This window comes from Maritimimonas sp. 2210JD6-3 (assembly GCF_056591795.1).
In genome coordinates, this window is the sequence record NZ_JBWQOJ010000014.1 from 1 (window position 1) to 57,671 (window position 57,671).

Here is a 57,671-nt window from a genome sequence, read left to right on the forward strand (position 1 = left end):
TAATGCACTAGGAATTTGTTTTCTTTTTAATGTAGGTTTACTTTTTACACTATGTCTTGTATTAGTTGTATTTTGATTATTACTTGAGCCACTAGAGTTAGTTGATGAATTGTTGTTTTGCGAATTGTTGGTAGATTGTCCATTATTTCCACCGTTCCCATCGTTAGTATTATTCCCATTGTTACTTGAGTTTGAAGAACTAGCACTCGATGAATTGTTACTTGAGTTTGAAGAACTAGCACTCGATGAATTGCTACTAGAGTTTGAATTTGTTGTTGAAGGCTTTGTATCTGGCGGAAAACCATAAGGTTTTAACAAATCTAAAAACGAGTTACCTTTCTTATATATTTCGTCTAGTGTTCGAGATGTTGTGTCTGGATTGTCAATTAAATAAGGAACAATTGCATTTATGTAAGATTCAAAAAGCTCTTTATTTTTGATAAATAATTCGCCAGAATTTTTGAAACTATAACCGCAATGTTTTCTTTCTCTAAAAAGACGTTCAAAGATAATCGTTTTACCACCTGTTTTTCCTCTTCCTTCTCTAACTAACTTTTTGAAGTCTTCGCCTTTTAATTCTACTGCTTTATGGTAAAAGGTAGCAGTTTTTATAAAATCTTTAGGTTTAGAATCTATTTCAGTTAATGAGTCAATAGAGTTTCCAGAAGAGAATAATCTGTAAATCTCAATTGCTTTTGCAATTCTACCCCATTTTTTAAACAAATTACTGTTATGTTCTAGTCTAATACGTGTCTCTAAATCAGTTAGTTCTTTGTATTCTAAAACAGGTAATTCTTTAATTTCAAATTTTGGATGGCTTAATTTATAGTAATTGGGATGCTGTAAAGCTTTGACTGCTGAACATCTTCTATTACCATCCTTTACAATATATTTGCCATTGTCTTTATAAACCCATAGAGGTCTGTCATCATAATATTCCTCAGCAGTTGTTATTGCTTCCGCAATTTCGTTGGCCGATTCAGTCCATAATAAATATTCTATAATTTCTTCTTCTTTATCACTACCATTATATAGTTCGGCAAACCTTGGATTTTCTTTGTCTAAAATGAGTTCGTCAAGTTTTACTCTTTTTGCTGTATATTTTTTACTCATAATTAGTTGGTATAGAAAAACAAAGATAAAAGTTTTAAATTGGTGATTGTTTACGGGTTTCCTCAAATTACCGCCAACTATAATATAAGTGTATTACACTTATATTCTATATGGTTTATGTTTTATATACAAGCTAAAAATAAGAAAATAAAACTATTCATCTACACACTCTATAGGTCTGTTATGTACTTGTAACTTTACATCTTTTGGTGATACATAAGGGATACCCAGTCCCATACCACGAAGAATAAATAATAAACCAATAATCACAACAAAAACAGGAATAGCCTTGGTGATTTTTTTACGCAAGTCTATTGAAAAAATATTTTTAGAATAGACTGCCATGGTCATAATGGGTAAGGTTCCTAAACCAAACAGAAACATATACAAAGCGCCCAAATAAAACTCAGTAGTAGCAACAGCACCCACCAAAGCCATATAAACCATACCACAAGGTAAAAAGCCATTAAAAAACCCTATGCTAAAAATAGCTTTATTAGATTTTTGTTTCAAGTAAAAACCTAGTTTAGACTTAACTTGGCCGATTAAACGATATAAAGGTTTAGAGAAGTTGTATCTATTAAAAATCTTCACCGGAATCAAAACAATAACTATCATTAAAACACCTAATAGAATAGATAAACGTTGCTGAAAACCAGATAAAAACAATCCTTTACCTAATAAACCAAATAAGAGGCCTATACTACTATAAGCTAGCAATCTGCCTAAATGATACAGCATCGTTTGATAGGCTCCTTTTTGTTTATTTACTCTATCTATGGGTACTACAAAAGCTATAGGACCACACATACCCACACAGTGAAAACTACTTAACAAACCTAATATGATAGCAGAAAGTAACATCTAATACACAAACTCTTTTTTATAGAGATATTCTTTATTATTTTCGTTCCAACTAATTTTAATGTCCCAACGACCGCCTACCAACTTATTATCAGGTATGAGTAATGTAGTACGTTTAGATAAAACAAATGGGATGTTTATATCTAAACTTTGGTTAGACGGTCTATAGAGGGACACATTTCCCTTGATAGTTTCTGTTTTATAATTTGAAGGGAAACTAATTTCTATTCCTTTTTGAATTTTATTAAACTTTATTTCAATACCTAGTTTCTTGGTATTCTTATATTTATCAATATCATTTTGATAATTAAGTTCATCTTGATAATATTCTTCAGAGACTAAATCGTAATCATATTTTTTATTAGTACTCATCGTGATTACAAAATAGAGTATAAAACCTATAAATAAGATAAATGCGATAACAATACCTGTTCCCCAATTTATTTTCATGGTCTAATATTTTTTTGGTCCTAGAAAATTAGTTGATGTAGTCTCCACCAATTCTCCGTTTGAATAGACCCCTATTTTAATTTTCTCTTTACTCTTTTTTAATGATGCTCTTGGTATTTCGATAAATAAAGTACCTTCAGACAAGTCTTGCTTTGGCACCGATAATTGTTTTTCACCTACTAATTTTATAATACCGTCGTGTGAAATTAATTTTATTGCCACGTCATTAATTTCATCTGTAGTTTTATTAATTAATTTGTAAGTATATACATTACTAATTACATTGTTCTCTTTAGTAGTGTATAGTTGGCCTGGTAATCGTAAAACTGTTGCCTCAACTACATTACGCATAAAAAGCATGGCTATTAACACACCTACTAAAATTGTAAGTACAGCGGTATAGCTTTTAATACGTAAATTAAACTGTGGCTTCTCTTTCTTAGCAATATTATCTTCTGAAGCAAAGCGAATCAACCCTTTAGGAAGATCTACTTTTTCCATCATAAAATCACAGGCATCGATACAAGCTGTACAGTTTACACATTCTAGTTGCGTTCCATTTCGAATATCTATACCTGTAGGACATACATCTACACATTGATGACAATCTATACAGTCACCTTTACCTGATGCTGGCCGGTCTTCATTCTTTTTAAACTTAGTTCTTCCCGATTCTTTCTCACCACGTTTATAATCGTAGGCTACTACAATCGATTTCGTATCTAAAAGTACACTCTGTAATCTTCCATAAGGGCAAGCAATGATACAAACCTGTTCTCTAAACCATGAAAACACAAAGTAAAATACCAGTGTAAAAATGAGGATAGCCATCAATCCGCTAACATGATGTAAAGGATTATCGGTTATAATTTCAAAGAGTGCATCACTACCTATAATATATGCTAGAAACACATTCGCAATTAAAAAGGAAATGATAAAGAAAATTGTATGCTTTAAAACGCGTTTCTTTATTTTTTCGGGATTCCAAGCTTGCTTTTTTAATCGTATTTGTGCTCCTCTATCACCATCAATCGCATATTCTATTTTTCTAAAAAGCATTTCTAAAAAAATAGTCTGAGGGCATACCCACCCACAAAACACCCTACCAAACACTACTGTAAATAATGTAATAAACACCACACCAATAATCATAGAAATAACTAATAGGTGGAAATCTTGAGGCCAAAATGGAAATCCGAAAATATTAAATCGTCGTTCTATAACATTGAACAACAAAAACTGATTGCCATTAATCTTTACAAAGGGTGCAGCAAATAGAAAAATTAATAAAAACCAACTTACATAAGTACGGTATTTATAAAATCTACCACTTGGCTTTTTAGGAAATATCCATGATCGTTTACCACTTTCATCGATAGTACCTATAGAATCTCTAAAGCTATCTTTTGTTTGCTCACCCATTATTACAAACTTTTGCTATCTACTCGAGCGCAGTCGAGAGACTTTGGTTTTAACAAGATCTCGACTGCGCTCGACCTGACAAAATAATTTATTACTCTTTCCAGAGTTCGCCTTCTTTCTCTTTTGGTTTTTCTGGTGTTGTACCTTGTAAACTCAATACAAAACTGGTGACTTGTTGTATTTTTTCAGCACTTAAAGCATTCTTCCAAGCAATCATACCTTTTCCATCGCGACCGCCTTCTGCTATTGTTTTATAAATATTTTCGGCTCCACCACCCAAAATCCAATATTCATCAGTAAGATTTGGTCCAATACCACCTCCTCCATCATATACATGGCATGCTGCGCAGTTCGTTCTAAAAATTTTCTTTCCTGCCGCTATAATGTCTGCCCCACTCATGCTACTTTTATCTAATACAACAGGATTTGCACGTTTGTAATTCTCTACTTCTATTTTTGCCAATCGCATCTCTTCTTCGAAACTTTCTTTATTCGTATCACCTCCTAAAATATGATAGTAGCCTAAATACAACACAGCAAATACCATAGAAATGTAGAAAGAATATAACCACCATGGCGGTAATGAATTATCTAATTCTTTAATACCATCATAGTCATGATCTAATAAAATATCCTTTTCTTGGGTTATAGGTTTCGAACCCCACATACTTTTTAAAAACCCTTTAAACCCTTCAGATTCTGTTGCCTTTTCCGATTCAGCAGTTAACTCACTATCAGATTTACCTAATTTATTGGTAGCATTGCGTACAGCTTCTATACCTATAAGCGCAAATAACACACTCACTAAAAACAAAGCTACAGAAGGGTTCGAAATAAACGCTGGCTCAGAACCTGTTTTATAAAAGTATTCTGTAATTATGAAAATAATAAAGAATACTACAAGTACACGTAAAAAGGTTAAGGTTGATTTATTTTTCATAATTCAGTGGTATTATCGTTCTCTAAAGGTAGGTTACTCACTTTTTTTATATAATCTTTTCGCGCTGTAAATACCCACCAAAATAGAACGGTAAAAAAAACAAAGAATATTAACAGTGAGATCATTGGGTATATGGCAACACCTTCCATGCTTTCCATATGATGTTTTACAAACTTTAACATAACTAGTTATTTTGAGCAGTTTGCTCTGGTTTTACTTTAATATCTGTACCTAAACGTTGTAAATATGCTATTAACGCTACTATTTCACGCTCATTCATTGGTGTAAACTCAAGCCCACTAGCAGAGGCCTCTTTTTTTGAAGCTTCATAACTCTCTTCAAATGCTGGGTCTTGATATAAGCTTTTTTCAATGCCCAATGCTTGCTCTTTTATATGTGCTCGGGCATTGTTAATATCTTCTTGTGTATAGGGAACACCAAGTTTAACCATTACTTCCATTTTTTTCTCAATTTGAGAAATGTCTAATTTGTTTTTACTTAACCATTGATACGGAGGCATAATCGAACCCGGTGAAGTACTCTGAGGGTCGTTCATATGATTTAAATGCCAACTATCGGAATACTTACCTCCTTCTCTAGCCAAATCGGGTCCTGTACGTTTTGAACCCCATAAAAAAGGATGATCATATACAAATTCACCAGCTTTTGAGTATTCACCATAACGTTCTACTTCTGATCTAAAAGGACGAATCATTTGCGAATGGCAACCAACACAACCTTCTCGTATATAAATATCTCTACCTTCTAATTCTAAAGGTGTATAAGGCTTTACACTTGTAATAGTTGGAATATTCGATTTCACCATAATTGTTGGTACAATTTGAACAATACCACCAATAAGTATGGCAACAGTTGCCAACAAAGTTAGTTGTACAGGTTTTCTTTCTAAAGCATGATGCCATGTTTCACCAGCTAAGCGTCCTTTTTTAATTTTTATTAATGCTGGAGCTTCAGCAAATTCATCCTCAACCTTACTACCCGATTTTATTGTTTTAACTACATTGTATAACATAATTAAAGCACCAACAATATACATGGTACCACCAATGGCACGCATCCAATACATGGGCATAATCTGTGTAACTGTCTCTAAGAAGTTACCATAAACCAATGTACCATCTTGATTAAATTGCTTCCACATAGATGCTTGTACAAAACCAGCAACATACAAAGGTAGAGCGTACAAAATAATACCTAATGTACTTATCCAAAAATGTGTATTTGCTAATTTTGTAGAATATAATTTGGTTTTAAACATTCTTGGTATTAACCAGTAAATCATACCAAAGGTTAAGAAACCGTTCCATGCTAAGGCACCTACATGTACATGCGCAATAATCCAATCTGAAAAGTGCGCAATGGCATTAACACTTTTTAATGACAGCAAAGGTCCTTCAAACGTGGCCATACCATACCCAGTAATGGCAACAACCATAAATTTAAGTACAGGATCAACTCTAACTTTATCCCAAGCTCCACGTAGGGTTAAGAGTCCATTAATCATACCTCCCCAAGAAGGCATTAATAGCATGATAGAAAACACTACACCCAAATTTTGTGCCCAATCTGGTAAAGCTGTGTATAATAAGTGGTGAGGCCCTGCCCAGATATAAATAAAGATTAACGACCAGAAATGTACAATAGACAGTCGGTAAGAATAAATAGGTCTATTGGCAGCTTTGGGTATAAAGTAATACATTAAACCTAAAAACGGTGTCGTTAAAAAGAATGCAACCGCGTTATGACCATACCACCATTGTACCAAGGCATCTTGAACTCCTGCATAAACGGAATAACTTTTTAATGCGTTTACTGGTAATTCTAAACTGTTAAAAATATGAAGTACAGCAACGGTAACAAAAGTTCCTAAATAGAACCAGATTGCCACATATAAATGACGCTCTCTACGTTTTAAAATAGTACCAATCATATTAATGCCAAAAATCACCCATACTATTGCAATAGCAATATCTATAGGCCATTCGAGTTCGGCATATTCTTTACTTGTAGTATAGCCTAAAGGCAATGTTATGGCTGCTGCAACAATTATGAGTTGCCATCCCCAGAAGTTCAGTTTGCTTAATAGGTCACTATACATTCTAGCTTTTAGTAGGCGCTGTAATGAATAATAAACACCTGCGTAAATAGCATTACCTACAAAGGCAAAAATTACGGCATTGGTATGTAATGGACGTAAACGACCAAAACTTAGCCATGAAATACCACTTGTGAGGTTTGGAAACAGAAACATAAAGGCCAGTAAAAGACCAATTAACATTCCTACCAATCCCCAAACAATGGTAGCATACAAGAAGTTTTTTACAATCTTGTTGTCATAATAAAATTGTTGCATTTCCATAAATTATGAATTATCTAAAGGTTTTGAAGTTTCTTTTTTAGTTGATTTATTCTCGAAAAGCATTCGTATAGAAGGTGTTATAGCATCGTCGTATTGCCCATTACGCACAGCAAAAACAAACGCTGCTAAAAAAATAATTGCTATAATTATACTTACTGTAATTAATACATAAATTACACCCATACCTACCCGATTCTTTTACAAAATTAAATGAGCATTAGCTCAAAAAACATGATAAATGTCATGTTTTGCTTTTTTTACTATACGCCATAAAATTTGTAGCTATGGTTACAAAAATTACGATTGTTATTGAGCTTAAAGGCATTAAAATGGCAGCAATAATTGGCGATAAAAGACCATTTATAGCAAAATACATGCCTATAACATTATATAGTAATGAAATTACAAAACTTATTTTAATAATTCGCAAAGTACTCTTAGATAGTTTTAACAATTTATCAATAGTTGAAAATCTAGAAGCTTCTACGATACCATCAGAAGCGGGTGAAAATACATTAATATCTTCCGCGATGACCAAACCAACATTACTTTGCCTTAGAGCTCCTGCATCATTCAACCCGTCACCAATCATTAAAACGTTAGAACCTTTATCTTGCAATGCTTTAATATAATTGAGTTTATTTTGTGGTTTTTGGTTGAAAAATAAGCCGGTTTTTGCTGGTAACAGATGATGAAGTCGCTCTTTCTCTCCATCATTATCACCAGATAGTATTCCTAATGAATAATTTTTATCTAATTGTTTGAATAGGTAAGCTATATCTTCTCTATATAAGTTTTCAAAAATGAATTTTCCTTTTATCTCATCGTCAATGCTAACGTAAACATTCGTTTGTAGATCTGAAACATCAGTTGTATTTACAAAACTTGCAGACCCTATTTTAACATACTTTTGATTTACTATACCTTGTAAACCTTTACCCACTTGTTCTTTAAAAGATATTACTTCACTAAGACTAATTTCTTTTTCACTATTATAGATAGCTCTACTTAAGGGATGATTAGAATTTCTCAAAACACTAAAAATCGCTTGTTTTTCTTTAAAAGAAAGAGGATTTCCTTGATAAACAACATTTGATTTATTAGTCGTTATTGTACCTGTTTTGTCAAAAATAATAGTGTTTATATGGGATAGATTTTCAATAACATCGGTGTTTTTTAAATATATTTTTTGTTTGCCCAAAATACGAAGCATATTTCCTAAGGCAAATGGAGCAGATAGTGCCAAAGCACATGGGCATGCAACAATAAGTACAGCGGTCACTACATTGGCCACCATCGTAACATCTTTAAAATACCAATAAACACCTGCCAAAAAAGCAATCACTAAAACAGTTATCGTAAATTGTTTACTAATAGAATCTGTGAGATTCTTTATGTTACTTGTTTTTTCCTTATTAAAAATATCATTACTCCATAATTGTGTTAAATAACTTTGAGAAATAGAATGCAAGACCTCCATTTCAACAGCACCTGAAAGTTGCTTTCCTCCAGCAAATATTTTATCACCAGAGTGTTTGGCTATAGGTAATGATTCACCTGTTACAAAACTATAATCAATTTCTGCGCTTTTAGAAATAAGAATGCCATCAACAGGAATTAGTTCATTATTTCTAATCAATAACCTGTCTCCTTTTTTTACTTTATAAATGGAAACATTTATTTCAGATTTGTCATTATTTATTTTTGTAACGGCTACTGGAAAGTACGATTTATAATCACGCTCGAATGATAAGAAACTATACGTTTGCTGTTGAAATATTTTTCCAAGTAATAGAAAAAAAACGAACCCTGCCAAGCTGTCAAAATATCCTTGCCCCACATTAAAGAGTATTTCATAAGAACTTCTTAAAAACAATACAGAAATACCTAGCGCAATAGGCACATCAATATTTAAAATTTTATGTCTTATTCCTTTATATGCTGAAATAAAATAATCGCTTGCCGCATAAAAAACCACAGAGATAGAAGTTACAAAGATAATTGCTCTGAATAAGGGCTTGTATTTTTCTAACCAATACCCATCAGATTGAAAATATTCAGGGAAAGAAAGTAACATAATATTGCCAAAGGCAAATCCAGCTACAGCCAGCTTATAGATTAAAGATCTATCTATTTTTCTTTTGTTAACGGAATTGCTTTCTAAACTTATGCTTGGCTCATAGCCAATTGAGCTTAACAACTCTACTACTTGTCTTAGTGTAGTGATCGTATGATTAAATGCTATTCGTACTTCTTTTTTTGGAAAATTAACAATGGAAGAACTTACAGCACCATTTAGTTTGTTTAAATGTTCTAATACCCAAATACAAGAGCTGCAATGTATATGCGGAATGTAAAATGTAACGATGCTAGTGTTATTATTTTTAAAATCATAAAGGTTTTCAATAATGCTCTCAGTATCTAAGTAGTTGTATTTTCCATTAATCTGTTCTGGTATCTTACCAGGAGATTTCTCAAGATCATAATAGCTACCGAGTTCGTTTTCATTGAGAATTTGATATACAGTTTTACATCCGTTACAACAAAAATCCTTTTCGTTATATCGTATAATGGTATTATTACAGTCATCACCACAGTGATAACAATTAGTTACAGACATACATTACTCAATTACCTAAAACAAAAGTGTAGAATAAACTATTTCTAAAATATGACATTTATCATATATATTGAATATATTTGAATACATTTCTTTTTATAGGCATGAGCAAGTGTGAACAATGTATCGTCCGTCATTTTAATTCATTGAAGGCATTAACCAAAGATGAATTGATGCGAGTTTCTAACTGTAAAACTTCAAAGTTTGTTGCAAAGGGTGAAGTAATTTTTAAAGAAGGTGAGAAACTAAATGGTGTATTCTGCGTTCGTGATGGTGTCTGTAAAGTTTCAAAGCTCAGTGAAAACGGAAAAGATCAAATTATTAAGTTGCTAAAAAAAGGCGATATAATAGGGCAGCGTTCATTAATTAATGATGAAGTGACCAATCTAAGTGCAGTAGCTGTAAAAGATATGGAGTTATGTTTTATTCCTAAAAGTGAAATTGTAAATGACCTTCAAAATAATCCTAAATTTTCTATGGAGATGATGCGTGATATGGCGCAAAGCATCAAAGATACAGATGAGATGGTAATTGATTTTGCCCAAAAATCTGTAAAACAACGCCTTGCAAATAGTTTGTTGTTTTTAAAGGAAACTTTTGGAGAAGACGCGGATGGCAACTTAGATATTGTATTAACCCGTGAAGAAATGGCCAGCGTTATTGGAACAGCAACGGAGTCTGCAATACGATTACTTTCTGAATTTAAGAAGAAGGGAGTTATAACTCTAATTGGAAAAAAATTGAAGGTTACCAACGAAAAGGAATTAGAAAAAATAGCTGCAGGTTTTTAATTTTTTATTGTGCCTTATATCGCTCAATAATTTGATCTACATTATTAATCGTTTTTTTAGTCCAATCTAAACGCAATACCTGTTTTTCTTCCTCTGTTAGTTGCCAGTTTATAGTAGAACTTCTTAATCTTGAAGTAACATCATTTAAAATAATAGCGGTTGCTACAGAAATATTTAGGCTTTCTGTAAAACCCACCATGGGTATTTTTAAAAATCCATCTGCTTGATTCATAATATCTTCAGAAACACCTTCTTTTTCTACCCCCATTACAAAAGCTGTTTTTTTAGAAATATCAAAATCTTCTAATAAGCAAGAATCATTATGAGGTGTGGTAGCAATGATCTGATATCCTTTTGAACGTACCGTATCTAAACATGCTTGCGTATTATACTGTAGTTTATTAAATTGATAAATATTAGTCCATTTCTGTGCTCCTTTCGCTACTTGATTTGACACATAGCTATGATATTTATTTTCGATAGCATACAAATCTTGCAATCCGAATACATCACAACTTCGCACTACGGCACTTGTATTATGTTTTTGATAAATATCTTCTAAAATCACTGTAAAATGACGTGTACGATACGTAAGTACCTGCTCGAAAGTAGCTTTTCTGTTTTCAGTAATAAAAGACTGTAAGTAGTCTAGTAATGTTAAATCAACCACAAATAATTATTTTGGTAAATATATAATAACTGTAAATTAGCTAAAGAAATATTAATTTAAAAATGTGATTCCCATTTTCACGGAAAATAAATATGAAAAAAATTGTTGTTCTTACTGGCGCAGGCATCAGTGCAGAAAGTGGTGTAAGTACTTTTCGTGATTCAGGCGGTCTCTGGGAAGGTCATGATGTTATGAAAGTAGCCTCTCCTCAAGGGTTTGCTTCAAACCCTGAGTTAGTGTTAGATTTCTACAATCAACGAAGAAGACAGTTATTAGAAGTCTCTCCTAATACTGCACATGTAGCCTTGGCTAGTTTAGAAAATCAATACGATATCACTATCATAACTCAAAATGTAGATGATCTACATGAGCGTGCTGGAAGTTCTGATGTTTTACACTTACATGGCGAATTATTAAAAGCGAGAAGTGTACAAAATGAACAGTTGGTTTTTAGATGGAAAAAAGATATAGTTCTTGGTGATTTAGCCGAAGACGGGTCACAAATGCGCCCACATATTGTATGGTTTGGCGAAGCAGTACCTATGTTAGAGCCAGCAATTCAAATCACAGAGCAAGCTGATATTTTCGTAATTATTGGCACTTCTATGCAAGTATATCCAGCGGCAAGCTTAGTGCATTATATAAAATCAAATACTCCAATTTATTTTATTGACCCAAAACCATCAGTTTCAGCAAGAGATTTTAATAGTTTAACCATTATCCCTGAAAAGGCAACTGTTGGGGTGGTACAATTGATCAATCAATATTTGAATGGATAAAGAACTCTTCACTAGTCTAATAGTTAAAGGAAAATATCGATGGGAGCATAGAGAATTGTTAGTTAATTCGGCTACAACACATCCTGAATTGATATTAGCTCTATTAGAAAACATGAAAAAGGTTGATGAAAAAGATTCTGCATATTCCGCTAGAATATTAGAATTGGCTGTAAAAAAGAATATTAGCGTTTTATTACCTTTTATAAATGAATTTTCTCAACTCTTAGGAATATTAAAATTCGATGGGTCAGTCAGGGCAAGTGCTAAACTCATTGAAATATGCTGTATTGAGTATTTTATAAAATACGATCCTGTCTTTAGGGAAAAACTTACTGATAATCAACTTGAACTTTTTACTGAAGCATGTTTTGATTGGATGATTACGGATAGAGCCATAGCTATTCAAGCACATGCTATGTATTCATTATATCTTTTAGGCCAAAAATTTGACTGGGTACACCCAGAATTAATTCAAATAATTGATAAAAATCTACCTAATGGTAGTACTGGTTATCAAAATCGAGGAAAAAAGGTAATCAAAGCGATACAATCTAATACCCTACTTAAGCTTTATTAGAAATCAATTGATATATACCTTCATATAATTTGCCGCCAGAAATAACACTTCCTTTTTCAATAAGATCAAATAATTCTTGGTTACGCTCTTTTGCATATTTCTTTTCACCTCTCATAAACTCAATGGAAGGATCATTAGTATTATCAAAAAACCATTGGTACTCTTTTTCATTAAAAAAATCAAAACTTTCTTTATTTACCTGAGCAACTATACGTAAGATTGATTTCTCTTCGCATTTAAATAAATTTACTGTTTGCTTAGAAAAATGTTCTAAGTATTTTGTCTTGGTTAATGCATCATCCCATACAACATCACTAAATAAGTTAAGTTCTTCTGCTGCCATTTTAGGATTCTCTTCTTTAATTTTCTTCCACTCATTTACATCGATTTGCTGAGTGGCTAAAAACTGAGCAAATTCTTTATGTAGTGCTTCAAACTGTTCTTTACTTAATTGTCTGTACTTCATATCTGATTCTAAAAAGTCTGCAAAAATAAAAAAACCGCTCTGTATTAGAACGGTTTTTCAAAACTTAACATTTGATATTATTCACAAATGTTTATTTTTTTGCTTCTGCAACGACATCAAAAGGCATTTCAACTATCACCTCTCTATGTAATCGAACTTTAGCATTATACTTTCCTAATCTCTTTACAAGACCACCAGCAACTGTAATATACTTTTTATCTAGCTCATGACCTGCTTTTGCGATTGCTTCTGCAACGTCTGCATTACTAACTGAACCAAATAATTTATCTCCAGCTCCTGTTTTAGCAGCTATTTTTATTTCTAAGGTTTTTAAAGCTTCTGCTACTTTATTTGCTTCAGCAATAATATTAGCCTCTCTATGAGCTCTTTGTTTTAAATTCTCAGCCAATACTTTCTTAGCAGAACTTGTTGCTAATACAGCATATCCCTGAGGAATTAAGAAATTACGACCATAACCATTCTTAACAGTTACGACATCATCTGTAAAACCTAAGTTTGCTACGTCTTTCTTTAATATCAATTCCATATCGTACTGTTTTATTATTTTAACATATCACCTACATAAGGCATTAATGCCAAATGACGTGCTCTTTTAATTGCTTGTGATACTTTACGTTGATATTTTAATGAAGTACCTGTTAAACGACGTGGTAAGATTTTACCTTGCTCATTCACTAGATACATTAAAAAATCAGCATCCTTATAATCGATATACTTAATTCCGTTTTTCTTAAAACGACAGTATTTTTCTTTCTTTTGGGTTTCTATATCAAGCGGAGTCAAATATCTGATCTCTGCCTTGTTACCTTCTTTAGCCTGTTGATCTATTGATGCCATACCTTAGTTTTTTGTAGATTTAACTTTAGCTCTTCTTTTCTCTGCCCAAGCAGCAGCGTGCTTATCTAACTTTACCGTTAAATAACGCATAATACTATCATCTCTTCTAAACTCTAACTCAAAAGGAGCGATAGCTTCGCCAGTAACTTTGTAATCAAATAAATGATAAAAGCCAGTTTTTTTCTTTTGGATTGGGTAGGCTAATTTTTTTAAGCCCCAATCTTCTTTGTGTATCATTTCGGCACCTTTAGAAACCAAGTAGTCCTCAAACTTCTTTACTGTTTCCTTTACCTGAGTATCAGATAAAACGGGATTCAAAATGAAAACAGTTTCGTAATGATTCATAATTAAATTTTTAATTGTTTAATTTTAAGCGTGCAAATATACAAAGTTTTTTATTTAAAAAGCCTTAGATTTAGACAATTAATCGCAAAATGAGAATTCAATTTCTACCAATTATTTTCTTACTGCTTATCTTTCCTTCTAAGGATGCAAAAAAGAGCAATCATTTTACCAAAAAAAAAGTACCTGAGAAAAAGGCTAAATTCGAACCTAATGATGGTGAATGTCTATTTTTTATTGGGCAAGACCTACAAGCAACTGGGGGTTTAGATAACTATAAAGATGGGTATTGTGACCATTTTGATACACCTGCTGGTTTTACTGTTTATACAAATTTTTCACCAGGTGATGAATCGTTTGGTTATTACAACAAAGGAAACGATGGAATCAAAACCAAAGCCAATTGGGGTGCTGGCGATAGCTGCGCACAGTGCTACATCGATGATGATGATTATAAGTACAGCGTGTTAGCTATCGGATTATCAATGGTAAATCATGAAAAGAAAATTGCCAAAGGTAAACATGATAATTTAATTAAAACCCTCGGTAAATGGATCAAAGAAACTAGACGTCCAGTCTTTCTAAGAATTGGTTATGAATTTGATGGATGGGAGTGGAATCACTATACTAGAAAACACTATATAAAAGTCTGGAAACGAATTCGTACAATCTTTGATGCGTTAAAAGTTGAGAATGTAGCATACGTGTGGCAATCTAAAGGTACAGGGTCTGATCAGAAGATATTAGAAGCATGGTATCCTGGTGATGCACTCGTCGATTGGTGTGGATATTCTTATTTTGGCAACCCAGATGAAGAGATGCTCACATTTGCAAGAAAGCACAACAAACCGGTATTTATTGCAGAAGCATCGCCTGTGCTAGAAACAGAGAATCTATATTTTAATACCGATCTCAAAGATCCAAAGATAGCACAGCAGGTATGGCAACAATGGTTTGTCCCATTTATTAATACTATAAACAATAATAAAGATGTTATAAAAGCATTTAGTTACATCAATACGAATTGGTCTATAGAACCGATGTGGCTAAATAATCCTGTATTTCAAAAAGTAGATTCTCGAATTCAGATGAGTCCTTATATTTCGGGCAGATGGCAAGAAGAAATTTCGAAACCTAGATATTTAAAACCAACTCCTGAATTATTCGATAATTTGAAATAAAATAAATATATAACCCGCTAAACGGGAATAGATCATAAATAATTGACTAAGCGTTTATATTGAAGATTAGTGGTAAAGAATAAAAAGAAATTTAATTAAATTTAACTAATTGAAAATACTTAACTAATGAGATATTGTTTACTCTTTATAATTATTATTTTGCCTATAAAAGGATCAACTCAATATTTTGAAGCTAGACGTACTCCAACTATTGAAAGTAAGATAATATATAAAGACAGTACTACTGAAAAAGGAATGTTATGGCTTGCAAGTTCTACATTTAAACCTAGACTTAAAAAAAAGAAAAAAAGTGGAAGTAAAAAAATTAATTTTAAAGAGGTTGATAAAATTATCACCAGCCCTGACTCTGAAAAAGAAAGAGTATTTCAATATTTAAATCATAACTATGGTAAATTTAAGCTTTTTGTTGAATTAATTTATTCAGATGAAATAAGCATTTATATTGGATCTGAAAGAAATGGGACTGATTTATTTTATTCAGATTTTGATAGAGAAACTATGAAGGAAAAATTTTCGAGAATGAAGTTTGAAAATATAGGATTAAATACATTGAAAAATTCAGACACACTAGAATTACCAAATGGTAAAAAAATGCCAATACCTGTCAGATATTCGTACTACTATGGTTCAAATTTTGATATAGCTACTGGAAATACGCCCGTATTTCGATATTATCTTTTAAAAAATGGTGAAAGTAAACTTATAAAAGTTGAAAAAAATAATCGATTCCTAAAAAGGTCAAAAGAATATTTCAAAAATTGCCCTAGAATTATAGAGGATCTAGAAAGGGAAAATATAATTTTACTAGATATACCAACTTTTATTGAATATTATAAAATTGTATGTAAAATTGAAAAAAAATAATCAAATGGGTAATAGATTTACTGCTATTGGAGTTTTTTCTAAAACGGATCAACATCTATATTTAAACGGACAGGTCTAAAGTCCGCAATGCTTTGAAAGCTATTTTTTATTTTTTGAAGTATAGTTTTAGACTGTTTTAAAGACAATTCTTTTGGTAATTTTATTAGGATCGTTTTTATATGTTGATTTCGAATTCTAGCTATAGTAGGACTTGTAGGCCCTAATACATTACTTCCAAAAGAGTTTACCAATGATTTCCCTAACCAATCGGCAGCAGTATGTACTTTTGTAAAATCTTTATGTTTTAAGGTAATTTTTACCAATCGCACTATAGGAGGATATAGATATTGATGACGCTCATACAACTGTTCTGTAAACATTGTTATATAATCGTTCGTAGTTACTTGTTGTAATATCTGATGATACGGATTAAATGTCTGAATTATTACTTTTCCTCTTTTTTTAGAACGTCCTGCCCTACCCGATACTTGTGTTAGCATTTGAAAGCTTCGCTCATGTGCTCTAAAATCAGGAAAATTCAGCATATTATCAGCATTCAACACACCAACCAAAGACACATTGCTAAAATCTAAGCCTTTACTAAGCATCTGTGTACCTACTAAAATATCTAGTTCTTGCGACTGAAAAGAATTGATAATCTTTTCATAGCCATACTTTCCTCGAGTCGTATCTAAATCCATTCTACCAATATTCACTTCTGGGAGTAGTTCTTTTAATTCGAGTTCTATTTGTTCGGTACCAAATCCCTTTGTATCTAATGTTGCATTGCCACAAGCAACGCAGGTTTGCGGCATATTTCTATTGTATCCGCAATAGTGACAGCGTAGTTCACCATTAAACTTATGATAGGTTAAACTCACATCACAATTCGGGCATTGCGGAGCCACACCGCACGTAGTACATTCTACAATTGGTGAAAACCCTCTTCTATTCTGAAATAAAATGACCTGCTCTTTATCCTGTAACGCTTCTTCAATGAGTTTTAGCAATCGCTCAGAAAAATGACCTTTCATTCGTTTTTTACGATATCCCTCTTTAATATCTACCAATTCAATTTCAGGAAGCAATACATTACCAAAACGCTGAGTAAGTTCAATCAGGCCATATTTGTTTTCTTTGGCATTGTAATAACTTTCAATTGAAGGTGTAGCACTACCTAATATTACTTTGGCGTTATGAATAGAAGCTAAAACTATGGATGCATCTCGTGCATGATATCGCGGTGCAGGATCAAATTGCTTATACGATGTTTCATGCTCTTCATCAACAATAATCAAATCGAGATCGACAAAAGGTAAAAAAACGGAGGATCGTGCACCTAAGATTAATTGAGTTTTCTCTTTTTGTTGTAATAAGTTATTCCATACCTCAACACGTTCATTTAATGAATATTTAGAATGAAATACTGAAATTTTATCTCCAAAATACCTTCTCAATCGAGCAATTAGTTGTGTGGTTAAGGCAATCTCGGGCAACAAATACAATACTTGTTTTCCTTTTTCTAAAACTTCTTCTATTAGTTTCGCATAGATTTCTGTTTTACCACTAGAAGTGATACCATGCAATAGTACTACATCTTTTTGCTGAAATTCTTTTACGATATTTTGATAAGCAACCTCTTGAAAATCAGAAAGTTCTGGTAATTTATTTTTTTGATTTCCTTGATCAATTCTATCTACTTGCAAATAGTAAACCTCTATTATATTCTTATCAACCAAAGCCTTTAAAACGGCATCTGACGTTGCACTCTTTGTAACAAGCTCTTTTGCTTTTATAGGCTTATTTTGAGCATGCAATGAAAAATACGTCAATAGTAGTTCTCGTTGTTTCTTTGCACGTGATAAATCGTCTAATAGTTCATTAAGCTTACCTTTTTCTGTGTACACATCATGTAACCGAACATACTTTACTAGTTTTGGCTTATATTGTTCATAAATCTCTTCTTTTAGCTGTACTACATTTTTGGCTAAAAGCTTATGAATAATAGGTAATACACGTTTTTTATCTAGTATCTTACTTATTTCATCAATTTTTAATGAGGCTTGATGTTGTAAAGCCTCAAATAATATAAACTCATCATTAGAAAGCATTGCTTCTTCACTAAAAGAATCATCTAATGAGACTAGTGTTTCACTCTCTAATAAAAAAGCAGAGGACAAGGCTGAACGCACTACTTCGCCCAATGAGCACATATAATACTCAGCTATCCATTGCCAATGCTGCAATTGTTTCTGAGATACTATGGGTGTCTCATCAAGTATTTGATGAATTTCTTTTGCTTCATAGGCTTCTGGAGCATTTTGATGAATGTTCTCCACCAACCCTGTGTAAATCTTCGATTTCCCAAAAGGAACGGCAACACGCATTCCTCGTTTTAGAAATTCAGCTTCAGCTTCCGTTATCGCATAGGTAAATAGTCGCTGTAGCGGAATAGGAAGAATAACATCTATGTAATTTTTAGTGCTCAATTGAGGTGTAAAAATATCGAATCAATTTTAACCAAACTAACCTTATTTAATTTTTTGGCACACTGTTTGGTAAACATTAATTGTGTTATGCTAACCAGAGCATTTATTAACATCTTAATATATAGAAAAATGAAAAAATCAGCATTAGTATTCGTAGCCTTTATGGTAAGTCTCCTTTCTCCTCTTTATGCTGCCGAAAGTACAGAAGTAAGTTCTAACACTCGGTATTATAACGAGTATGGAGATACATTCACCTTTACAGAAAGAGGAGTTACTTTTTCGGTATTTCAAAATGGAGAATTTGATTTTTATATCAATGACTTAGCTAGAGGTGGTGTTCGTGCTGGTGTTGACTTAAACGGTGTAAGCATCACATTCAATTCTGGATATGATTATGACGCTTATGTACAATATGATGATTATGGAGCCATTGTACAGATAGAAGATATTCCTATTTATTATGATTATTATGGACGTATCAGTCGTGCTGGTGATGTGCGTATACATTATAACAACAGACGTTTATCGCGTATAGGTGGATTATATATACACTATAATAGATTTGGCGTGTATTCTCACTATACAGGATTCATTAACAGATGGAACCGTACATATGTGTACAACCCTTACCATGATTTCTTTATAAGACCATTTTTTAATAGATGTATTGTAAGTTATAATCCTTATAGAAGATTTTACAGCCCTATTAGATATACATACAACCGAGGACGTGGTTATGGAAGAAATTATAGATATAGAAATTACAACCGTAGTAGAGATAATTTTAGAAGTATAGACAGACGTATTCGAACGAATAATGATGATAGAAGAGTTGTTTCAAGAAGATCGACAACAAGAGATCGTTCTATAGCTAGAGCTGATAGAAATGGGGTAAGAAGAAGCTCGCATGCTACTAGAAACAGACAAGGCGTTACTAGAAATAATCAATCGGTACGCAGAAATAGTACAGCAACTAGAAACAATAGACAATCTGTTACTAGAAGAAATCAGGGTGTAAGAAGAAATTCTCAAGTGACAAGAAATGGAAGGTCGATAGAGGGAAGAGATCAAGGTGTACGTCGTGGTACAACAACGCAAAGAAGATCAAGTACAGCGTCAAGGTCACCAAGAACGGTAACGCGTGATACACAAGTTCGAAGAAGTTCAACACCAAGAACTATTACTTCACAACGTAGAACGACTACGCAGCGAAGTACACCAAGAGTTAGTGAGCAAAGAAGAACGGTAACAAGAAGAAGTACAACACCAAGGATTGCCCAAAACAGGAAGCCAGCTGTACATCAACAAAATAGAAGTATTCAGAGACAGTCACAGTCTAGAGCGAGAACACAAACAAGAAAGGCGCCACAACGCAGCAATGTGTCAAAACAAAGAACTACTACTACCAGAAAAAGTTCAGGTAGCTCAACGCAAAGAAACGATAATCGTCGTTCAACTTCGAGAAGAAGACAGTAATAACGATTCACATCGTGGATAAGAAAGAGGCTTGCCATTCGCAAGCCTTTTTCTATGACTATAATTTAGTTTGTTTCTTAAAAGATTTTCATCGAACTTCGCTTATCAGTCGCTAAACGGAATTAAAACTCCGGATAGCTTAACGTTGGCAATAATTATGAAAAAATTGGATTTGATTTTTTTTGAAAGTCTTGAAGACGCTTACCGGGATGGTTCCGCGGCAAGTTGTAAATGGGCTGATAATAGAATAAAAGAAATTCAAGAATACCTAAATAATAATAATGAGCTAGAAATAATAGAAGATGACAAATCCATTAGAATAAAAAGTATTGAAATGTTAGTTGCTTGGAAAAAAGATAAAAATTTTCCGAGATCTTCTTTTACAATTAAGGTGAACCATATGGATTCAATTAATTCGTTAAATAAAAAAATACAAAAAAGCAATACCACTAAAATTCAAATATCAGAATCAATAAATAGTTCATCTAACACATTAGACTTAAACTTCATTGCAGACACATCAGATGAGAAATTATTTAATTCAAAATTCAAAGATGTTACATTCTCTAGCTTAAAACAGAAAAATAGTATCAATTTTTCTAGATTACGATTTCGTTTAGCTTATTTGGATGAACTTGATTTATTAAAAAAAATAACCGAAATCAAAGGTTTTTTGGCAATCACAGTAGAATATGTTAATAGTAATGGTGAAAATGTGGATTTTATAGTTTGTAAAAAAATTGAAATTTAAAAATGGTAAAAAGAAGACTGATTTGGGCAACTTTGGCAATTTTCACACTTCTAACATTCTTATTCTTAATACCGATTAAGGTTTACAACTTATCTCCTTTATTATTTTCTGCATTTGGGACGGCTTTAGTAATATTCTTTATAGTTCAAGGTGTATATGACTTCCAAAACATAAAGGAATACAGAGATAAGGTGAAAAATGGGAATGATAAAAAATTTAAAATCATTATGATCTCGTGTATTCCAGTTGCATTTATTTTATACTTAGTCTTTTTCGTAAATTTTGGCTTTAGTAAATCAAATGAAATTGATAATTACGGTTTAAAAACTAAAGGAATTGTAGTTTCTACTCATTATAAAAACCTTAGAAGGAAAACGGGAAATAGTAAAGTTTTTTATGCTAAAATAAAGTTTGTAACGAAAAAAGGAATAACAATTATTTCGGAGAACCAAATACAGGAACAGTTGTATAATAATATTGTAATTGGTCAAGAAGTTGAGCTTAGTTATTCTGAAAGAAATCCGAAAATATTTAAAATAACTATTGCCAACTTAAGATGTGTATAGTCAATTGCTTGGTCTGTGAGTACTTGAAAATCCTACGGATTTTCCTCTGGTTCGTTTTCTTTTGCTAACTTAGACCTAGCCAACGCAACTAACCATACACGAACCGATAAGCGGAATTCAAAATTTATAACCACCAACAGTCGATCCAATCAGTAAAAAAATGCAGTAGTAATCCTAGACCTACTACCCTCGTCTTTCTAATCACGAATAAAACCATATAAACAGCCAATGCATAATTTGTATGTAATGGGTGAAAAGTAATACTACAACGATTCGGGTCAAAAACCGGGGTAGCGAATAGATGATCTAGATCAATCAACATAGTTACGATCATAACTAGCCAAGCCGTTTTCCAAGTCTTTCTAAAAAATAGGTATGCTACTACACCAGGTAGTAAAAAATGCATACCATAGTGCGTTACGAAATGAAAGATTTCCATTATAGCGTAATCGTTTGATTTTGCAAATAAATGAATGCAGCTGGGCCTTCCATAAAAAGTAGATCAAGAATACTTAGATTCTCTAGAAAGCCATGCTCGTGAGAAAATACTTGAATATAGTGATCAAAATTATATTTGTGATCTTTCTTGGCATTTACTAAAAAACGAAAATCCTCATCTTCACTATAGTCATTACTATATGAAATGGTTTTTTGATAAGGAACTTCTAACTCAAGAAGATCTTCGAGTAACTCATAACAGTTAAAGTTTAAGTCGAATAGGTATTTCTCTTTTACAGATAACATTTTTTTAATCTCATCTTCGTAAAATTCATAAAACGGAGAAGAACGATAGGCAGCATCCATAGCTCGTATATGCTGCTTCGACCAGTTTTCACTATAATCTATCTGTACATCTTTGGTTTTTTGTTTACTGTTGGCTTTTAGTACAGGTACATTTAACAACTGTTTACCATTAGCCCCATAGATATAACAACGATTTCTATAGGTTTGCTTCTGAAAATTATCTTCTACTTCAAAAATAATTTCAGCTGCTTTCGCAATCGCTACATACTGTGCTATAGGAGAAAAATATGTAGGATAAAGTAGCAAAGTTATTTGTATGCGAATTAAACTTATCTGATAGTATTCTTACGTTTTTTGTACTGATTATAACCTAACCACAGTAGCACAACTCCTATAAAATAAGGCAAATACGAGGTACGTTCTCCACTTCCGCCAACAGTGGTAAAGACACGATTCCAGCGAATAGATTTTAATTTACGTATGATATTCGTTTCATTAGAATCCCAACTAAACCAGATAAATACTGGTTTTCCTACCACATGGTCAAATGGTACATAACCCCAACGGCGGGCATCAATAGAATTTTGGCGATTATCACCCATCATCCAATAATAATCTTGCTTAAATGTATATTCATCTGTTACCTTTCCATTAATCATAATTTCATCTCCATTTACCACCAAATTATTTCGTTCGTATTCTGAGATGATACGTTTGTAAAATGGTAATGATTGTTTATCTAACTTCACGGTTACTCCTTTTTTAGGAATATAAATAGGTCCGAAATTGTCACTGTTAAATCCTAAACTTGGCACATGCGGAAAAACATCAATATCTGTCATTCCCTTCGGCTCTAAGCGCTTTTCTATACTTTTTACACTCGGATTTTTCTCAAGCAGTGCAGCTTCTTCATCTGTTAAAGTTAATCTATAGGTACCATCTTGTAATACATAGCCTTCACGCACATTATAACGATTCATTAACACCGAACTGTTTAACTGACCTTCGGTAGTGACAAAGAAATTATACTGCGTTTTAGCTCTGTCTGGTAATTCATTCTTTTTGCCATTTATATATACATAGCCATCTCTTATTTCTAATGAATCTCCAGGTATGCCAACAGCGCGCTTAACTAGATTCGTTTTTTTATCTATAGGCTTGTAATAATTTCTATCGGGTTTAAACTCATTCATATCCTTAAGCGTATCGGCTGGTTGATTAAATACTACAATATCATTGCGTTTAATTTTTTGAAAGCCTGGTAAACGCATGTATGGTAACTGTAGCTTATTTTTCCATGAATAGTCTTTGTTTTCGTAGTTATCATCAAATAAATATGACTTTCCTAACTTCGGTAATGTATCGTGTACCATAGGCGCTGCTACCGTCGTCATAGGTACTCGAGCACCATAATGAAACTTACTCACAAATAAGAAATCACCTATTAATAACGATTTCTCTAATGACGATGACGGAATTAGCATCGGTCTCATAAAATACGTATGTACTAAGGTCGCAGCAATCACGGCAAATACAATAGCACTTACCCACTCACCTGCGTTCGATCTGGGTTTTAAACTACGTTCTTTAATATGTGTTACATCGAGCATATAATTTACGTAGTAGATATAGAAACCTAACGTTAGAATGACTAAAAAGGTCTCTAGGCGTGAATTTCTACCAAAACTTCGTATCGTTTCTACCCAAACTACCGGAAACATAAATAAGTTTATGACTGGTAAGAATAGTAAAACTACCCACCAAACGGGTCTATTGATGATTTTCATCAATACTACTGCATTATATATAGGTATTAATGCTTCCCATGCTTTTCTACCCGCTTTTACATATAATCTCCAAGTACCTAAAAAATGAATTAGTTGTACTATTAAGAAAAAAATTAACCAACCTTTAAATGTCATTATTGTTATATTTTAATACAATTAGATGCCTAACACATCTTTCATGGTAAATACTCCTTTTTTATCTTTTAACCATTCGGCTGCTATGATCGCTCCTAAGGCAAATCCGTCTCTATTTTTGGCGGTATGCTTTATTTCAATTTCGTCAACATCAGAATGATACAATACACTATGTGTGCCAGGTACTTTCTCTATTCGTTTAGCTACAATAGGTATCGTTGAAGTATCATTCGTTACATCAAGTTCCCAACTTTCTTTACTAGAGTTTTCAATAATACCCTCGGCTAAGGTAATAGCGGTACCACTTGGCGCATCTAATTTTTGTATATGATGTATCTCTTCCATAAAGACACTGTACTCATCGAACTTACTCATCATACGAGCCAACTTTTTATTTAATTCAAAAAATAAATTGACACCTAGACTAAAATTCGAAGCATAAATAAAAGCACCGTTTTTGCGGTTACACTTCTCAACAGCTGCCTTATAGTTTTCTAACCACCCTGTAGTGCCAGAAACTACGGGTAATCCTAAATCAAAACAGGCAACGATATTATTAAAGGCTACAGAGGGTAAGCTAAAATCTATAGCAACATCTGCATTTTTAAGTTTTCCGTGGTGCTCATTCTTACCAATTGTTGCTACTATGGTATGTCCTCTTTTAGAAGCCAATCGTTCGATTGTTTTTCCCATTTTACCATATCCTAACAATGCAATATTCATAGCCTTAAAATTTAAAGTTCATTGTGACTCCAAATATAGGTTGATTCGTCACAGATTCAGTAAAAAATGCTGGATGAAAAGTAAGATCTGTATCTAAAGCCTCATCAGGTAAATGTGCATCAACATTCGCTTCTAAAATGTTTAGGGCATAGAGACCAATCGTAACAAAAAGTGATATATCTCTGTTCTTTTTAAAAATTTCTTGGGCTCTCTCAAGCGCTGCTCTATCAAATGATGGTCCACCGTCTGTCCCATCAAACTCATGAGGCCTGCCTGAAAGTTCTAATTTATACGCAGTCTGATAACGCTTAAAATTTTTATCATTTCTGTCAAAAAAATAAATACCAGTACCAATAGCACCCCAAACGATAGGTACTTTCCAGTATTTCTTATTGTATATCTGCCCTAGACCTGGAAAAACTGCAGAATAAAAAGCTGCTTTTGAAGGTGATAAAGGATCGATACCTTGAGTAAACTTAACAGCTTTCTTTTTTTTCTTTACCGCAACTGAATCTTTTTTAATAATTAATTCTGTATCATCTTGAGCGTATGTAACACTAATGATGAGAAAAAAAAAGATGGTATAAAACAGCTTATGAAGCACTATTTTAGTAGTTTTTTAATACGATTAAAGTCTTCTTCAGAATGAAACGGAATGATAATTTTACCTTTTTTACCAGATACCTTAACATCGACTTTATGGCCTAAATAGTCACTCATTTCTTTCAACCCGTCTTTTACAAATGTAGGTAAGGTATTGCTAGATTTCTCAACGTCAGAACTAGTAGTGTATTTATTTTTAAAGCTTTTTACAAATTGCTCGGTCTGTCGTACTGACAGATTTTCTTTTATGATCTTTTCATAAATCGTTAATTGATCGTCTTTATTTTCTACAGCTATCAAAGCACGACCATGTCCCATACTCAAAAAACCATCTCGCATCCCTGTTTGCACGATAGGATCTAATTTTAGTAAACGTAAATAATTCGTTACCGTAGAGCGATTTTTACCAACACGTGTACTTAATTCTTCTTGTGTAAGTTGTATTTCATCAATCAATCTTTGATAAGAGAGTGCTACTTCTATAGGATCAAGATCTTGACGTTGAATATTTTCAACCAAAGCCATTTCAAGCATTTCTTGATCATTAGCCAAACGTACATAAGCAGGTATTTGAGTTAGCCCTACTAATTTAGATGCTCTGAATCTACGTTCACCCGAAACCAATTGAAATTTGCCATTCTCTTGCTTTCTTACAGTAATAGGTTGTATAACGCCTAACTCTCTTATAGAACTTGCCAGTTCACGAAGTGCTTCTTCATTGAAATACGTACGAGGCTGGTATGGGTTTACCTCGATAGCATTAAGATCAATTTCAACAATACTCCCAACTACTTTATCGGCATTTCTATCTTTAATAGAATTGATATCTTCAACAGAATCCTTTAATAACGCAGATAATCCTCTACCTAATGCTTGCTTTTTTACTGCTTTCGCCATTTACATTCTTTTTTAGAATTTCGTGAGCTAAATTTATATAATTAACCGCTCCTTTGCTTGTTGCATCATATGCAATGATACTTTCGCCATAACTTGGTGCTTCACCCAAACGAATATTACGTTGTATAATCGTTTTAAACACCATGGTATGGAAATGTTTTTTTACCTCTGCTACTACCTGATTAGACAATCTCAAGCGCGAATCGTACATCGTTAATAATAATCCTTCAATGTCTAACTCAGGATTATGTACTTTTTGTACACTTTTTATAGTATTTAGTAACTTACCTAAACCTTCTAAAGCATAATACTCGCATTGAATAGGTATAATCACTGCATTAGCTGCTGTCAAAGCATTTAATGTAATTAAACCAAGCGACGGAGCACAATCTATAACAATATAGTCATAGTCATCTTTAACTTCCAACAAAGCCTTCTTTAACATATATTCGCGTTGATCTTTATCAACAAGTTCAATTTCTATAGCCACAAGGTCTATATGAGCAGGGATAATATCAACGTTCGGAGAATTTGTAGTCACAATAGCTTCTTTAGCAGAAACCGTATGTTCTAATAGCTGGTAGGTACCTTTTTCAACAGCTTCAACATCAATACCTAAACCAGAAGTTGCATTTGCTTGCGGATCGGCATCAATTAAGAGCACTTTCTGTTCTAAAACGCCCAAAGCGGCTGCCAAATTAACCGTAGTAGTTGTCTTGCCTACACCGCCTTTCTGATTAGCAATAGCTATAATTTTCCCCATTAAAATCTATGATATATTCAAGCTGTAAAAATACGATTATTTAGCACTTATAAAAATGAAGTTTTAAACAAAAACTACACCTTTCTTAACAAATTAAAAATCAAAAAATTAAACAACTAATATTAAAAACGAAGTTAGCTGAAGTTAAATTTTTAAACGAAAAACAAATTATAAAATTTTCTAAAAAATGTATTTGCCAATCATAAAAAGGTTTGTATATTTGCGCTCGATTTGAGCCATGCTCATATTGATTGTTACAATCAGCAAAAATTGACAATACACTTTTAAAGATATATAGTAATGAAAAGAACATTTCAGCCTTCAAAAAGAAAGAGAAGAAATAAACACGGCTTTATGGAAAGAATGGCTAGTGTTAACGGAAGAAAAGTATTAGCAAGAAGAAGAGCCAAAGGCAGAAAGAGACTGACTGTTTCATCAGAAGCTAGACCAAAAAAATAATGATATATTCATTTATATTATCAAAGGTGTTACTGTTTTAGTAACACCTTTTTTTATATCTTTTTAATAAGTTTTTTAAACGTTTTATTATCAAAAACAAAAAATTAAAATATTTGCATTCAATTAAAAAATCGTCTATTTAAAAATGCCAAGAAATACCAACATTAAGTCTGTTTTAATTATAGGTTCTGGTCCGATTATTATCGGACAAGCATGTGAATTTGATTATTCTGGTTCTCAATCGCTACGCTCACTACGAGAGGAAGGCATAGAGACTATTCTTATAAATTCTAATCCGGCCACGATCATGACCGATCCTACCATGGCCGATCATGTATATTTATTACCACTTACCACCAAGTCTATTATTAAAATTTTAAAAGAGCATCCTCAAATAGATGCTGTACTTCCTACCATGGGAGGGCAAACCGCCTTAAATTTATGTATTGAAGCTGATAATAAAGGCATTTGGAAAGATTTCGGTGTTGAACTTATCGGAGTTGATATTGCGGCTATCAATATTACAGAAGATAGAGAACAGTTTCGCGAATTGATGGGTAAAATTGGTGTAAAAATGGCACCACAAGCAACGGCAACTTCCTTTTTAAAAGGTAAAGAGATTGCCCAAGAATTTGGCTTTCCTCTTGTAATTCGTTCTTCGTATACCTTAGGTGGTGCAGGCGCATCGATTGTATATAAAGCTGAAGATTTTGATGAACTTTTAAGGCGTGGACTCGAAGCATCACCTATTCATGAAGTTATGATTGATAAGGCCATGATGGGTTGGAAAGAGTTTGAATTAGAACTTTTGCGTGATAGAAATGATAATGTTGTGATTATTTGTACCATCGAGAATATGGACCCTATGGGAATTCATACTGGTGACTCGATTACAGTAGCACCTGCAATGACATTATCTGATACTACTTTTCAAAGAATGCGAGATATGGCCATACATATGATGCGTTCTATTGGTGACTTTGAAGGAGGTTGTAATGTACAATTTGCGGTGAGCCCAGATGAAGAAGAAGATATCATTGCTATAGAAATTAATCCGCGTGTATCAAGATCATCTGCTTTAGCAAGTAAAGCAACTGGGTATCCTATTGCAAAAGTAGCAACGAAACTTGCCATTGGGTATAGTTTGGATGAACTTGACAACCAAATTACAAAATCTACTTCTGCGCTATTTGAACCGACTTTAGATTATGTAATTGTAAAAATACCAAGGTGGAATTTTGATAAGTTTGAAGGAAGTGAACGTACTTTAGGATTGCAAATGAAAGCTGTAGGTGAAGTTATGGGTATAGGAAGATCATTTCAAGAAGCTTTACATAAAGCTACGCAATCTCTTGAAATTAAGCGCAATGGAATTGGAGCAGATGGTAAAAATTATACTGACTATGAACTCATAAAAGATAAATTAAAAAATGCGAGCTGGGATCGCGTTTTCGCTATTTATGATGCTATAAAAATTGGAATGCCACTTAGCAAAATACATCAGATTACTAAAATTGATATGTGGTTTTTAAAGCAATATGAAGAACTTTTTGCCATAGAAAAAGAAATCTCTACTTATACCTTAGCATCACTGCCAAAGGAATTATTACTTGAAGCAAAGCAAAAAGGATATGGAGATCGACAAATTGCTCATATGCTAGGATGCTACGAAAGCGAAGTGCACAAACAACGCCAAGAACTCAATATTAACAGAGTCTATAAGTTAGTAGATACATGTGCAGCAGAATTTAAAGCTGAAACCCCGTATTATTATTCTACGTTTGAAAATAACATGATTGTAAACGGTAAAGCATATGCAGAGAACGAATCTATAGTTACAGATAAGAAAAAAGTGATTGTTTTAGGTTCTGGCCCTAATCGTATAGGGCAAGGTATTGAATTTGATTACTGTTGTGTACATGGTGTTTTGGCTGCGAAAGAAGCTGGATATGAAACTATTATGATTAATTGCAATCCAGAAACGGTTTCTACAGATTTCGATACCGCTGACAAATTATACTTTGAACCAATTTTCTGGGAACATATTTATGATATTATTCAGCACGAAAAACCTGAGGGTGTTATTGTACAACTTGGAGGACAAACTGCTTTAAAATTATCTGAAAAGCTAGATAAATATGGTGTGAAAATCATAGGTACCTCTTTTGAAGCTTTAGATTTAGCTGAAGATAGAGGTCGTTTTTCAACTCTACTAAAAGAATTAAAAATTCCTTACCCAGAGTTTGATACGGCAACTACGGCCGAAGAAGCCTTAGCAGTAGCTGATAAATTAGACTTCCCTATACTGGTAAGACCTTCGTATGTTTTAGGTGGTCAAGGAATGAAAATTGTGATCAACAAAGAAGAGCTAGAAGATCATGTAGTAGGTCTATTGAGAAAAATCCCTAATAATGTATTGTTGCTCGATCACTATTTAGACGGCGCTATAGAAGCAGAAGCAGATGCGATTTGTGATGGAGATGATGTACAAATTATAGGTATTATGGAACATATAGAGCCTTGTGGTGTACATTCGGGCGACTCTAATGCGACATTACCTCCTTTTAATTTGGGTGAATTTGTAATGCAACAAATAAAAGATCATACCATAAAGATTGCAAAAGCACTTAAAACCGTAGGGCTTATCAATATACAATTTGCTATCAAAGATGATACAGTATATATTATCGAAGCCAACCCAAGAGCCTCACGTACAGTTCCTTTTATTGCAAAAGCTTACAAACAACCTTATGTGAATTTCGCAACGAAAGTAATGTTGGGTGAAAATAAAGTCAAAGACTTCCCATACGATCCGAAACTAGAAGGGTATGCTATAAAACAACCTGTATTCTCATTTAATAAGTTCCCTAATGTAGATAAGCGTTTAGGCCCAGAAATGAAGTCAACAGGTGAAAGTATTTTATTTATAGATGACCTTAAAGATGATCAGTTCTACGAATTGTATTCGAGACGTAAAATGTACTTAAGTAAATAAATAAACTAAAAAAAACCTCTTGAAAATTCAAGAGGTTTTTTAGTGCTTTTTCAAAAAAAGATATTAGGCTTTACCTAAAATTCTAAACATTCCTGTTCCACACTTAGGGCACTTACCCTTCATTGCTTTTCTTCCATTCTTCATTGTAACTTCGTTAGCATCGCTAATTTCTCTTTTTGCCTTGCATTTTACACAATATCCTTCCATAATGTAGTTTTTTATAAATTGATTGATTACTCGATAAATATAGGATTTTATTTACGAACTAGAAAATAAAAATATTAACTAATCAAATTTCCGGCCTCATCCCATTTAGCAATTTCAGTTCTATTTTCGCTATTTATACATTTAGCAAGCCATTCCTTTTCATAAGATAACCCATGTTTTTTTAAAACTTCTTCTGGAACACCATCCCATACATTTGGTGTATTTCCTTTATAACCAAGGTCTTCTATACCCATTTTAGTGGTGTAATAGCCAGTTAAAGTAAGGTTTCGCATTCGAGTAAAAAACGTTTCCCCTTGCTTTAATTCTGGAATTGTACTTTGCGGATAAGCTATTTGATCACAAATTGCTAATTGTTCATTACTTGTGCAATTAATAAATTCTTTACCATACGTTTTGTTACAAAAATAATCTAACCACATCAATCCACCACGAATTGGTGTTTGGTGTAATGGTAGGTCTTTTACTATAAATTCTATAAAATCATGAACCTTAGCATCTGTTGCTGAACCATAAGAATCATTAGCTGGCAATATAATATCGCATAATATAGCTATGGTAGCTAATTCATGCTCATTTAAAAATTCTTCTGCAAAAACCTTTTGATCATATTCTTTTTCCTCTGGAGTTCGACCGTAAAATGGTACATCTTTTACTTGGTTTAATACTTCTTTTGAAGGCATATTACAACCATGTATTGCTAATCCGGTAGCAACCGAACCCAATAGTAAAGATTTAATTGTATCTCTTCTATTCATCTTTTTAAATATTTTGTTTTTTTAATTGATCAACAATATAATCACATGTACGCCAAGATAGCGCTAAGATCGTCCATGTAGGATTTTTATCTGCTTGTGATACAAAAGGACCACCATCAACAATAAATACATTTTCTGCATCGTGAAGCTGCTGATAACTATTACAAACTGTGGTTTTTGGATCATCTCCCATTCGTGTAGTACCCACCTCATGGATAATTCGACCTGGGGTTTCCAATCCATACTCAGTATCTTCTCCAGGCCTATTACCTAAGATATGCGCATCCATTCCATTAAATATATTTTCAAATGTTTTATGCATATGCTTAGCTTGTTGACGTTCATGATCAGACCATGTATAATTAAATTTTAACACTGGTATCCCCCACTCATCTACCACATCTGTGTCTATCTCACAATAATTATCTTCTCTAGCTATACATTCTCCTCTACCTGATATTCCCACAAAAGCACCGTAGAATTTTTTCACTTCATCGCGGAGCTTATTACCATATCCCCCTACTTTTCCTCCAATGAACTCGTTCATAAGGTTCACGTTGAATCCGAAACCATACGAAGGCATTCCCATACCACCCCAAACTTCGAGGTGATATCCTCTCGGAAAATTAAGCTTACTATGATCTCCCCACCATGGCGAATACACATGCAAACCGCCAACACCATCTTCATTATATATTGTTCTATTCATTAATTCAGGCACAAAAGCCATTCTACTCGAACCTGTTGAATCATGTAAATATTTACCGACTGCACCACTACTGTTTCCTAATCCATCTTTATGATATTTACTTTTAGAATTTAATAAGATGCGAGCTGTACTACATGCTGAAGCCGCTAACACAACTACCTTGGCATTTAATTGATATTCTTTTCTGTCTTTTTTATTAATATAAATAACACCAGTCGCTTTACCAGAATTGTTGGTAATAACTTCTCGAACCATAGATTCAGTAAACAACGTTATTTGTCCACCAGCTTTTTGTGCTGGGAAAATTAAACAGGTTCCTGATGAAAAATCAGCATACACACTACAACCTCGATTACATTGAGAGCAATAAAAGCAAACACCTCGATCTTCATTAATAGGTTTGGTCAAAATAGATAAACGCGATGGTATTACAGGTACATTCGCTTTTCTGGCTCCCTTTATATAATAGAGTTCATGTAAACGAGGTTTTGGTGCTGGTAAGAAAAAACCATCCGGTTCATTTTCTATACCTTCTTTACTACCAAAAACTCCAATAAGTTTATCAACTTTGTCATAATATGGTTTCACATCGTCATACGATATAGGCCAATCATCACCCAAACCATCAATACTTTTTCTTTTAAAATCTTTTGGGCCAAAACGTAATGAAATACGCCCCCAATGATTTGTACGTCCTCCTAACATGCGAGAACGGAACCAATCAAATTTAGTACCTACCTTTCTCGTATAAGGTTCGCCTTCTATCTCCCAACCACCGTAAGCTGCATCGAATTCGCCAAAAGCTCTTGTCGTACTAGCACCTCTTCTGGGTGATTCCCAAGGCCATTTTAATTGTGTGCGTTGCTCTTCATTTGCAGGATCAAAGAAAGGGCCAGCTTCTACAACAGCTACATTTAAACCTGCTTCAGAGAGTACTTTAGTTGCCATTCCACCTCCAGCACCAGATCCAACAATTATAGCATCAAAAGTCTGAGAAGATTGTTTTACTTGCATAAAATATTATTTGAGTAGTATCAAATATAATAATTATTAAGAGCAATATAAATTTTAGAGTAACATAGTTATATTTGTGACAAATAAAATCACATGAATTATATTTTATTTGACGGTACTGTGCGTAACACGCTACTTCCTTTCACTTATACTCGCCCCGTAGCCGATATTAGAATTGGTATCTTAACTATTCGAGAAAAATGGGAAAAATATCTTGGCTTTACCTCTTCTACACTCACTGAAGAGTATCTTGAAGAAAAGTACCCTATGGTTGAAGTTGAAAATAACGTAATGATCAATGCTTCTTTTCTACCTACAGAAACACTTGTAGAGCAAATTAAAAATCTCAAAGAGAATCAAGCTATTGTTAAAAATGAAGAAATTATTGCTTTTTATACGAAAGACACCCAGAAAGAAATAGATTTTGACTTATATAGTGCTATTATATATAAAGATGAACTTATACAGATAAAAAATACCTGGGATATTTTCTTACGAAACGAAGAAGCTATTAAAGCTGATTTTAAGTTTTTAACTTCTGGAAGAAAATCTGAGCCTATACCCGATACTGTGAATTGTATTAATAAAGAACAAATATTTTTAGAAGAAGGTGTTTCCATATCTTATGCTATACTTAATGCTGAGAAAGGTCCGATCTATTTGGGTAAAGATTCTATAGTTATGGAAGGCGCCATAATTCGTGGTTCGTTTGCCTTATGCACAAATGCTACCGTTAAAATAGGTGCAAAAATATATGGCGATACTACTGTAGGCCCCTATTGTAAGGCTGGTGGAGAAATAACCAATTCTGTGTTATTTGGTTATTCTAGTAAAGGACATGAGGGTTATTTAGGGAATTCAGTACTTGGTGAATGGTGTAATTTAGGTGCAGACACTAATATTTCTAATTTAAAAAATAATTACGCAGAAGTAAAATTATGGAATTATGAAACGGAACGCTTTGCAAAAACAGGTTTACAATTTTGTGGACTTATGATGGGAGATCATTCTAAATGCGGTATCAATACTATGTTTAATACAGGAACGGTAGTTGGTGTAAGTGCTAATATTTTTGGTGACGGCTATCCAAGAAATTTTATTCCTTCTTTTGCTTGGGGAGGGTCAGCAGGTTATATGACTTTTAAAATGAATAAAGTAAATGAGGTCGCTACTGCTGTAATGAAACGACGAGAAGTAACTTATGATGAAAAAGAGCAACGCATCTTAGAGCATGTTTTTGAGATAACCGAAAAATATAGAAAGAGTTTTAATTAAAAAAGCGGCATTTTTTTTGCCGCTTTTTTAACTGGTATGTAAGCTAAAATTATCGTGAGCTCACATTGCCTGATCCACTCACTTTTACGTCATTTTTTGCAGGATTACCTTTATAATAGATATTACCTGAACCAGCTATTCTTGCTTTTAGCATATCGGTAACACTTATTTTAATACCGCCTGAGCCAGCAATGGATAAATCTGCTTCTTTTGTACGTAATTCATAGGCATGAATATCACCAGAACCCGCGATACCTCCATCTACAGAAGTAGCATTTCCAGATAAGGTAATATCACCAGAACCTGAAATACTCGTTTTTAGGAAATTTGCATCTACTTTTAGCTTTAAATCTCCAGAACCCGATAATACTGTTTTTAAATTCTTTGATTTAATAACATCATCAGAATATACATCTCCAGAGCCTGCTAAACTTACAGCATCAAGATCTTCAAAAGGCACAGTAATTAAAATTCTACTTTTAGAATAAATATTCACACCTTTTTTCCATTTTATTTTAAGTTTATCTCCTTCTACCTCGGTAACTAAATATTCAAGCAAGTTATCATCCATTCTAATAGTTAATTTTCCTTCTTTACCAGATTCAAGCTTCACATCGAATGAACCACCTACGGCCACTTGATCATAAGTACCTACGTTTCTTGTTTTGGTAACCACATCACCACTACCTCTTACTTTTTTTCCAAACCATTGTGCATTCACGCTAAACGTCATTGCAAATAGTGCCATTACTGTTATTATTTTTTTCATTTTTATTAGTTTATGTATTATTAAATATTCTGTTTAGTAAAATGTTACACTTCCGTAATCTGAATTTATTTTAATTCGTGAGCTTGATCCTCCTTTATAAGTTCCTTCATAATATTTAGAAGAAGATTTTACAATTTGTTTTGAAAAATCATATCCAGAGTCTTCTCTTTTAAATCCGGCATAACTCAGATCAACCATAAAGTCAAATGGAGCATTAGGAACGCCTACTTTAAAACTACAGTAGTCTCCATCAAAATCTATAGAATCAAAGCCTTCTCTTAATTGCTCTATTCTAACCGACCCATAATCTGCTACAATAGCAACCTTTTTAGAAATTGTACCTAAACGCGTGGTCAAGTAATCACTGTCTCCCACAACAGATGTTGCATTATTTATTTTTAAACTACCATAATCACAATCGTATCTTACATTTCTTGCTTTTTCAAAAACCGTAGTCGTATAATCAGCATCAAGCGTAACATCAACTGTCTCATCAATATTTACTTTAGAGTAATCTACGACAACATCACCACCTTTCATATAGGCTATGTAAGCTTTACCATAATCTAAATCAATTGTATTGTTTTCATGATTTAGGTCGCCAGCATTGATATTACCGTAATCACAGGTTAACATTGCTTTGCCGTTAATTTCATTTACAGAAATATTACCATAATCATTATTTAGGTCAAGTTTATTATTGATAGGAACCTTAATTGTGTAATCGATCTTATAATGGATATTACTTTTGCTACCCCAGCCCCACGACCATCCTGAGCGTTTCTTTTCAATATGCGTTCTAGCTGAGACCATTGAATTACTGCCACTAAATTCAATATCAATCATATCTAATCGATCCTTAACTTTATCCTCATTATTTCCGCTCACCGTAATAACAACATCTATAGTCACTCGATTTTGATTCCAAGAAGTAACATTAATATCACCGTATTTGTTATCAATATTAAGAAGTGCATCAGAATTCACATTGTATTCTTTATTTACTTTTTTTGTTTTCTCATATTTATGTTTACCATGTACTGGATTATTTGCTAACACTAGTGCTGGAATCATAAAAAGAGTGATGAGTAGTATTTTTTTCATATATAAATTTTTCATCGTTCTACATTTAAGCTTGATTTAATTCACTTTTCATTGATTTAATCTCTTCTAATTGACTTAAAAGTGATTGTAGTATTTCTATACGTTGTTGAAAATTATTGATCATTGCATATACAATTCGTTTGTCATTATCTGTTTGCTGTAAGTCTAGTGTTAGCTGGTTATAATCCAACTCGAGCATTTCTAGATGTCTCAAAGCCGTATCTATAATGACAGCATTTTCATCAGTTCGTTGTACATTGATACTCTCTAATTCTTTATTAATAGTAGTAACAAAAAAGCTTTGTGTTTCTTGCATTTCTGGTGATACCTCAGCCAATTGCATGCCTACTGGCTCAGAAGGTGAACCAAACCATAAACCTAGTACTAAAACTACACTTGCAGCTACTGCCAACCATCTCCATGTTTTAGGATTCCATTTTACATTAGTATCTGCTTTGGTTTGCCTCGATAATTTTGCTTCAAACCTATTAAAATGACCTATCGCTGGCTCTTCAATATCAAATTGACCCTGTAAGTTTTTAAATTGTTCTTCTAATCTATCCTTCATAACTCACTGTTAATAATTGTCTTAATTTATTTTTTGCTCTAGAAATTGTGGTTCTACTATTTTGATAGCTAATTTTCATAATCTCCGCAACCTCTTCAGAATCATACCCTTCAAGAAGGTTTAATGTCAATGCTACTCTATAATTGTCCTTTAATTCCCCAATTGCTTTCACAATTTCAGTCGCTTTTAGCGTTGCATAATTTAATTCTTCAACTTCTTCTTGTGTATCGGGTATTACTTCTAGTTTAACTTCATCTACTCTTTTATTCTTTTGCAATTGTGTTAAACTTCGATTAATCACTATTCGCTTTAACCAAGCACCAAAGGCAACTTCACCTTTAAAAGTGCTCAATTTTGTAAATGCTACTAGAAACGATTCTTGCATAACATCTTCAGCTTCAAAGCTGTTGTTCAAAATCCTAAGTGCTGTATTATACATTGCTTTATAATAGCGCTTATAGACCTCTAATTGAGCACTTTGTACTCCAAGTTCACACTGACGCAATAACTCTTTAATATGTGTTTTTTGTGCTTGCAATGAATCGTTTCTATTAAAAAGACAACAGCGTTTCTATACTGTTACACTTTTCTAAAAATAAATTTACACTTTTTTAAAATGGAGTTAAAATCTATTTCCTGTTAACCCTTGGCATAACAATTGACCTATAACAATGAAAATAAAAATCAATACTATATAGTTTTCTGAAAATGAGTTTTTTATAAATGAGATTACTATATATTATTTTAAGAAATAAAACGTTTAATGTCATATTGACCTATTTAAACTTATGAGCAATCCAAAATTTTTAAATATTGACAGTTTGTCACTACATAACATCTTAGATGAAGATGCTGAATTAATACCGTTGATGACTCCCGAAGATGAAGAAGAGATAAATCGTGAAGATGTTCCTGAAGTATTACCTATTTTACCTTTACGCAATACGGTATTATTCCCTGGAGTTGTTATACCTATAACTGCTGGTAGAGATGCCTCAATCAAATTAATAAAAGAAGCAAATAGCGGTGATAAAACCATAGGTGTAGTTGCTCAAAAAAATGAGCTAATTGAAGAACCTACCGCTAAAGATGTACATAGAGTGGGTACTGTGGCACGTATCTTACGAATACTAAAGATGCCAGATGGTAATACGATGGTTGTTATACAAGGTAAAAAACGCTTTGAAATTGGTGAATTTGTACAAACTGAACCCTATATCAAAGCAACCGCTAAAGAAGTAAAAGAGGCGAAACCCGCTACTAAAAATGTAGAATTTAATGCTATTATAGACTCTATTAGAGATCTTTCTTTTAAGATTATTAAAGAGAATCCTAATTTACCAAGTGAAGCCTCTTTCGCTATCAAAAACATTCAAAGTGATTCGTTTTTAGTGAATTTTGTTTCATCAAACATGAATTTAAGTGTTGATAAAAAACAAGATTTACTGAATACCAATGACCTTAGAGAACGTGCTTTAAAGATTCTTAAAGAGATGAATGTTGAATTGCAACGTTTACAGTTGCAAAATGATATTCAATCGAAGGTTAGAGAGGATATGGATCAGCAGCAACGTGAGTACTATCTGCATCAGCAGATGAAGACGATTCAAGAAGAGCTAGGTGGCGTTTCGTATGATGAAGAAATTGAGGAAATGAAAGCGAAAGCAAAAACCAAAAAATGGTCAAAAGAAATTGCTGAAACTTTCAATAAAGAGATCGGACGCTTACAACGTATGAATCCGCAAGTAGCTGAATATTCTGTACAACGTAATTATCTAGATCTACTATTAGAATTACCCTGGAATGAATACTCTGAAGATAAATTTGATCTTAAAAGAGCTCAGAAGATATTAGATAGAGATCATTTTGGTTTAGACAAAGTAAAAGAACGCATTATTGAGCATTTGGCTGTTCTTAAGTTAAAAGGAGACATGAAATCTCCAATTATTTGTCTGTATGGTCCTCCAGGAGTTGGTAAAACTTCTTTAGGAAAATCTGTAGCAGAATCTTTAGGTAGAAAATATGTGCGTATGTCTTTAGGAGGCTTACGTGATGAAGCTGAAATCCGCGGACATAGAAAAACCTATATCGGTGCAATGCCAGGACGCTTAATTCAAAATATTAAAAAAGCTGGCACTTCAAATCCAGTATTTGTATTAGATGAAATCGATAAATTAGGTAATAGTCATCAAGGTGATCCTTCTTCTGCTATGTTAGAAGTATTAGATCCTGCTCAGAATACCGATTTTCACGATAATTATTTAGAAGTTGGTTATGATCTTTCTAAAATACTATTTATTGCTACCGCCAATAATATTAATACTATTCCTTGGGCATTACGTGACCGTATGGAAATCATTAATGTAAACGGATACATAATTGAAGAGAAAATCGAAATTGCAAGAAAACATTTATTGCCTAAACAACTGGTAGAACATGGTCTTACAAAAGATGATCTTCAAATTGGTAAGCCCCAGTTAGAAAAGATTGTTGAAGGCTATACACGCGAATCTGGTGTACGTGGACTAGACAAAAAGATCGCAAAGGTAGTGCGTTATGCGGCTAAGTCTATTGCTATGAATCAAGATTATAATAAGAAACTTACCAATGATGATATTATAGAAATACTAGGTCCTGCACGATTAGAACGTGATAAATATGAAAATAATGATGTTGCAGGTGTTGTAACTGGGCTTGCTTGGACACAAGTAGGTGGTGATATTTTATTCATTGAATCTATTCTTTCTAAAGGTAAAGGTGCCTTAAGTATTACTGGTAATCTTGGTAAAGTAATGAAAGAATCAGCAACGATTGCTTTAGAGTTTATAAAAGCAAATGCTGAAGAATTTGGAGTTTCTGTAGAAGATATAGAAAAGCATAATGTGCATATTCACGTACCAGAAGGTGCTACACCTAAAGATGGACCAAGTGCTGGTATTACGATGCTAACATCGTTAGTGTCTGCCTTTACTAAAAGAAAAGTACGCTCTAGATTGGCTATGACAGGAGAAATCACTTTACGTGGCAAAGTATTACCTGTAGGTGGTATTCAAGAAAAGATATTAGCTGCGAAACGAGCAAATATTAAAGATATCATTCTTTGCAAAGACAATAAAAAAGATATTGATGAAATTAAACCTAAATATGTAAAAGGACTTACGTTCCATTTTGTAGATACTATGAAAGAAGTAATTGATATTGCGCTCTTAAAACAGAAGGTTAAAAAATAGTGAATGTAAAGCTCAATTTTTAAAACCTGTACTCCTTCAGTACAGGTTTTTCTTTTCGCAAACTTTTATCCTATCTTTGCTAAAAAACACCTATGTATGGAAGCTTTTTTGACTTTTTTTGAAGAACTAACTACACTACAAAAACTCTTATGGATAGTAGCTTGCCTGTCGGTAAGCTGGCTTTTTGAAGGTGTAGTACCTTTAATAAAGTTTGGTTATAAAAAATGGAGACATGCAGGTGTAAACATTGTTTTTTTACTATGTACAATGGTAATTAATGTACTTTTCGGAATTGCAACAGTAGGCATATTTGGTTATATAGCGACCCATGAATTCGGATTGCTGTATCTAGTTGATTTACCTATCTGGGTCGAATTGATTATTGCGGTAATGTTTTTTGATTTTATGGCGCAATATGTTGTTCATTATCTTTTACACAAGGTAAGTTTTATGTGGCGATTTCATATGATTCACCATAGTGACACCAAAGTCGATGCCACAACAGGTACAAGACATCACCCAGGTGATTATGTGTTTAGAGAATTATTTGCTTTAATTACAGTTATCTTAATCGGAGCTCCATTTGCTTTTTATATGGTATATCGCATCAGTACAATATTCTTTACCTACTTTTCGCATGCAAATATTAATATGCCTGTTTGGATAGATAAACCGCTTAGTTATGTATTCATAACGCCCAACATGCATAAGTTTCACCACCACTTCGAAAGACCTTGGACAGATACGAACTTTGGTAATATATTTTCTTTATGGGATAGAATGTTCGGAACGTTAGTTTATGACGATCCGAGAAAAGTAAAATATGGTCTAGATGTGGTTGATAACGCTCGTGATGAAGATATAGCCTATCAATTTAAAATACCATTTGATAAAAGTATTAAAACTGACTACTAGAGTTTCTGTAATTTTTTTTCTTTCTCTTTCGGTCGTGCCGGAAACACTAAACCAGTACTACTATAGGTATCTCCATAGGTATAGGCAGCTGCATATACCTGATTAATGGCATCAATCACTTGATTCTTACTGAGTTCTTTTAAAGGATGTATAAAAACTGACCACAATAGGTCATCAGCAATTGCATATTTTACATCTAACGCTGTATGAAAATTCGCCTCCATTAAGGTTTCAAAATCTGGTTGTAGCAATTTACTTTTTTCTACAATGGGTGACATGATACGCATCCTATTGTTTTTTGCATCTGTAATACATAGAAACAGTCGCTTATTCATCATAAATTGCCAATTACCCTCAGCTCCTTGCACACTATCTGCCAATACATATAATATCTTTCCTAGCTTTTCATTACCCATGTTTTGAGCAGTAGCTTTAGTAGAAAAAATAAACAGGCAACATAGAAATATGACGTAAACAGAATTTCTCATAATCGAGTATTTTATAATTTGACTAATAAGTTATAAAATCCTTACGCAATCAATACCTTATTTTACGTTTCATAGTATAATTTAAATTCTTACTTTTGACAAATCAATTTGAACAATGCAATTTAAGCACCCCGAGATTCTTTACGCTTTATTTTTGCTACTCATCCCAATTATTGTTCATTTATTTCAGCTTCGTCGTTTTCAGAAAGTACCTTTTACCAATGTAAAATTTCTAAAACAAGTAGAAAAAAACACGCGCAAAAGTTCAAAACTTAAAAAATTCTTGATTTTATGTGCTCGTTTGCTGGTATTGGCTGCTTTGGTTTTTGCATTTGCACAACCTTTTTTTAGCAAACAAAAAAAGAACATCGCCAAGCAAACGTATATCTATTTAGATAATTCTTTTAGTATGCAGGCTAAAGGAAATAAGGGTGAATTATTAAAAAGAGCTGTTCAAGATATTCTAGAGATTTATCAGAAAGGTGAAAATATTAATCTAATAACCAATGAAAAATTCTTAAAAAATCTTACCCAGGAAGATCTAAAAAGAGCCTTATTAACTCTAGACTACCATCCATTAAAACAAGATTTAAACACGATTCTTTTTAAAATAAAAAACAATACTTCAAAAAATAAAAACACTTTAAATGAAGTATTGTTATTATCTGATTTTCAAAATGTTGACAGTGTTAAAGTCGATAGTATAAATTCTTATCATTTTGTTAGGCTTTCTCCAGTAAAAACAAGTAATGTAAGTTTAGATAGTGTGTATATTTCAGATCAGAATAATGAACATATACTTATAAAAACCATCGTAAAGAATTATAATAATTCAAATAATACTGTAACAGTTTCTTTATATAATAACACCATTCTACAAGGTAAATCAAGTGTATCTTTTAAAGATAATACTACGCAAACTGTTGAATTTAGTATTCCAGCAAATAAAACTTTTCATGGTCGCTTAACAATCGATGACACAGAACTTTCATTTGATAACGAGTTATATTTCACTATCAATAAAGAAGATAAAATAAATGTTGCTGCTATTGGTAATGACAATGCCTTTCTCAACAAAATCTACACCAATGACGAGTTTAACTTTGTGAGTTATAAGCCAAATCAAGTAGATTACAGCAAGCTTAATAATCAAAATTTAATTGTATTAAATGAAATAGAAAATATTTCAGGCTCATTAACAAACAGTTTACGATCTTATGTAAATAATGGTGGTAGTTTGGTAATTATACCTTCCTTAAAAGTGCAAAACTATAACACCTTATTTTCTAATTTAGCTATCGGCGGTATTGGTGAAAAAATTACAGATGAATTGGCTGTTACTGATATTAAATTCAATCACCCTATTCTAAAAAATGTTTTTGAACGACAGGTTAAAAATTTTCAATATCCAAATGTAAAGAGTTATTACAAACTTACTTTACGGAATAGTTCAGCAATTTTAAATTTCGAAAATGAAACCCCTTTTGTATCGCAGATTAATTCACAGGGCGGTGCTATGTATGTATTTGCTTCAGCAATTAGCAAAGAGAATTCAAATTTTAAAAACTCTCCTTTAATTGTACCTGTTTTTTACAATTTCGGCAAATTAAGTTACAAACATTCTGCGCTAAACTATACGATTGGCAATCAAAATGAAATAGAGGTAAAAGCACAACTTGAAAAAGATGATATTTTGCAGATTACTAATAACGAAACCAACTTTATTCCATTACAACAAATAGGTACTACATCGGTTATGCTAAGCCTACATGAGCAACCTTTAAAAAGTGGAATCTATCAGTTAAAGAATAAAGAAGAAAACATAAAGAACTTAGCCTTTAATTACAATAGAGAAGAAAGTGATCTCACCTATAGCGATATGTCTGCATTGGCAGAAGAAAATAATAATGTATCTATATACACAAATGTTAAAGATGCATTTACAGAAATAAATAATGAATATAAAACCAATAGCTTGTGGCACTACTTTTTAATCGCTACAGCTATATTTTTACTTATAGAAATACTTTTACTTAAATTTCTAAAATCATGAATGTCTTATTAAAATCGGCCATTATAATTGATGAAAGTAGCACCCATCATCAACTCAAAAAAGATATTTTACTAGAGAATGGTGTCATTACAAGTATTGCGAATACTATTACAAACCCTCATAAATATCGAGTTATAAAAGAAGAAAACTTGCATGTGTCAACGGGTTGGTTTGACACAAGTGTTTCCTTTGGTGAACCAGGATATGAAGAAAGAGAAACGATAAAAAACGGATTAAAAGTGGCAGCCAAAAGTGGTTTTACGGCAGTTGGGCTCAATTCGAATTGTAATCCGTTTATTGATACGAAATCTTTAGTAGAATTTGTAAAAAGCATGGCTACTAATCATTTGGTTAACCTATACCCTATTGCAAGTCTCACCAAAGCCTCAAAAGGTAAAGAGCTGGCAGAATTATTTGATATGTATAATTCTGGTGCTATCGCTTTCGCGGATTATAACAGCGCAGTACAAAATGCCAATTTGATGAAAATTGCGCTGCTTTATGCTCAGAATTTTGATGGACTTGTCTTAAGCTTTCCACAAGATACTAGCATTGTAAATAGAGGAATTGCTAACGAAGGTTATAACAGTACGCGATTAGGGCTAAAAGGAAATCCTACTTTAGCTGAAGAATTACAAATTGCTAGAGATCTATTTATATTAGAATATACAGGCGGTAAATTACATATACCTACTATTACAGCAGCAGGTTCTGTAAAACTCATTCGAGATGCAAAAAAGAAAGGTTTAGACGTAACCTGCAGTGTTGCAGCACATCATCTGGTTTTAACAGATGACGAATTAGAGACCTTTGATACGAATGTAAAAGTGGCACCACCACTTCGTACGAGTAATGATGTTAAAGCGTTACTAAAAGGTGTAAAGAATGGCACCATAGATATGATTACTTCAGATCATAACCCTATAGATATAGAAAATAAAAAACTAGAGTATGAAAATGCATTAGATGGCACCATAGGTTTAGAAAGTATTTTCGGCACTATTAATAGCGTGTTAGATTTGAATACCATTGTGAAATGCCTTTCTAAAAATCCTCGAAAACGATTTGGGCTTTCAGAGATTACTATAAAAAAAGGAGAAAAAGCAAACCTAACGCTATTTAATCCAGATTTCGAATATACGTTTACTAAAAACCATATTGTATCAACGTCAAAAAATGCTGTATTTTTAGATAAAAAATTAAATGGAAAAGTATATGGTAGTATCGCAAATAATAAACTAATATTGAATTAAATATTTTTTAACTTTACATAAATTAACCTAAACACTAAAAAATGGAAAATGTTACAGTAGAAGAAGGAAGAACCATGGCTATTATTAGCTATATAACAATTATAGGTACAGTTATAGCAATTGTTATGAATAACGATAAGAAAAATACGTTTGCTTCATTTCACATTAGACAAGCACTAGGTATTTTTTTGATTTTCGTTGTTGCCGCCATTATAGGTAGGTTTAGCGGTACATTAAGTTGGGTGATCGATATTTTTGGTCTTGTACTTTTAGTAATGGGTCTCATCGGAGCAGTGCAACGTGAAGAAAAATTAATACCAGTATTAGGAGCACAATTTCAAGATTGGTTTAAAAAAATATAAACTAATTTATTATTTATATGAAAATAGCCTACTCTTTTTGAATGAATATTACAAATTTTAGAAAAACTTGTTACTAACAAAGACGTGTATAATTAATTGCTACGGAATTTCTTAACCGGAAATTCATTCGCATTAATTATCTTAGCCAATAGAGGAATGTTTCTTACGAACCATCCCGCAACCAATCATACACAAACTGATAAGCGGAACTCCAAAAAAATACAATTTAGATTATCGAATGTTTTACTATTTTCGGCATTCAAATTGTTTATAATCTAAATGAAAGTTTGTATTGCCGAAAAACCTAGTGTTGCAAGAGAAATAGCTCAAATTTTAGGAGCTACTACAAAAAGAGACGGATATTTCGAAGGTAATGGCTATGCAGTTACTTATACTTTTGGTCACTTATGTACACTTCTTGAACCTAAAGATTATAAACCTTATTGGAAAAGTTGGGATCTTAATAATTTACCCATGTTACCTGATAAATTTGGTGTAAAAATTTCTGATAATAGTGGTATAAAGAAACAATTTAAAATTATCAAATCGCTATTCGATAAGGCTGACATCATTATAAATTGTGGTGATGCAGGTCAAGAAGGTGAACTCATACAACGTTGGGTACTAGACCAGACACATTATAAAGGTCGCGTACAACGCCTCTGGATCTCTTCCCTTACCGAAGAAGCCATTAGAGATGGTTTTAACAATCTGAAAAATGCTGAACATTACAATAACTTATACTATGCAGGCTATTCACGAGCGATTGGTGATTGGTTATTAGGCCTGAATGCTACACGACTTTATACGGTAAAGTATGGTGGTTATAAACAAGTACTTTCTATTGGTAGAGTACAGACACCTACCCTAGCCATGTTGGTAACGCGCTATAAAGAAATTAATGAGTTTACACCACAACCTTATTGGGAATTACAAACTACCTACAGAGATACTATTTTTAACTGTGAAGAAGGACGTTTTCTAAAAAAAGAAGAAGGGCAAGCTTTTGCAGATAAGGTAAAAGAAAGTGATTTTGAAATCACTTCAGTGACTAAAAAGAAAGGTAAAGAGTACGCACCGAAGCTATTCGATTTGACAGGTTTACAAGTCTATTGTAATACTAAATTTAGCTTTTCAGCCGACGAAACACTTAAAATTGTTCAGAAATTATATGAAATGAAGGTAGTTACCTATCCTAGGGTTGACACTACTTTTTTATCTAACGATATATATCCTAAAGTTTCTGGGATCTTAAGTAAATTAACAAATTATCGTTCGTTAACACAACCGCTGTTAGGTAAGAAGATTAGAAAATCAACCAAAGTATTTAATGATAAAAAGGTCACAGATCATCACGCTATTATTCCAACTGGAATTCAAACAACATTACAGTACAATCAGCAACAGGTGTACGATACGATTGTTAGAAGATTTATAGCTGTTTTTTATCCAGATAGCGATGTTTCAAATACTACGGTGATAGGTAAAGCGGCAGATGTATCCTTTAAAACCACCGGAAAAGAAATTGTAAGCCAAGGCTGGCGCATAGTGTTCGCTAAAGCGGATGATACGAAAACAACACCATATTTACTCCCCACTTTTGAAAAAGGAGAAAAAGGGCCACATGAGCCTTCCTTTTTAGAAAAAGAAACGAAACCTCCTCGTAATTATACAGAAGCTTCTTTGCTACGCGCTATGGAAACAGCGGGTAAACAGGTAGATGATGACGAAATGCGAGAGCTCATGAAAGAAAATGGTATAGGTCGTCCTTCAACGCGAGCAAGTATCATTGAAACCTTATTTAAAAGAAAATATATTACACGCGAGAAAAAATTAATTCTTCCAACACAAACGGGGATTGATCTTATAAGCCTGATAGATAATGAATTATTAAAGTCACCTGAACTAACAGGTTTATGGGAAAAACGCTTGAAAGAAATTGAACGCGGTGAATACCATGCCGTAACTTTTATAAATGAAATGAAAAAAATGGTAGATCAGCTTGTGTATGAGGTGCGCACAAGCAAAAAAAATGTAAAATTATTTTCAGAAAACAATAAATCGAAACAACTTACAAAAAAGACAACTAAAGATAAAAAGACCTTACTTGGTAGCCCATGCCCTAAATGTAACAAAGGTGCATTACTTAAAGGTTCTACTGCGTATGGTTGCAGTCAATTTAAAGAAGGTTGTGATTTTAAAATTCCGTTTATAGTTGCAGAAAAGAAAGTGTCGGAAAATCAATTAAAGCGTTTATTAGAAAAAGGAAGTACAACGAACTTGAAAGGGTTTGTTGTTAAAGGTGAAAAGATAACCGCTTTGCTTCGATTGGATGCAAATTATCACATAAAACTAGAGCCTAAAGCAGTGCGTATTAAAAACGCATTGACACCAATAACTTGCCCAAAATGTAAAAAAGGGACACTAATAAAAGGTAACACTGCCTTCGGATGCTCTCAATTTAAGGCTGGATGTGATTTTTTAGTTCCCTTTACTACTTCTGCGAACATAAAGGATTTGAAAAATTACATTTCTTCTATTTAAATGAAAATAAAATAGTTTTTCTGTAATTCTACTTACCATTTTCTTCTAATTTTATAAAAATGAAATCTTTTTGTTAAAAAAAGTGCTTCTAAAAGTATATTCCTAAAATAACTTTCTACTTTTGTTACTGTATAAAATGATATAATGAAGTCTATTCGTCATCTTCTTTCTACTTCAATGTTCTCTATGTTCATTATCACCCTTCGGGGTTAATATTATTTTATACATCAGCACTAGTTATATTTTTAAAAATTTAAACAATCTCTAATTCATTTTAAATGAAAGTTTTAAAGTTTGGAGGCACTTCAGTAGGTTCTGCCAAGAGTATTACATCAGTCATAAATATCGTAAAAAGCAATAGTCAAAGACAAGTAGTTGTGGTATCTGCATTTTCGGGTGTTACAAATGCATTACTTGAGGGTATTACGAGTATTATCGAGAATAAGAAGACCTTTAAAGATGTAAGCTCTGAAATAGTCGATAGACATCTTGAAGTAATTAACGAATTAATACCAAATAAAAAGGCCAAAAATAAGATCTTTAAGTATTTACTTTCAGAGCTTGAAAATTTAGAACAACTCTATCAAGGTATTGCACTTATAGAAGAAATAACGCCAAAAGCAGAAGCTAAAATTGTGAGTTTTGGTGAATTGATCTCTTCGTATGTGATATGTGAAGCTATGAAAACCAATGATATTAATGTTGAACGTATAGATACTAGAGAACTGATCGTAGCAAATGAGAATTATTTTAATGCTCTTGTTGATTTTAAAAGTACGAATATCAATATCAGTTCGGCATTTAAAAATTCTTCTTCAGATGTTATCATAGTTCCAGGTTTTGTAGCTGCTAACAAGCAAGGTGAAACCGTCGTCTTAGGTAGAGGAGGTTCTGATTATACGGCCGCGATTTTTGCCAACGCACTTACTGCAGATGTACTAGAGATATGGACAGACGTTAGTGGTATGTTTACAGCAAATCCTAAACTTGTGAAACAGGCAAGAGCAATTGAAGAAATTTCATATCAAGAAGCTATGGAACTATCTCATTTTGGTGCCAAAGTTATCTACCCTCCTACCATACAACCAGTAATAGATAAAATCCCAATTCAAATTAAAAACACCTTTGCACCGAATGAACAAGGTACTTTAATTTCTACAGTCGATAGTAAATATAAAAATCCTGTAAAAGGTATAAGTCATATAGAAAATATAGCCATCATCACCTTGAAAGGATCTGGTATGATAGGTGTACCTGGAATTTCAAAAAGACTATTTGAAGCCTTAGCTTTAAATTCGATTAATGTAAAATTAATTACCCAAGCTTCATCTGAACACTCAATTTGTATTGCCATCGATGATGTTGATGCTGAAAAAGCTAAAATAGCTATCGATACTATTTTTGAGTTTGAAATAACTAAAAATACTGTTGATCCATTAGTTATAGAAAAAAACTTAGCAATTATAGCAGTAGTTGGTGATCAGATGAAGAGCCATCAAGGTGTAAGTGGTAGAATGTTTAGTACACTAGGAAAGAATAATGTAAATGTAAGAGCGATCGCACAAGGAGCCTCAGAAAATAATATTTCTGCTGTTATTACTCAAAAAGATACTAAGAAGGCACTTAATAGTTTACATGAACACTTCTTTCAAGGCGATTTAAAACAAATACATCTTTTTATCACAGGTGTTGGTAATGTTGGTAGCAAATTATTAGAGCAAATTCAAAATCAAAAAGAATATCTTAATAAACAACTCAATCTAAACCTTAGAGTTGTTGGGCTATCAAACTCTAAGAATCAATTATTTGATTCAACTGGAATTTCACTTGCGAACTGGCAAGAAAAACTAGTAACTGGTGAAAAAGCAGCTATTAATGCTTTTTGTAAAAAAGTAAAAGAACTAAATTTACGAAACAGTGTTTTTGTTGATATCACAGCAAATAGTGAAGTAGCAGAAATCTATCAAGAATATTTATCTCATAATATTGCAGTAGTCGCCTGTAACAAAATTGCATGTTCTAACAAGTTAGAAAAGTATAATTTACTTCAGAAATTATCTAAAAAGTACAATGTCCCTTTCTTATTTGAAACCAATGTAGGTGCCGGTCTGCCTGTTATCGATACACTACATAATTTAATAGCATCGGGTGATCATATTAAATCCATTCATGCAGTTTTATCTGGGAGCTTGAACTTTATTTTTAATAAATTCAATGATCAAAATACATTTCATGATGTGGTAAAATTTGCGCAAGAAGAAGGTTATACAGAACCAGACCCTAGAATTGATTTAAGTGGTGTAGATGTCGCTAGAAAAATATTAATATTAGCAAGAGAAAGTGGATTACAGCTTGAATTAGAAGACATTGAGAATACATCATTTTTAACTAAAAAAAATCTATCGGCTACTACCGTAAAAGATTTTTATATATCGTTGAAAGAGAGTGAAAGTCATTTTCAAAAATTATATTTGAAAGCGAAAACGAATAAAGCACAGTTAAAATATGTAGCTAAATTAAAAGACGGTAAAGCCAGTGTTGGATTAGAAGAAATACCACAAGGGCATCCGTTCTATAATCTAGAAGGAAAAGATAATATAGTAATGTTCTACACGAATAGATATTCTGAACAACCCATGATTATAAAAGGTGCTGGTGCGGGAGCTGATGTGACGGCTTCAGGATTATTTGCTGATATAATCAGAACAGTAAATAACTAAATATGCAAGAGATTAAAATATTTTCACCTGCCACAGTTGCAAATGTTTCTTGCGGATTCGATGTGTTAGGGCTTGCATTAGATAATTTAGGTGATACAATGCTGTTTGCTAAAACACAAGAAAAAGGTGTAAAAATTAATACGATCACTGGTGCAGAATTACCCTATAGTATCAATAAGAATGCTGCTGGTGTTGTTGCACAAGCAATACTTGCAAATCATACAATTGATTTTGGGGTAGCTATAGAAATACATAAAAACTATAAACCTGGTAGTGGTTTGGGCAGTAGTGCAGCCAGTGCCGCAGGTGCGGCATTTGGTATAAATAAATTATTGGGTAACCCCTACTCCAATTTAGAATTAACGCAATTTGCTATGTTGGGTGAAGAAGCAGCTTGCGGTTCACAGATAGCAGATAACGTTGCTGCAGCTATTTATGGCGGATTTGTATTAATAAGGAGTTATGCTCCTTTAGAGATCGTTAAAATACCTGTACCCGAAGAATTACGATTGGTGATTTTACACCCAGAAATAGAAGTAAAAACTAAGGATGCTCGTAATGTATTACCAAAAGATGTTTCGTTAAAAGATGCGGTCACACAATGGGCAAATGTCGCAGGTTTAATTAGCGGATTGCATACTTCAAACTACAAGTTAATTGCTAATTCACTTCAAGATATTATTGTAGAGCCAGCAAGAAAAAAACTGATACCGCATTTCGATCTGGTTAAAAAATCAGCTATAGAAGCTGGTGCTTTAGGAGCTGGAATTTCGGGTTCTGGCCCTTCTATATTTGCCATTTGTAAAGGAGAAGATCAAATGAATAACGTACATGATGCTATGCAAAAATCGTTTAGTGATAAAGGAATAAACTATACTATTTTTAGCTCAAAAATTAATAAACAAGGTATTAAGATAACAGACAATCACTAAAAATGAATTATTACAGTCTTAATCATAAATCAAAAACAGTAAGTTTTCAAGAGGCAGTTGTAAATGGTTTGGCACCAGATAAAGGGCTATATTTTCCAGAGTCAATATCACCGTTACCAGACTCATTTATAGAAAACATTACCAAATACAGCAACGAGCAAATCGCGTTTGAAGTAATTAAACAATTTGTAGGTGACGAAATACCTGAAATAATTTTACAGCAAATTATTAAAGAGACAGTCAATTTTGATTTCCCGCTAGTAAAAATTGAAGAAAATATTTACACGTTAGAATTATTTCATGGCCCAACCATGGCCTTTAAAGATGTAGGTGCACGCTTTATGGCAAGGTGTTTAGGATATTTTAATAAAGAAAGTAATGATAAAGTTACGGTGTTGGTTGCTACTTCAGGAGATACAGGAGGTGCTGTGGCAAATGGGTTTTTGGGTGTTAAAGGTGTTGATGTAGTAATTCTGTACCCCAGTGATAAAGTAAGTAATATACAAGAAAAACAGTTAACTACTTTAGGGAAAAATATAACAGCTTTAGAAGTAGATGGCGTATTTGATGATTGTCAAGACATGGTAAAAACAGCTTTTCTCGATGCTGAAATTGCGAAAACACTTACTTCTGCAAATTCTATAAATGTTGCACGCTGGTTACCGCAAATGTTTTACTTTTTCTTTGCGTATAAGCAAGTGCAAAAGCTTAACAAAGAAATTATATTTTCTGTACCCAGTGGGAATTTTGGAAATATTTGCGCTGGTATTATGGCACAAAAGTTAGGATTGCCTGTAAAACATGTTGTAGCTGCTACAAATATTAATGATACTGTACCTCGTTATTTAGAAAATGGTACGTATGAGCCTAAATCATCTAAAGCAACAATATCGAATGCAATGGATGTAGGTAATCCTAGTAATTTTATCAGAATTCAAGAACTTTACCAAAACAATTTTGATACGATAAAGAACCATTTTTCTTCGTTTTCCTTTACGGATAGTGCAACTAAGAAAACCATGAAAAAAATCTATAGTACTTCAGGTTATATTGCTGATCCACACGGAGCCGTAGGTTATCTTGGGCTAAAAGAGTATGGCTTGCCAGAAGACACCTATGGGATCTTTCTAGAAACGGCACATCCTGTAAAGTTTTTAGATGTGGTTCAAGCTACCTTAGAGGTTAGTATAGAAATTCCTAAACAAATTAAATCGATTATGAATAAGGAAAAAAAGTCTATAAAAATTTCAAATTATCGCGATTTAAAATCTTTTTTACTCAACAATTAATCTGTAATTTTGCTCAGCTAAATTCAAAACTACATGAAAAATACTGCCTTAACTCATGTTCATGAGTCACTAGATGCCAAAATGGTTCCTTTCGCTGGTTATAATATGCCTGTACAATACGAAGGTGTAAACATAGAACACGAAACTGTTAGAAACGGTGTTGGTGTTTTTGATGTTTCGCATATGGGTGAATTTGTAATTTCAGGACCCAATGCCTTAGCGTTGATTCAAAAAACATGCTCTAATGATGCATCAAAATTATATGACGGAAAAGCACAATATAGTTGTATGCCCAATGATAATGGTGGCATAGTTGATGATCTCATTATATATCGTTTACAAGAAGATAAATATGTATTGGTTGTAAATGCTTCTAATATTAAAAAGGATTGGGATTGGCTACAATCTAAGAACGATGTAGGTGCAGAAATGATAGACGTGTCTGAACAATATTCTCTTTTAGCCATTCAAGGACCAAAAGCATCTGAAGCCATGCAATCATTGACTTCCGTTGATCTTGAAAACATGAAATATTATACGGTACAAGTAGCAGATTTTGCAAGTGTTGAAAATGTGATGATCTCTGCTACAGGTTATACGGGTTCTGGCGGATTCGAAATTTATGTAAGAAATGAAGATGTAGAAAAAGTATGGCATAACGTTTTTGAAGCAGGTGCTAATTATGGTATAAAACCCATTGGTTTAGCTGCACGTGATACACTACGTTTAGAAATGGGTTTTTGTCTCTATGGAAATGATATTAATGATACTACCTCACCTATTGAGGCTGGCTTAGGATGGATCACTAAATTCACAAAAGAATTTACAAACCATGAGGCATTAAAAAAACAAAAAGAGCATGGCACAGATAGAAAGCTAATTGCTTTTGAGCTGAACGATAGAGGTATTCCCCGTCAAGGCTATGACATTGTAGATAACAATGGTAAAAAAATAGGTGAAGTGACTTCTGGAACGATGAGCCCATCACTAAAAAAAGGAATAGGCTTAGGGTATGTACCAACTGTTTTTACAGATGTAGGTAGTAGTATCAATATTCAGATTCGTAAAAATGCGATACCTGCTACTGTAGTAAAACTACCATTCTACAAAGCATAAAATTTTAAAAAATAATTATAAAGCGAAGTGTTAAATGATACTGCTTCGCTTTTTTGTATTTTTATAAAATAGATTTCCCGCTTTTCTCAAAACGACATAGAAAAGAATAGTCTCATTTCGAATGAGTTCTAAAAGAACTATGAGAAATCTATATCTTAAAAAATTTATAACCATGAGCAAGTTAACAGAAGAGCAGATACAAGAAAAGCTACAACAATTTCCAGATTGGGATTATTACGATAACGGATTAGAAACGACACTAGAGTTCGAAAGTTTTAGAGATTGTTTTTCTATCATGAGTCGTATTGCTTTTGAAGTTGAGGAGCAAAATCATCATCCTGAGTGGAGTAATGTATATAATAAATTAGCGATTAGACTTTCTACGCATGACGCAGGAGGTGTTACTGAAAAAGACTTTAAATTATTAGAAACTATTGAAAGGATTATTTCTAATTAAACATCTGTAATCAAGTCTGTTCGTTTTCGTCTTACTATTAAACTTAACACAATGAAAAACTTTAAAACTTTATTTTATTCAATACTGCTAGTAGTTCCAATTATTACAGTATCTCAAAACAAAGAAATAACTATTAAAAGCCATAAAGTTGCAGATAGCATTTATATGCTAACAGGATCTGGTGGTAATATTGGTATTTCAATTGGTGAAGACGGTGTCTTTATGATAGATGATCAATTTGCACCATTAACAGAGAAAATTTTAACAGAAATAAAAACGCTAACTGATAAACCAGTCAAATTTTTAATTAATACACATTGGCATGGAGATCACACGGGTGGAAATGAAAATATGAAAAAAGCGGGTACCATTATTGTAGCACATGAAAATGTAAGAAAGCGAATGAGTACAGAACAATTCAGTACCATGTGGAATCGTAAAACACCTCCATCGCCTAAAACAGCACTACCGATAGTTACTTTTGAAAATAGTTTGAAATTTCATTTAAACGGAGAAGATATTCTAGTATTTCATGTGCACAATGCACATACCGATGGTGACGCAATGATTTATTTTAGTAAAAGTAATGTGTTACATACAGGTGATACTTACTTTCAAGGTAAATATCCTTTTATTGATCTTGACTCAGGAGGATCTGTAAATGGTTATCTCAAAGCTATTAAATATGCGATTAACTTAATAGATGATGAAACGAAAATTATACCAGGTCATCTCAATGTATCTAACAAAAAAGAATTGCAAGAATATCTAGCCGTTTTAGAAGATCTAAAATTAATTATATCAAAGGAAATTAAAGCAGGAAAAACCGAAGAAGAGGTAACTAATAATACTTCTTTAACTAAAAAATATGATGATTTAAAGTATGGTGATTGGTTTATAAAACCAGATGTAATACGAAAAACTTATTACAGAAGTTTGATTGCTGATAAAAAATAATTTCACGAAAAATAAGTTAGTATTCTGTTCTTACAAATACGAAACCAAGAAACCTACTGCTAGAATCAGATTACCAAATCTTATTGATTTTAATCTTGAAGAAAAATGGGAGGTTGAAAATTACATATTCTCAAGTTATATTTGTGGAATACCTTCACAGAGTTTTGATACTCCAGATTTTGAAAATTATCAGTTCGAATTTACTGATGATCGACAATTGAATTTACATTTCCCTTCTAATGAAAATTCCCAAACTAAAGAAATGTATTTGTATGGTAAGGATTACCCTGTTTACAATACAATTCTCTTTTACGACAAAGATCACAACGAGATATTGTCGGTCAGTAATATTGTAGAAGGCCAATCAAAGTTAAGGGTAAGATTAGGTTTATATATTTTATACTTAAAATAAACTAGAAGCTAAGTTCTGGCTTCTTTCCTTCTACTCCTCTAAAATAACTGTAAATATTTTGAAAATCTAACTCTTTATTTTCTGTGGTATAAAAAAGATTAGAAATTCTTACCTCTTTATTCTTATAATCTAATGCAACCATAACTATAGGTGCATTTGCCCCTTTAGCCACATGATAAAATCCTGACTTAAATGCTGTTACTTTTTTACGCGTTCCTTCTGGTGCTAACGCAAATATAAATTCATCTTTATCATTGAAAAGATCTATTACTGAATCTACTTTATTATGTGCTTTTGATCTGTCAACAGGTTCTCCTCCTAACCATCTAAAGAAAAAACCAAAAGGAGGTTTGAATAAAGAGGCTTTACCAATATAATTTACTTTTAATTCTTTAATAAACTTTACAAGCACCGCAATTGGAAAATCAATCCAGCTAGTATGAGGAGCTACAATAATAACATACTTTTTTAAACTCGGAAAATTTCCAATAATTTTCCATCGCAATAACGTAATTAAAATAAACCTAGAAATAAACTTCACTTTTCAATAATACAATTTTATAAACAAAACATCAAATACCTATGAATAGCTGAAGATATTTTGTAATATTATTGATTCAAATTTTTACAATGAAAAATATAATTATTCTTCTTGTCTTTGTCTCCTTTTCAGGAGTCTTTGCACAAAAAAAGGATGGGCCAATTATAAAAAGTTTTGGTCATGTTTATAAGATCGATAAGCCAGAATTGCTATTACAAAAAAATAAAGAGTATAAGGTGATTTTTGATATCTATACCAATACAGGTAAAGAAGGAACTATCAATCCTTTAATTAATACTGTGGCACGTTATTTAAATATGCATGCTCAGAATGGAGTGCCTGCCAAGAATATGAAAGTTGCATTTGTCATGCATGGTAAAGCCGCTAAAGATGCTTTAAGCAATAAGGCCTACAAAGAAAAATATAAGATTGATAACCCTAATGCTAAACTAATTTCTGCACTAAAAGAGGCTGCTGTCGATATCTATGTCTGTGGGCAGTCCTACAAGTCAAGAGGATTGCCTATTGAAGGCTTGTCGAAAGATGTAAAACTTTCATTATCTGCACTAACAGCATTAGTTGAATACCAAGAAAACGGATATAAAGTCATAAATTTTAATTGATCGATGCAAGAGAGTTTTATATATATAATCATATTTGTTATAGCTGTAGTAATTGGCGTTTTAATAGGTATCTATATTAATGGATTAAAAGGCAAAGCTCAAATGAGTGCTTTAGAAGAAAGAGATATACAATTACAGAATTCGCTAAATGCATTACAAGAAAAAATTGACACAACCGAAAACGAAAGAGAAGATATTCGTCGTGAAAAAGATTTTTTAAATACTGAGCTTACACGAAAGAATGCTGAATATGAAAACTTGCAACAGCAAAATCTACAAAGAGACAAAGAACTCGCAAAACAGCAGGAACAACTACGTAAAGACTTTGAATTGCTAGCGAACAATATCTTAGAAAAAAACTCATCTAAGATTACAGAGCAGAATAAAGAGAACTTAAAGACGATTTTAAATCCTTTACAAGAAAAAATTAAAACATTTGAAAAGAAAGTTGAAGATACACATAAAGAGAGTATTGATCGTCATGCAGCATTGCGCCAACAAATCTTAGGATTAAAGGAACTGAATGAACAAATGAGTAAAGAAGCTTTGAATCTTACCAAAGCCCTAAAAGGTGATAGCAAGACACAAGGAAATTGGGGTGAATTAGTATTAGAACGTGTGCTAGAAAAAT

The 57,671-nt window shown here is 32.8% G+C and carries 57 protein-coding genes (1 of these 57 running past the window's edge); 26 read left to right on the plus strand and 31 right to left on the minus strand.

What is annotated here, in order from left to right:
* The 9 genes from AC1EUY_RS07800 to AC1EUY_RS07840 all read right to left on the minus strand — a co-directional run.
* Window positions 1-1,113, minus strand: a 1,113-nt coding sequence (locus tag AC1EUY_RS07800) for a hypothetical protein (RefSeq protein ID WP_480194956.1), incomplete at its 3' end; no start/stop codon positions are given.
* Window positions 1,114-1,266: 153 nt separating this feature from the next.
* On the minus strand, window positions 1,267-1,977 hold the full coding sequence (locus AC1EUY_RS07805; RefSeq protein WP_480194957.1) for a sulfite exporter TauE/SafE family protein: 711 nt from the start codon (window positions 1,975-1,977) through the stop codon (window positions 1,267-1,269).
* Window positions 1,978-2,427: a FixH family protein gene (locus AC1EUY_RS07810; RefSeq protein WP_480194958.1), complete on the minus strand. Its 450-nt coding sequence runs from the start codon at window positions 2,425-2,427 to the stop codon at window positions 1,978-1,980.
* A gap of 3 nt (window positions 2,428-2,430) precedes the next feature.
* Complete coding sequence (ccoG, locus tag AC1EUY_RS07815; protein WP_480194959.1) at window positions 2,431-3,849, minus strand: cytochrome c oxidase accessory protein CcoG; 1,419 nt, start codon at window positions 3,847-3,849, stop codon at window positions 2,431-2,433.
* Between the two features lie 91 nt (window positions 3,850-3,940).
* The gene (locus tag AC1EUY_RS07820) at window positions 3,941-4,789 is read right to left on the minus strand and encodes a cbb3-type cytochrome c oxidase N-terminal domain-containing protein (RefSeq protein WP_480194960.1); all 849 of its coding nucleotides are present in this window, start codon (window positions 4,787-4,789) and stop codon (window positions 3,941-3,943) included.
* The gene (locus tag AC1EUY_RS07825; protein ID WP_480194961.1) at window positions 4,786-4,971 is read right to left on the minus strand and encodes a CcoQ/FixQ family Cbb3-type cytochrome c oxidase assembly chaperone; all 186 of its coding nucleotides are present in this window, start codon (window positions 4,969-4,971) and stop codon (window positions 4,786-4,788) included. Before AC1EUY_RS07825 ends, AC1EUY_RS07820 begins: the two co-directional genes overlap by 4 nt.
* Window positions 4,972-4,973: 2 nt before the next feature.
* Window positions 4,974-7,169 (minus strand): cytochrome-c oxidase, cbb3-type subunit I, encoded by a 2,196-nt coding sequence (gene ccoN / locus AC1EUY_RS07830; RefSeq protein WP_480194962.1) that lies wholly within the window; start codon window positions 7,167-7,169, stop codon window positions 4,974-4,976.
* A gap of 3 nt (window positions 7,170-7,172) precedes the next feature.
* Window positions 7,173-7,352 carry a cbb3-type cytochrome oxidase assembly protein CcoS gene (gene ccoS, locus AC1EUY_RS07835; protein ID WP_480194963.1) on the minus strand — a complete coding sequence of 60 codons (180 nt, stop codon included), beginning with the start codon at window positions 7,350-7,352 and terminating at the stop codon, window positions 7,173-7,175.
* Window positions 7,353-7,410: 58 nt separating this feature from the next.
* Complete coding sequence (locus AC1EUY_RS07840) at window positions 7,411-9,789, minus strand: heavy metal translocating P-type ATPase (RefSeq protein ID WP_480194964.1); 2,379 nt, start codon at window positions 9,787-9,789, stop codon at window positions 7,411-7,413.
* A 104-nt stretch (window positions 9,790-9,893) separates the two neighbouring features.
* On the opposite strand from AC1EUY_RS07840, the gene AC1EUY_RS07845 reads away from it, so the two are divergent.
* Window positions 9,894-10,580, plus strand: coding sequence for a Crp/Fnr family transcriptional regulator (locus AC1EUY_RS07845; protein ID WP_480194965.1), 687 nt, complete (start codon window positions 9,894-9,896; stop codon window positions 10,578-10,580).
* Between the two features lie 4 nt (window positions 10,581-10,584).
* Here the strand turns inward: AC1EUY_RS07845 and AC1EUY_RS07850 are convergent, their stop codons facing one another.
* Entirely contained in the window at window positions 10,585-11,250 is a 666-nt protein-coding gene (locus AC1EUY_RS07850) for a TrmH family RNA methyltransferase (RefSeq protein ID WP_480194966.1), read from the minus strand.
* 92 nt (window positions 11,251-11,342) lie between these two features.
* On the opposite strand from AC1EUY_RS07850, the gene AC1EUY_RS07855 reads away from it, so the two are divergent.
* Both AC1EUY_RS07855 and AC1EUY_RS07860 read left to right on the plus strand, forming a co-directional pair.
* Entirely contained in the window at window positions 11,343-12,029 is a 687-nt protein-coding gene (locus AC1EUY_RS07855; protein ID WP_480194967.1) for an SIR2 family NAD-dependent protein deacylase, read from the plus strand.
* Complete coding sequence (locus AC1EUY_RS07860) at window positions 12,022-12,606, plus strand: hypothetical protein (protein WP_480194968.1); 585 nt, start codon at window positions 12,022-12,024, stop codon at window positions 12,604-12,606. The genes AC1EUY_RS07855 and AC1EUY_RS07860 overlap by 8 nt, the downstream gene beginning before the upstream one ends.
* On the opposite strand, the gene AC1EUY_RS07865 is transcribed toward AC1EUY_RS07860, so the two are convergent.
* The 4 genes from AC1EUY_RS07865 to rpsF form a co-directional block, all read right to left on the minus strand.
* Window positions 12,593-13,072 (minus strand): DUF6495 family protein, encoded by a 480-nt coding sequence (locus tag AC1EUY_RS07865; RefSeq protein ID WP_480194969.1) that lies wholly within the window; start codon window positions 13,070-13,072, stop codon window positions 12,593-12,595. The genes AC1EUY_RS07860 and AC1EUY_RS07865 overlap by 14 nt on opposite strands.
* Window positions 13,073-13,163: 91 nt before the next feature.
* Complete coding sequence (gene rplI, locus AC1EUY_RS07870) at window positions 13,164-13,619, minus strand: 50S ribosomal protein L9 (RefSeq protein ID WP_480194970.1); 456 nt, start codon at window positions 13,617-13,619, stop codon at window positions 13,164-13,166.
* A gap of 14 nt (window positions 13,620-13,633) precedes the next feature.
* Complete coding sequence (gene rpsR, locus AC1EUY_RS07875; protein ID WP_480192198.1) at window positions 13,634-13,930, minus strand: 30S ribosomal protein S18; 297 nt, start codon at window positions 13,928-13,930, stop codon at window positions 13,634-13,636.
* A gap of 3 nt (window positions 13,931-13,933) precedes the next feature.
* Window positions 13,934-14,275 (minus strand): 30S ribosomal protein S6, encoded by a 342-nt coding sequence (gene rpsF, locus AC1EUY_RS07880; protein WP_480194971.1) that lies wholly within the window; start codon window positions 14,273-14,275, stop codon window positions 13,934-13,936.
* Between the two features lie 89 nt (window positions 14,276-14,364).
* Between rpsF and AC1EUY_RS07885 the strand changes: the two genes are divergently transcribed.
* On the plus strand, window positions 14,365-15,453 hold the full coding sequence (locus AC1EUY_RS07885) for a glycoside hydrolase family 26 protein (RefSeq protein WP_480194972.1): 1,089 nt from the start codon (window positions 14,365-14,367) through the stop codon (window positions 15,451-15,453).
* A 159-nt stretch (window positions 15,454-15,612) separates the two neighbouring features.
* Window positions 15,613-16,338: a hypothetical protein gene (locus tag AC1EUY_RS07890; protein ID WP_480194973.1), complete on the plus strand. Its 726-nt coding sequence runs from the start codon at window positions 15,613-15,615 to the stop codon at window positions 16,336-16,338.
* A 38-nt stretch (window positions 16,339-16,376) separates the two neighbouring features.
* On the opposite strand, the gene priA is transcribed toward AC1EUY_RS07890, so the two are convergent.
* A complete protein-coding gene (priA, locus tag AC1EUY_RS07895) occupies window positions 16,377-18,827 on the minus strand; it encodes a replication restart helicase PriA (RefSeq protein ID WP_480194974.1) in 2,451 nt (816 codons plus the stop codon).
* Between the two features lie 129 nt (window positions 18,828-18,956).
* Here priA and AC1EUY_RS07900 point away from each other — a divergent pair, with 129 nt between their 5' ends.
* The 3 genes from AC1EUY_RS07900 (at window position 18,957) to AC1EUY_RS07910 (ending at window position 21,620) form a co-directional block, all read left to right on the plus strand.
* On the plus strand, window positions 18,957-20,303 hold the full coding sequence (locus tag AC1EUY_RS07900) for a hypothetical protein (RefSeq protein WP_480194975.1): 1,347 nt from the start codon (window positions 18,957-18,959) through the stop codon (window positions 20,301-20,303).
* 157 nt (window positions 20,304-20,460) lie between these two features.
* Entirely contained in the window at window positions 20,461-21,054 is a 594-nt protein-coding gene (locus AC1EUY_RS07905; protein ID WP_480194976.1) for a hypothetical protein, read from the plus strand.
* Window positions 21,055-21,056: 2 nt separating this feature from the next.
* A complete protein-coding gene (locus AC1EUY_RS07910; protein WP_480194977.1) occupies window positions 21,057-21,620 on the plus strand; it encodes a hypothetical protein in 564 nt (187 codons plus the stop codon).
* 124 nt (window positions 21,621-21,744) lie between these two features.
* Here AC1EUY_RS07910 and AC1EUY_RS07915 read toward each other — a convergent pair whose 3' ends face one another.
* The 7 genes from AC1EUY_RS07915 to AC1EUY_RS07945 are packed head-to-tail and all read right to left on the minus strand — an operon-like array spanning window position 21,745 to window position 27,272.
* Window positions 21,745-22,059: a DUF6122 family protein gene (locus AC1EUY_RS07915; RefSeq protein ID WP_480194978.1), complete on the minus strand. Its 315-nt coding sequence runs from the start codon at window positions 22,057-22,059 to the stop codon at window positions 21,745-21,747.
* Entirely contained in the window at window positions 22,059-22,670 is a 612-nt protein-coding gene (locus tag AC1EUY_RS07920; RefSeq protein WP_480194979.1) for a WbqC family protein, read from the minus strand. Before AC1EUY_RS07920 ends, AC1EUY_RS07915 begins: the two co-directional genes overlap by 1 nt.
* Before the next feature lie 23 nt (window positions 22,671-22,693).
* Window positions 22,694-24,286, minus strand: coding sequence for a signal peptidase I (gene lepB / locus AC1EUY_RS07925; RefSeq protein ID WP_480194980.1), 1,593 nt, complete (start codon window positions 24,284-24,286; stop codon window positions 22,694-22,696).
* Window positions 24,287-24,307: 21 nt separating this feature from the next.
* Entirely contained in the window at window positions 24,308-25,009 is a 702-nt protein-coding gene (gene dapB, locus AC1EUY_RS07930; protein ID WP_480194981.1) for a 4-hydroxy-tetrahydrodipicolinate reductase, read from the minus strand.
* Between the two features lie 4 nt (window positions 25,010-25,013).
* Complete coding sequence (locus tag AC1EUY_RS07935) at window positions 25,014-25,613, minus strand: DUF5683 domain-containing protein (RefSeq protein ID WP_480194982.1); 600 nt, start codon at window positions 25,611-25,613, stop codon at window positions 25,014-25,016.
* Window positions 25,613-26,509, minus strand: coding sequence for a ParB/RepB/Spo0J family partition protein (locus AC1EUY_RS07940; RefSeq protein WP_480194983.1), 897 nt, complete (start codon window positions 26,507-26,509; stop codon window positions 25,613-25,615). The genes AC1EUY_RS07935 and AC1EUY_RS07940 overlap by 1 nt, the downstream gene beginning before the upstream one ends.
* Complete coding sequence (locus AC1EUY_RS07945) at window positions 26,475-27,272, minus strand: ParA family protein (RefSeq protein ID WP_480194984.1); 798 nt, start codon at window positions 27,270-27,272, stop codon at window positions 26,475-26,477. Before AC1EUY_RS07945 ends, AC1EUY_RS07940 begins: the two co-directional genes overlap by 35 nt.
* A gap of 300 nt (window positions 27,273-27,572) precedes the next feature.
* On the opposite strand from AC1EUY_RS07945, the gene rpmH reads away from it, so the two are divergent.
* Window positions 27,573-27,731, plus strand: coding sequence for a 50S ribosomal protein L34 (gene rpmH / locus AC1EUY_RS07950; RefSeq protein ID WP_480194985.1), 159 nt, complete (start codon window positions 27,573-27,575; stop codon window positions 27,729-27,731).
* 145 nt (window positions 27,732-27,876) lie between these two features.
* Window positions 27,877-30,726 (plus strand): carbamoyl-phosphate synthase large subunit, encoded by a 2,850-nt coding sequence (carB, locus tag AC1EUY_RS07955; protein ID WP_480194986.1) that lies wholly within the window; start codon window positions 27,877-27,879, stop codon window positions 30,724-30,726.
* A gap of 63 nt (window positions 30,727-30,789) precedes the next feature.
* On the opposite strand, the gene AC1EUY_RS07960 is transcribed toward carB, so the two are convergent.
* The 3 genes from AC1EUY_RS07960 to AC1EUY_RS07970 form a co-directional block, all read right to left on the minus strand.
* The gene (locus tag AC1EUY_RS07960; RefSeq protein WP_480194987.1) at window positions 30,790-30,933 is read right to left on the minus strand and encodes a DUF5679 domain-containing protein; all 144 of its coding nucleotides are present in this window, start codon (window positions 30,931-30,933) and stop codon (window positions 30,790-30,792) included.
* Window positions 30,934-31,007: 74 nt separating this feature from the next.
* Entirely contained in the window at window positions 31,008-31,709 is a 702-nt protein-coding gene (locus AC1EUY_RS07965; protein WP_480194988.1) for a gluconate 2-dehydrogenase subunit 3 family protein, read from the minus strand.
* Between the two features lie 4 nt (window positions 31,710-31,713).
* Window positions 31,714-33,432: a GMC family oxidoreductase gene (locus AC1EUY_RS07970; RefSeq protein ID WP_480194989.1), complete on the minus strand. Its 1,719-nt coding sequence runs from the start codon at window positions 33,430-33,432 to the stop codon at window positions 31,714-31,716.
* Between the two features lie 93 nt (window positions 33,433-33,525).
* On the opposite strand from AC1EUY_RS07970, the gene AC1EUY_RS07975 reads away from it, so the two are divergent.
* Window positions 33,526-34,707 carry a GlmU family protein gene (locus AC1EUY_RS07975; protein WP_480194990.1) on the plus strand — a complete coding sequence of 394 codons (1,182 nt, stop codon included), beginning with the start codon at window positions 33,526-33,528 and terminating at the stop codon, window positions 34,705-34,707.
* Window positions 34,708-34,756: 49 nt separating this feature from the next.
* On the opposite strand, the gene AC1EUY_RS07980 is transcribed toward AC1EUY_RS07975, so the two are convergent.
* From AC1EUY_RS07980 to AC1EUY_RS07995, 4 genes are read right to left on the minus strand one after another with little or no spacing between them, the layout of a single operon-like run.
* Window positions 34,757-35,476 (minus strand): head GIN domain-containing protein, encoded by a 720-nt coding sequence (locus AC1EUY_RS07980; RefSeq protein WP_480194991.1) that lies wholly within the window; start codon window positions 35,474-35,476, stop codon window positions 34,757-34,759.
* 33 nt (window positions 35,477-35,509) lie between these two features.
* Window positions 35,510-36,580, minus strand: a complete 1,071-nt coding sequence (locus AC1EUY_RS07985; RefSeq protein ID WP_480194992.1) for a hypothetical protein — start codon at window positions 36,578-36,580, stop codon at window positions 35,510-35,512.
* Between the two features lie 25 nt (window positions 36,581-36,605).
* On the minus strand, window positions 36,606-37,148 hold the full coding sequence (locus AC1EUY_RS07990; protein WP_480194993.1) for a hypothetical protein: 543 nt from the start codon (window positions 37,146-37,148) through the stop codon (window positions 36,606-36,608).
* Window positions 37,138-37,686, minus strand: a complete 549-nt coding sequence (locus AC1EUY_RS07995; protein ID WP_480194994.1) for an RNA polymerase sigma factor — start codon at window positions 37,684-37,686, stop codon at window positions 37,138-37,140. The genes AC1EUY_RS07990 and AC1EUY_RS07995 overlap by 11 nt, the downstream gene beginning before the upstream one ends.
* Window positions 37,687-37,936: 250 nt before the next feature.
* Between AC1EUY_RS07995 and lon the strand changes: the two genes are divergently transcribed.
* Complete coding sequence (gene lon, locus AC1EUY_RS08000; RefSeq protein WP_480194995.1) at window positions 37,937-40,378, plus strand: endopeptidase La; 2,442 nt, start codon at window positions 37,937-37,939, stop codon at window positions 40,376-40,378.
* Window positions 40,379-40,474: 96 nt separating this feature from the next.
* On the plus strand, window positions 40,475-41,293 hold the full coding sequence (locus AC1EUY_RS08005) for a sterol desaturase family protein (protein ID WP_480194996.1): 819 nt from the start codon (window positions 40,475-40,477) through the stop codon (window positions 41,291-41,293).
* On the opposite strand, the gene AC1EUY_RS08010 is transcribed toward AC1EUY_RS08005, so the two are convergent.
* Window positions 41,290-41,781, minus strand: coding sequence for a hypothetical protein (locus AC1EUY_RS08010; RefSeq protein WP_480194997.1), 492 nt, complete (start codon window positions 41,779-41,781; stop codon window positions 41,290-41,292). The genes AC1EUY_RS08005 and AC1EUY_RS08010 overlap by 4 nt on opposite strands.
* 115 nt (window positions 41,782-41,896) lie before the next feature.
* Here AC1EUY_RS08010 and AC1EUY_RS08015 point away from each other — a divergent pair, with 115 nt between their 5' ends.
* The 11 genes from AC1EUY_RS08015 to AC1EUY_RS08065 all read left to right on the plus strand — a co-directional run bounded on the left by AC1EUY_RS08015 (window position 41,897) and on the right by AC1EUY_RS08065 (window position 55,876).
* Window positions 41,897-43,834, plus strand: a complete 1,938-nt coding sequence (locus AC1EUY_RS08015) for a BatA domain-containing protein (RefSeq protein ID WP_480194998.1) — start codon at window positions 41,897-41,899, stop codon at window positions 43,832-43,834.
* Window positions 43,831-45,087: a dihydroorotase gene (locus AC1EUY_RS08020; protein ID WP_480194999.1), complete on the plus strand. Its 1,257-nt coding sequence runs from the start codon at window positions 43,831-43,833 to the stop codon at window positions 45,085-45,087. The genes AC1EUY_RS08015 and AC1EUY_RS08020 overlap by 4 nt, the downstream gene beginning before the upstream one ends.
* Window positions 45,088-45,128: 41 nt before the next feature.
* Entirely contained in the window at window positions 45,129-45,449 is a 321-nt protein-coding gene (locus AC1EUY_RS08025; protein ID WP_480195000.1) for a DUF4870 domain-containing protein, read from the plus strand.
* Window positions 45,450-45,728: 279 nt separating this feature from the next.
* Complete coding sequence (locus AC1EUY_RS08030; protein ID WP_480195001.1) at window positions 45,729-47,993, plus strand: type IA DNA topoisomerase; 2,265 nt, start codon at window positions 45,729-45,731, stop codon at window positions 47,991-47,993.
* Window positions 47,994-48,271: 278 nt separating this feature from the next.
* Window positions 48,272-50,713: a bifunctional aspartate kinase/homoserine dehydrogenase I gene (gene thrA, locus AC1EUY_RS08035; RefSeq protein WP_480195002.1), complete on the plus strand. Its 2,442-nt coding sequence runs from the start codon at window positions 48,272-48,274 to the stop codon at window positions 50,711-50,713.
* 2 nt (window positions 50,714-50,715) lie between these two features.
* A complete protein-coding gene (locus AC1EUY_RS08040; protein WP_480195003.1) occupies window positions 50,716-51,645 on the plus strand; it encodes a homoserine kinase in 930 nt (309 codons plus the stop codon).
* Between the two features lie 2 nt (window positions 51,646-51,647).
* Entirely contained in the window at window positions 51,648-52,934 is a 1,287-nt protein-coding gene (gene thrC, locus AC1EUY_RS08045) for a threonine synthase (protein WP_480195004.1), read from the plus strand.
* Window positions 52,935-52,967: 33 nt separating this feature from the next.
* The gene (gene gcvT / locus AC1EUY_RS08050) at window positions 52,968-54,050 is read left to right on the plus strand and encodes a glycine cleavage system aminomethyltransferase GcvT (protein ID WP_480195005.1); all 1,083 of its coding nucleotides are present in this window, start codon (window positions 52,968-52,970) and stop codon (window positions 54,048-54,050) included.
* 172 nt (window positions 54,051-54,222) lie between these two features.
* Window positions 54,223-54,507: a 4a-hydroxytetrahydrobiopterin dehydratase gene (locus tag AC1EUY_RS08055; protein ID WP_480195006.1), complete on the plus strand. Its 285-nt coding sequence runs from the start codon at window positions 54,223-54,225 to the stop codon at window positions 54,505-54,507.
* Window positions 54,508-54,558: 51 nt separating this feature from the next.
* Entirely contained in the window at window positions 54,559-55,464 is a 906-nt protein-coding gene (locus tag AC1EUY_RS08060) for an MBL fold metallo-hydrolase (RefSeq protein ID WP_480195007.1), read from the plus strand.
* Window positions 55,448-55,876 (plus strand): hypothetical protein, encoded by a 429-nt coding sequence (locus AC1EUY_RS08065; protein WP_480195008.1) that lies wholly within the window; start codon window positions 55,448-55,450, stop codon window positions 55,874-55,876. Before AC1EUY_RS08060 ends, AC1EUY_RS08065 begins: the two co-directional genes overlap by 17 nt.
* A 1-nt stretch (window position 55,877) precedes the next feature.
* Here the strand turns inward: AC1EUY_RS08065 and AC1EUY_RS08070 are convergent, their stop codons facing one another.
* On the minus strand, window positions 55,878-56,417 hold the full coding sequence (locus AC1EUY_RS08070; RefSeq protein ID WP_480195009.1) for a 1-acyl-sn-glycerol-3-phosphate acyltransferase: 540 nt from the start codon (window positions 56,415-56,417) through the stop codon (window positions 55,878-55,880).
* 89 nt (window positions 56,418-56,506) lie between these two features.
* Here AC1EUY_RS08070 and AC1EUY_RS08075 point away from each other — a divergent pair, with 89 nt between their 5' ends.
* Both AC1EUY_RS08075 and AC1EUY_RS08080 read left to right on the plus strand, forming a co-directional pair.
* Window positions 56,507-57,040: a DsrE family protein gene (locus AC1EUY_RS08075; protein ID WP_480195010.1), complete on the plus strand. Its 534-nt coding sequence runs from the start codon at window positions 56,507-56,509 to the stop codon at window positions 57,038-57,040.
* Window positions 57,041-57,043: 3 nt separating this feature from the next.
* Window positions 57,044-57,671 carry the 5' end (the start) of a DNA recombination protein RmuC gene (locus tag AC1EUY_RS08080; RefSeq protein ID WP_480195011.1) on the plus strand. It continues 701 nt past the right edge of the window, so the window shows 628 of its 1,329 coding nt (coding positions 1-628); the start codon lies at window positions 57,044-57,046; its stop codon lies beyond the right edge, outside the window.

Coding starts and splice junctions, on each gene's coding strand:
- AC1EUY_RS07805 (WP_480194957.1), bottom strand. CDS start 1,977: ATGTTACTTTCTGCTATCATATTAGGTTTGTTAAGTAGTTTTCACTGT.
- AC1EUY_RS07810 (WP_480194958.1), bottom strand. CDS start 2,427: ATGAAAATAAATTGGGGAACAGGTATTGTTATCGCATTTATCTTATTT.
- ccoG (WP_480194959.1), bottom strand. CDS start 3,849: ATGGGTGAGCAAACAAAAGATAGCTTTAGAGATTCTATAGGTACTATC.
- AC1EUY_RS07820 (WP_480194960.1), bottom strand. CDS start 4,789: ATGAAAAATAAATCAACCTTAACCTTTTTACGTGTACTTGTAGTATTC.
- AC1EUY_RS07825 (WP_480194961.1), bottom strand. CDS start 4,971: ATGTTAAAGTTTGTAAAACATCATATGGAAAGCATGGAAGGTGTTGCC.
- ccoN (WP_480194962.1), bottom strand. CDS start 7,169: ATGGAAATGCAACAATTTTATTATGACAACAAGATTGTAAAAAACTTC.
- ccoS (WP_480194963.1), bottom strand. CDS start 7,352: ATGGGTGTAATTTATGTATTAATTACAGTAAGTATAATTATAGCAATT.
- AC1EUY_RS07840 (WP_480194964.1), bottom strand. CDS start 9,789: ATGTCTGTAACTAATTGTTATCACTGTGGTGATGACTGTAATAATACC.
- AC1EUY_RS07845 (WP_480194965.1), top strand. CDS start 9,894: ATGAGCAAGTGTGAACAATGTATCGTCCGTCATTTTAATTCATTGAAG.
- AC1EUY_RS07855 (WP_480194967.1), top strand. CDS start 11,343: ATGAAAAAAATTGTTGTTCTTACTGGCGCAGGCATCAGTGCAGAAAGT.
- AC1EUY_RS07860 (WP_480194968.1), top strand. CDS start 12,022: ATGGATAAAGAACTCTTCACTAGTCTAATAGTTAAAGGAAAATATCGA.
- AC1EUY_RS07865 (WP_480194969.1), bottom strand. CDS start 13,072: ATGAAGTACAGACAATTAAGTAAAGAACAGTTTGAAGCACTACATAAA.
- rplI (WP_480194970.1), bottom strand. CDS start 13,619: ATGGAATTGATATTAAAGAAAGACGTAGCAAACTTAGGTTTTACAGAT.
- rpsR (WP_480192198.1), bottom strand. CDS start 13,930: ATGGCATCAATAGATCAACAGGCTAAAGAAGGTAACAAGGCAGAGATC.
- rpsF (WP_480194971.1), bottom strand. CDS start 14,275: ATGAATCATTACGAAACTGTTTTCATTTTGAATCCCGTTTTATCTGAT.
- AC1EUY_RS07885 (WP_480194972.1), top strand. CDS start 14,365: ATGAGAATTCAATTTCTACCAATTATTTTCTTACTGCTTATCTTTCCT.
- AC1EUY_RS07900 (WP_480194975.1), top strand. CDS start 18,957: ATGAAAAAATCAGCATTAGTATTCGTAGCCTTTATGGTAAGTCTCCTT.
- AC1EUY_RS07905 (WP_480194976.1), top strand. CDS start 20,461: ATGAAAAAATTGGATTTGATTTTTTTTGAAAGTCTTGAAGACGCTTAC.
- AC1EUY_RS07910 (WP_480194977.1), top strand. CDS start 21,057: ATGGTAAAAAGAAGACTGATTTGGGCAACTTTGGCAATTTTCACACTT.
- AC1EUY_RS07915 (WP_480194978.1), bottom strand. CDS start 22,059: ATGGAAATCTTTCATTTCGTAACGCACTATGGTATGCATTTTTTACTA.
- lepB (WP_480194980.1), bottom strand. CDS start 24,286: ATGACATTTAAAGGTTGGTTAATTTTTTTCTTAATAGTACAACTAATT.
- dapB (WP_480194981.1), bottom strand. CDS start 25,009: ATGAATATTGCATTGTTAGGATATGGTAAAATGGGAAAAACAATCGAA.
- AC1EUY_RS07940 (WP_480194983.1), bottom strand. CDS start 26,509: ATGGCGAAAGCAGTAAAAAAGCAAGCATTAGGTAGAGGATTATCTGCG.
- AC1EUY_RS07945 (WP_480194984.1), bottom strand. CDS start 27,272: ATGGGGAAAATTATAGCTATTGCTAATCAGAAAGGCGGTGTAGGCAAG.
- rpmH (WP_480194985.1), top strand. CDS start 27,573: ATGAAAAGAACATTTCAGCCTTCAAAAAGAAAGAGAAGAAATAAACAC.
- carB (WP_480194986.1), top strand. CDS start 27,877: ATGCCAAGAAATACCAACATTAAGTCTGTTTTAATTATAGGTTCTGGT.
- AC1EUY_RS07960 (WP_480194987.1), bottom strand. CDS start 30,933: ATGGAAGGATATTGTGTAAAATGCAAGGCAAAAAGAGAAATTAGCGAT.
- AC1EUY_RS07965 (WP_480194988.1), bottom strand. CDS start 31,709: ATGAATAGAAGAGATACAATTAAATCTTTACTATTGGGTTCGGTTGCT.
- AC1EUY_RS07970 (WP_480194989.1), bottom strand. CDS start 33,432: ATGCAAGTAAAACAATCTTCTCAGACTTTTGATGCTATAATTGTTGGA.
- AC1EUY_RS07975 (WP_480194990.1), top strand. CDS start 33,526: ATGAATTATATTTTATTTGACGGTACTGTGCGTAACACGCTACTTCCT.
- AC1EUY_RS07980 (WP_480194991.1), bottom strand. CDS start 35,476: ATGAAAAAAATAATAACAGTAATGGCACTATTTGCAATGACGTTTAGC.
- AC1EUY_RS07985 (WP_480194992.1), bottom strand. CDS start 36,580: ATGAAAAAAATACTACTCATCACTCTTTTTATGATTCCAGCACTAGTG.
- AC1EUY_RS07990 (WP_480194993.1), bottom strand. CDS start 37,148: ATGAAGGATAGATTAGAAGAACAATTTAAAAACTTACAGGGTCAATTT.
- lon (WP_480194995.1), top strand. CDS start 37,937: ATGAGCAATCCAAAATTTTTAAATATTGACAGTTTGTCACTACATAAC.
- AC1EUY_RS08005 (WP_480194996.1), top strand. CDS start 40,475: ATGGAAGCTTTTTTGACTTTTTTTGAAGAACTAACTACACTACAAAAA.
- AC1EUY_RS08010 (WP_480194997.1), bottom strand. CDS start 41,781: ATGAGAAATTCTGTTTACGTCATATTTCTATGTTGCCTGTTTATTTTT.
- AC1EUY_RS08015 (WP_480194998.1), top strand. CDS start 41,897: ATGCAATTTAAGCACCCCGAGATTCTTTACGCTTTATTTTTGCTACTC.
- AC1EUY_RS08020 (WP_480194999.1), top strand. CDS start 43,831: ATGAATGTCTTATTAAAATCGGCCATTATAATTGATGAAAGTAGCACC.
- AC1EUY_RS08025 (WP_480195000.1), top strand. CDS start 45,129: ATGGAAAATGTTACAGTAGAAGAAGGAAGAACCATGGCTATTATTAGC.
- AC1EUY_RS08030 (WP_480195001.1), top strand. CDS start 45,729: ATGAAAGTTTGTATTGCCGAAAAACCTAGTGTTGCAAGAGAAATAGCT.
- thrA (WP_480195002.1), top strand. CDS start 48,272: ATGAAAGTTTTAAAGTTTGGAGGCACTTCAGTAGGTTCTGCCAAGAGT.
- AC1EUY_RS08040 (WP_480195003.1), top strand. CDS start 50,716: ATGCAAGAGATTAAAATATTTTCACCTGCCACAGTTGCAAATGTTTCT.
- thrC (WP_480195004.1), top strand. CDS start 51,648: ATGAATTATTACAGTCTTAATCATAAATCAAAAACAGTAAGTTTTCAA.
- gcvT (WP_480195005.1), top strand. CDS start 52,968: ATGAAAAATACTGCCTTAACTCATGTTCATGAGTCACTAGATGCCAAA.
- AC1EUY_RS08055 (WP_480195006.1), top strand. CDS start 54,223: ATGAGCAAGTTAACAGAAGAGCAGATACAAGAAAAGCTACAACAATTT.
- AC1EUY_RS08060 (WP_480195007.1), top strand. CDS start 54,559: ATGAAAAACTTTAAAACTTTATTTTATTCAATACTGCTAGTAGTTCCA.
- AC1EUY_RS08075 (WP_480195010.1), top strand. CDS start 56,507: ATGAAAAATATAATTATTCTTCTTGTCTTTGTCTCCTTTTCAGGAGTC.